Origin of the sequence: Nocardia sp. NPDC060259 (assembly GCF_042728775.1) — a bacterium.
GTDB lineage: Bacteria > Actinomycetota > Actinomycetes > Mycobacteriales > Mycobacteriaceae > Nocardia.
Genome location: NZ_JBHXAY010000009.1, coordinates 1 through 57671 on the forward strand (window position 1 = coordinate 1; position 57671 = coordinate 57671).

The window sequence follows — 57671 nt, forward strand, 5'->3', positions numbered from 1 at the left end:
ATTTTGTTGGTCTGGTTATTTTTTTTTTATCAGATTTTTTTTTTTTATATCTCCGGGGGAGTTTGTTGGGCCGGCGCTGGGTCGGGGGGGGGGGGGGGGGGCGCCCCCGGCGACTTCACAGTGGCACTTCTTCCCACCAAGCGATCACTTCGTCCTGGGCGGAAGGCCGTGGCGCTCCACCGGTGCCGCTGCTCCCCCTGCGGCTCACGGCGATCACGTATTTCGCGCGGGCCGAGTCGCCGGGAAAGCTGATGACCTGGTGCGCGGTGTGCATGCGGCTACTGGCCGGGTCGGGAACAACCCAGCGGCGCAACGAGAACGGCACCCCGTCCTTGTCCCCCGGGTACTTCACCGCCGCGGGCATCGCCTCCACCACCGAACGCGCCTGCGCCGCAGTCGGATACTCCAGCACGAGGTAGCTCACGGACCCGGCATTGTTGTCGGTCCGCTCACACTGCCAGCCCGCACTGATCGGATTCCATTGCAGTGCGGGCTCTTTCCACTCCAGCTCACTCACCGCACGCACCGCGGCGCACCGCGCACCCCGATACCCCTGCCCCTCCGCCACCTCTCCCTGCGGAACCAGCGTGGGAAACACCCGCCGACTCGCCGCGAACGAATCCCCCGCCGCCGTCACCGAACTCGACGGCGCCTTGGGCGCCACTCCGGCGGCTTCGTCGTCCTCGTCCCCATCTGGCAACACCACAACCACCAAGGCCACCAGCAGAGCCACCAGCGCTCCGATGAGCGCCACCAGCAACAACCACCCCACCCGATGCAGCCTGGACATCCGTCGCGGCGCAGGCCGTCGCGGACCGACCCACGGCCCACGCCCCATCCCCTGCGGCCCCATCGGCGGACCGGCAGGAGCAGCACCCTGGTTCGGCGGGACACCCGGTCCAGCGACCGCTCCCGCGATGGCCGACCGCACCGGCTCCGGCGCGTGCCCACCGTGCGCCGGCGCACCGGCAGGCACCGCACCCTGCGCGGCCCCAAAGGCCGCCCCCGGCTGCGCGCCGTCGCCGACGTCGCTCACCGAGGCGGCAGCCGTCGCATCGACACCGCCCATCTCGAACAGCTTGTCCACCGAATCGGGCGCATCGACCGCCCCACCTCTGGCCGCCACCCCGCCGGTACTGCTGCCTGAATCTTCCTCTGGACCACCTACGGCCTCCGCGAGTCCCCCAGAGCCGTCAGCACGCTCGGAATCGGCAGCAGCGCTGGAGGATTGGTCCGAGCCATCCGTTCCGGTGGGTGCCGCGATCGGCGTCACGTCCGTCGGGGCACTCGCGTTCGCCGCATCCAACCGTCCGGATTCCGCGATCGGCACGACATCGGTTGCCGCCGAATCGGATACCTCGGGTCCATCGCCCGGCCGATTCGCTGGATCGATGTCGCCCGCGGGATTCCTTGCGACGCTGCCGGACTCAGGCCGTGCTCGCGGCGCCCTCGCGTCCGCGCCTGGCACGACATCACCGCCGACACCGGACCGCACATCCACGGCGGAGCGCTGAGCGTCGCCCGGCGCTACCACCGCCGACTGCGCTGGAGGCTGCTGACCCATCGCCTGCTGCGCACCAGGAGGTTGCCGAGACGCAGCCTCCGCGTGGGGCGGCCGCGAGGCAGGCGCCGGCGCACCCGGTGGTTGCAGGGGCGCAGCCTGCCCGTGAGGCTGCCCCGTGGCCGGCACCGGCGCACCCGGTTGCGGAGACAGCTGTGGCTGAGGCTGCTGACCCATCGGCGATTGCCGGCCGAGCGGAGGCTGGGCGGGTGGCGGTGACGGGGCCGGCGGCACCGGCTGAGCAGGTTGCGCTGATTGGACTGGCGGCTGGGGGACGAAGGGTGGTGCGGCAGGGGCCTGCTGGGCGGCAACGGGCCCTGCGGGGGCCGGTGGAGGTTGGGATAGGTGCCAATTGCCCTGTGGCACAGGCTGGATCGGTGGACCCGGGTTTCCCGCGTAGCCGGGGGCAGGCATGGCCGGGGGTTGTGCGGGGTGGGGAAAGGCGCCCGGGGAACCCGGCACCGGTTGTTGGGCGGGCGGGTAGTAGGCCGCCGGGGGATGAGGCAGGGCGGGTGGGGTGTTGGAGGTGAGGGCCTTACGGGCCGCCTTGGCGAAGGCGGCGCACGAATCGAACCGCGACGCGGGGTGTTTCGCCATGGCGGCGGCCAGGACAGCGTCCAGCGCAGGCGGGAGCCCCTGGCGGCGCAGGGCAAGGGGCGGAGGGTTGAGGTAGAGGGTGCCGCGGATGATCTCGTTGGGGTCGGGTGAGTCGAAGGGGGCGATGCCGGTGAACAGCCAGTACAGGGCGCAGGCCAGGGAGTACTGGTCGGAGCGGTGGTCGAGTTCGGCGCCGGTCATCTGTTCGGGGGACGCGTAGGCCAGCGTCGCGGTGAACATGCCCTGCTGGGTGAGGTGGGTGGAATCGGCGCGCAGGCGGGCGATGCCGAAGTCGGTGAGGAAGACCCGCTCGCCCTGGCCGCCGCTGGATCGGGCAAGCAGGATGTTGGCCGGTTTCACATCCCGGTGCAGCACTCCCCTGCCGTGCGCGTAGTCCAGTGCGTCGGCGACCCCTTCGATGATCTGCACGGCCCGCTCGGGCGGCAGCGTCATCGGGTCGACGGTCGCGGCGTCGACCCCGTCGACGTACTGCATGCTGATCCACAGCTGCTCGCCCTCGGCCCCACGATCGAAGACGGTGACGATGCCGGGATGGTCGAGTCCGGCCGCGAGATCGGCCTCCCGTTCGAACCGCGCGCGAATGCGTTCGTCGGCGAACAGATCCCGGTTGAGCAGCTTGAGCGCGGTCAGCCGATCCAGCCGCGGATGCCGCGCCAGATACACGGTTCCCATGCCGCCCTGGCCGAGCATCCGCTCGACAGTGAACCCGGCGAACACCTCACCGATATCGAGCACTGCGACCCCCTTCCGGCGCCTGTGGCGGATCAGCATGGCACCCGCACAGCGGCGTGACCACCTTCATTCGAATTCTCGCCGAAAATCGGTGAAACTTGCTAACTGTCGTCCGGTATCGTCCGGGCGCGCTCGACGAGAAGTTTGCACCGCCGAAGCAGGGCGCCGACGCGCAGTGGGTGGTGGGGAGGATTCGGTGGTGAAGTCGACCGGAAAGGCGGCTGCCTTGCGCGGGCTGCTGCATAGTGCGGTGCTGGCATCGGCCGCACTGTCCGCCGTCTCGTGTGCCATGCCTGGCACCCAGGCGGCCGTGAGCGCACCCACGGTGACCGTGAACAGCGATGCCGCCTGGCACCCTGGCCTGTCCATCATGCTGCCCGATTCGCTGGCCGCGGAGTTCACCCAGTTGCAGTCGCAGCTGCCGGGACAGGTCGGCATGGCGCTGATGCCGGTCGGCGGCGGCCGGATGACGATCTACGGCGACTGGACCACCGGCATCGCCTGGTCGACGATCAAGGTGCCGCTGGCCGTCGCCGCGTTGCGCCACGATCAGGACCAGTCGATCTTCGAGATGGTGCAGGCCGCGATCACGGTGTCGGACAACGACGCCGCCTACGGGCTGTGGGAATCGCTGGGCGACGGGGAGGAAGCGGCCGAGGCCGTGCAGCAGGTGCTCGACGAGGCCGGTGACATCTCCACCCCCGGCAAGGAGAGCCTGCGCACCCAGCTCGACTACACCTCCTTCGGCGGCACCGAATGGTCGCTGGCCAACCAGGTCCGGTTCGCCTCGCGCCTGCCGTGCCTGCCGCAGACCGAGGTCGTCACCCAGCTGATGGGCGAGATCACGCCCGATCAGGGCTGGGGTCTCGGCCTGCTCGACGACACCGAGTTCAAGGGTGGCTGGGGTCCCGACGACGACACCGGGGTGTACACGGTGCGCCAGTTCGGGCTGGTGCCGATCGGCAGCGGTCAGCTGGCGGTCGCCCTTGCCGCACAGGCGGATTCGGGCACCTTCGACGACACCACGGCCCTGCTGGACCGGATGGCGCTGCTGCTGTCCCGGCACCTGCCGGAGCTGCGCGGCGGCGTGTGCCCGCGCTGAGCGACCCCGCTCAGCCGGGGACGACCAGGCCGGATTCATAGGCCAGCACCACCGCCTGGGCCCGGTCGCGCAGGCCGAGCTTCGAGAAGACCTTGGAGACATGGGTTTTCACGGTCTGCTCGGCGACGAACAGCGCCTCGGCGATCTCGGTGTTCGACAGCCCCTTGGCGACGAGCTCGAGCACTTCCCGCTCGCGCGGGGTGAGCGAGGTCAACGCGGGCGCGGCGGGCGTGCGCACCGTGTTGCGCCTGCGCGTGACGTCGGCGATCAACCGGCGGGTGATGGTCGGCGCCAGCAGGGCCTGGCCGTCGGCGACGACGCGTACCGCCCGCACCAGTTCCTCGGCGGGCGCGTCCTTGAGCAGGAACCCGCTCGCGCCCAGGCTCAGCGCCTCGTAGACGTAGTCGTCGATGTCGAAGGTGGTGAGCATCAGCACCCGCACCGGCGGATCGAAACCGGCGGCCAGGATCGCGCGGGCGGCCTCCAGCCCGTTCATCTCCGGCATCCGCACGTCCATCAGGACCACATCGGGCCGCAACCGCTTGGCCTCGGCCACCGCGACCTTGCCATCGGGCGCGTCCCCGATGACGCTGATGTCGGGCTGGGCTGCCAGCAACGCGCCGAAACCCTGCCGCACCATCGCCTGGTCGTCGGCGATCAAAACGGTAATTGCCACTCGACCACCCTAATGCGCGCCGACGCGAAGCGGTCCACCGTCTTTCGCGCAGGGCCGGAGTGCCTAGGGGGTGGGCAGTTTCGCCGAGACCTCGAAGCCGCCGTCCTCGGTGGGGCCGGCGACGAGCGAACCGCCGACCGCCTCGACCCTGCTGCGCATGCCGTCGATGCCGTGCCCGCCACCCGCACCGGGGCGCGACGGGGTCACCGACGGCGCGTTGCGCACGGTCACCGTCACCGCGTCGGGAGCGACGGCCACGGCGACGAGCACCGGCGCACCGGGCGCGTGCCTGGCCGAGTTGGCCATCGACTCCTGCACCACCCGGTAGACCGTCAGCCCGGTCGTCTCGGGGACAGTCTCGAGCTCACCGGTCACGGTCCATTCGACCGGCAGACCCGCACGCTGGGCGGACGCGCACAGTTCCGGCACATCCACCGCCCGCGGCTGCGGCGCGTGCTCGGGCAGCTGCCCGTCGCTGCGCAGCACCCCGAGCAACCCGCGGATCTCGTTGAGCGCGGTGCGCGCGGTGGCGCCGATCGACTCGAACTCCGTGCGCGCCGCCGGGTCGAGATCGGTGATCCGGTAGGGCGCGGTCTGGGCCTGCACCACGACCATCGACATGTGGTGGGCCACGACATCGTGCAGGTCACGGGCGATCCGGGCCTTCTCCTCGAGGATGGCCCTGCGCGCGCGTTCGAGCTCGGTGACCTCCTCCTGCCGTTCCAGCTTGCGGCGCGAGGCGACCACGATGCGCAGCAGATAGCCGAACAGCGCCAGCGCGCCGAAACCGACCACCCAGCCCCACAGCGGGCCCTCCGCCGAACCCGGCATGGTGGTCGCGAACAGCATCGACTGCGCCGCCCAGGCCACCACCACGATCGGCACCGCGGCCCGCAGCGCCACCGCGAACAGCAGCACGAACAGGACGATGACGTGCACCACCTGGAACGGCAGATCGTTATCCGGCGCGGGCTGGAGGCCGACCGAGAACAGCAGCGCGGCGCCTGCCGAGACAGCCCAGCCGAGCGACGGGTTGATCCGCACCAGCAGGATCGGGAACACCGCGAACGCCGACAGCAGCGGCGCCAGGGCCGGCGACACCTCGTGGGTGACGAACAGGGTCGGCCAGGCGATGCTGTAGAGGATCAGCGCGACCGCCACCGTCGCGAGGTCGAACCAGGTGCGCGCGCTGATGCGGCGTGCGGCGGGGCGCAGTTGTCCGGACATGGCCCGAGCCTACGAACCGTCCGGTCAGCGGACCTCATACCGCCGAGCGATTTCGCACCCCCTACCCTGGTGTGACCCCGGCGCCGGGTCACCCGCCCGCGCGCCCCGAGAACCGGTCCACAGCGGGATGCCCGCAGCAGGACCCGCTCCTTACCGTCGGAGGCCATGAACACCCCGCTTCGCCCGGTACCCGCCGCTCGCCGTGCCCGTACCGCCGTCTCCGCCTCCGCCTCGTCGAACACCGGCAGCCCGGCCGAAGCCGCGCACCGCCGCCGCAGCGGTGTCGCCCTGTGTACCGCGGGCCTGGCCATGGCCGCCGCCGTCGTGATGTCGGCGCCCGGCGCCATGGGCACCACGCCCGGTGGTGGCACCGAGAACGAGGCCGCCGCGGCCGTGGTCCGCGCGCTGATCGACGACGACCCCGACGCTCCCGCGCTGATCCCCCGCGACTTCGGCTACAAGTTCGGCTACGACCCTGCCCAGCAGGACGGGCTGCTGGTGAACCCGAACGGCAGCTGCTCCTCCCCGGTGACATTGCCCGCCGAGTTCGGCCCGGCCTGCATGGCGCACGACCTCGGCTACGACATGCTGCGCTACGCCGAGCGGGTCGACGAACCGCTGGGCGCCTGGGCCCGGCGCTCGGTGGACGCGGCGCTGAACCGGCGCATCCACGCGGCCTGTGAGCTGCGCGACGACGAGTTCTCCCGGGCCCGCTGCGGTGTCATGGCCGATATCGCGTTCACCGCGGTCGACGTGAACTCGCGCAGGCAGGAGTACGGCGCCCCGGTCGTCGAGAACGTCTTCGCCAAGACCGACCCGGCCGACCGGCCGAATTTGTGGCCGCTGGCGCGGACCGTACTGGGTTTGTTCGCGGTGACGGCGGCCTCGGCGGTCATCATCGACGCGCTGCGCAAACGGCGCCGCCGCCTGGCCTGACTGCTTGCCGAAAACTAGAACATGTCCTAGTTTTCACGCATGGCCCTCACTATCGACGAAACGATCGAGATCGACGCCCCCGCCGAGAAGGTGTGGGAGGTTCTCACCGATTTCGGTCGCTACGGCGAATGGAACACCTTCTGCTACGAGGCGGTGAGCACGCTGGAGCCGGGCTCGCCCATCGACATGAAGGTGCAGCTGGGCGGGAATCGCCGTCCGCAGCGGGAGTGGATCCGCACGCACACCCCCGGCGTGGAGTTCAGCTACACGATGAAGCCGGTGCCGCTGGGCACGCTGCACAGCCTGCGCTCGCACACCGTGGTGCCGCTGGGCGCGGACCGCTGCCGCTACGAGTCGCGGTTCACCCTCGCGGGCTGGCTCAGTCCCGTCGTGACCCTCGCGCTCGGCAAGCACCTGCGCGCGGGCTTCACCGCGATGACCGCCGGCGTCGGCAAGCGGGCGACCGAGATCTGAAAAACGGGGTGCGCCAGGCCGATTCGGCCCAGCGCACCCCGCTGCGTGGTGTCCCTAGACGCCAGCGGGCACCGGCAGCGCGCCGCGCGCCACCTCGTAGGCCGCGCCAACCCGGTACAGGCGGTCGTCGGCCAGGGCGGGCGCCATGATCTGCAGGCCCACCGGCAGGTTGTCGTCTGCCGACAGCCCCGACGGCACCGACATGCCGCAGTGCCCGGCCAGGTTGGTCGGCAGCGTGCACAGGTCCGACAGGTACATGGCCAGCGGATCGTCGACCTTCTCGCCCAGCTTCCACGGGGTGAACGGGCTGGTCGGCGAGACGAGCACGTCGACCTTCTCGTAGGCGGCGTCGAAGTCGCGCGCGATCATCGTGCGGACCTTGAGCGCCTGACCGTAGTAGGCGTCGTAGTAGCCGGCCGACAGCGCGTAGGTGCCGATGATGATGCGGCGCTTCACCTCAGGGCCGAAACCGGCCTCGCGGGTCAGCGACATCACCTGGTCGGCGCTGTGGCTGCCGTCGTCACCGACACGCAGGCCGTAGCGCATCGCGTCGAAGCGCGCCAGGTTCGACGACACCTCCGACGGCATCACCAGGTAGTACGAGGACAGCGCGTACTCGAAGTTCGGGCACGACACCTCGATCACCTCGGCGCCCAATTCCTTGAGCACCGCGACCGCGGCGTCGAAGGAACCGAGCACGCCGGGCTGGTAGCTGTCGGAATGCAATTCGCGCACCACACCGACGCGCACACCGGTCAGGTCGCCGTTGGCGCCCTGGCGCGCCGCCTCGACCACGGGCGCCACCGGCACGTCGCGGGAGGTGGAGTCACGCGGGTCGTAGCCGGCGATCACCTCGTGCAGCAGCGCGGTGTCGAGCACCGTGCGACCACACGGGCCACCCTGATCCAGCGACGACGCGCACGCGACGAGGCCGTACCGGGACACGGTGCCGTAGGTGGGCTTCACGCCGACCGTCGCGGTGACCGCGGCGGGCTGACGGATGGAGCCACCGGTGTCGGTGCCGATGGCCAGCGGCGCCTGGAACGAGGCAAGCGCCGCCGCCGAACCGCCGCCGGAACCGCCCGGGATGCGGGTGGTGTCCCACGGGTTGCGGGTCGGGCCGTAGGCGGAGTTCTCGGTGGAGGAGCCCATCGCGAACTCGTCCATGTTGGTCTTGCCGAGGATCGGGATGCCCGCGGCGCGCAGCCGCGAGGTGACCGTCGCATCGTACGGCGACATCCAGCCCTCGAGCACCTTCGAGGCGCAGGTGGTCGGCATGTCGGTGGTGGTGAAAACATCCTTGAGCGCCAACGGAACTCCCGCCAGCGGCGAGACCGGGGTCTCGCCCGCGGCCAGCGCGGAGTCGACGGCGCCTGCCGCGGCCAGCGCCTCGTTCCCGGCGACGTGCAGGAAGGCGTTGAGCGCACCGTCGACCGCGGCGATGCGATCCAGGTGCGCCTGGGTGACCTCGGTGGAGGACACCTCGCCGCCGTGGATCTTGGCCGCCAGCTCGGAAGCCGACAGCTGGGTCAACTCGCTCATTCGCCCTCTCCCAGGATCTGCGGGACCAGGAAACGCTGTTCTTCCACAGCGGGCGCCTGGTCCAGCGCCTGCTCGGGAGTCAGACCGGGCACGACCACATCGGGCCTGGTCACATTGGTCGTCGGGTTCGGCGACGCGGTGGCGGGGACGTCGGCGGCGACCTCGGAGATGGTCCGCACATGGCTGAGGATCGAATCCAGCTGACCGGCGAACTGGTCGAGTTCGGCGTCGGTCAACGCCAGCCGGGACAGCCGGGCGAGGTGAGCGACCTCGTCACGGGAGATTGCGGGCACCGCGGGACCCCTTTCGGCTTCGGTTGGGAAGTAGTGGCTACAGCCTAGTCAGCGGGCCGGAGGGGGTCCGACGGGGTAGGACGCACTCGCCTCGCGCGAAAGTTCGCGCATGTCGGGCCGTTGGGGTCATACTTCGAGTCGTGCAGCCCGCGTTCAGGGGTGTAAGTATGGCGTCACCGGGTATTCGTCTCGAACAACCCCGGCCCTAGGAAAGGAACGCACGTGTCATTCCTGCTCCGCGTGCAACTTCCGGATCGACCGGGAAGCCTCGGCTCTCTCGCACTCGCCCTCGGCGGGGTCGGCGCGGACATCCTGTCGCTCGATGTCGTCGAACGCGGCGCCGGTTTCGCGATCGACGATCTGGTGGTCGAGGTTCCTACCGGCGCGCTGCCCGACACCCTGATCACCGCCGCGGAATCGGTGCACGATGTGAGCGTCGACTCCATCCGCCCGTACTCCGGCGTGCTGGACACCCATCGCGAGCTCGAGCTGATCGACCAGGTCGCCAGCGCCCGCGACGACCGGCTGCAGGTCCTCGTCGACGGTGTGCCGCGCGTGCTGCGCGTCGGCTGGTCGACGATCATCGGGATGGGCCCGGCCGGCGCCTATCGCGTCGTCGGCAGCCCGAGTGCCCCTGAGACACAAGCGGGTTCGGCGCCGTGGATGCCGCTGGAGAAGCCGTCGTGGCTCGACGGCGAGGCCGAGTGGGTGCCGCAGATCTGGCGCGACATGGACACCAAACTGGCGGCAGCGCCGCTCGGCAACTCCGGTAGGTCGCTGTTGCTCGGCAGGCCGGGCGGACCGGACTTCCGCCCGTCGGAGGTCGCCCGCCTCGGCTACCTCGCCGGCATCGTCGCCACCGTCCTGCAGTGAGGGACCTCGCCTAGGCGAGCGCCAGGCGCATGACGTAGAGCTGCAAACCCTCGTGCGGTGACCAATTGCGTTCCGGCACAGCGACGAAGCCCAGACGTTCGTAGATGCGGTGCGCGTCGACCATGGTCGCCATCGTGGTGAGCGCGACCGCGTCGTACCCGCCCGCCTCCGCCTCGGCGATGACCGCGCGTACCAGCGCGGTGCCGGCGCCGAGACCGCGGGCCCGCTTCGCGACGGCGAGCATGCGGAACTCGAGTTCGCCGGGACGGGCGATCTCGGCATAGCGGGTGCCCGGCTTCGCGACGGTCAGCGAGCCCGCGACCTCGTCGTCGTTGACGGCGACGAGGACTTGCGCTTCGGTGGCGCGATGGGCGACGTCACCTAGTTCGGTGACGTAGTCGTCCTCGGGTGAGACGTAACCGTCGCCGACGTACACGTCGATGGTCATGGCGGAGATCGCGTCGTATTCGCTGGGGTGTGCGGTACGGATCTCGAGGCCGGTGCCAGGGGTGAGGGCTGATATGCCGTGCATCTGAAGAATGATCCCACCCGCACCGCTGTGAGCTCGCCCTCACCCGCGAATCTGGTCGCCGGTGAGCTCGCGGCTCACGACCCGAGGTAGGGCCGCAGGCCGGGGTGATCGGCGACCCAGTTGTCGGGGTTGCGCGGCGGGTAGGCGACGGCGAGCTGGTCACCGATCGCGGGCCAGTGGGCCGCGTCCCAGGCGAAACGGCGGTAGACCACGACCCCGGTGACCGACGGGCCGGTCAGCGTGCCGGTGATGGTGACGTAGTGCTCGCCGGTCATGGCGGGCAGCGCGCTGACCCCGGTGATGTAGAGCGACCCGTGTTCGAGACGCGCTCCCCCGCCCTTCCCGGTGCGGGCGGCCAACACCGCGCCGATCGTCACGACCAGCATCGTCACCATGGCCGCCGCCATCACCACTTCGAGCATGCCTCCATGCTAGGCGTACCTCCGCCTTCGCTCCGGCCGTGCGCTGGTCTGTCGACGGCTTCGCCGGCAGCGCCCGTTATGCCCGACCCGCGCGGCCGCGCGCCCGCCTCACAGTGGCGTGAGCTCGCTGACGCCCTGTTCGCGGCGCAGCTGCCAGACCGCGCTGCGGGTGCGCTGCGACCTGCCGTTGCCGCGATCGATCAGCGCGCGATTGGCCGTGGTGTAGATCAGTTGCGCGCCACGGGCATTCGTCTCCGGGTTCTGGAACAGCTGGACGAGGCGGTCGGTCTCCTCCACCGGCAGGCCGGCGCCCAGATCGTCGACGGCCAGCACCTGACCGGTGTCGAGCGCTTCGAGCATGGCGGGTAGCACCCGCAGCAGCGAGCGGGTGGCGGTGGACGCGTCGGCGAGCTCGAAGGGCACGTCGATCCCCTCGTGCACCAGGCTCAGCCCGGGGCCGCGGCGATCCACCATCCGCCGGTACAGCGCGTCCCGCGCGGCGCGCAGCGTACTGAGTTCGCGTTCCAGCAGGATCGGGTCGGCGCCACCGTGGTCGAGTTGTGCTGCCAGCGCGCCGATTTCGGCATCCAGGTCACGCAGGTAGTCGGCGTACATCGGATCGTGCTCGGCGACGAGCAGATCCTCGATGCCCAGATCCGCTGTCCGCAACAGCATCAGCAGCCGCGCGGCATTGTCGGGCGAGCGCGAGATGTGGCTGCCGAGGTCGTTGGCGAGTTCGTCGCCGCCCGCGTCGCCCTGCTGCACCTGCAGGTTCGCCGCGAACCAGCGATAGGCGGGCACCAGCGCCTCGGCGTACATCTGCCCGGCCAGACTCAGCAGCAGGGCGTTCGGCCGCACCAACGGCACCAGCGCCGCCACGCCGTAGCGCGCGGGCTCGAACATCGGCCCGATCTTGATCTGATCACCGGTGCGCTCGAACACGATCCGCTTGCGCGAGCGCGGATGCGTGTAGAGCCACTCCGCGATCACATCGGCGTTGTCGAGCCGGAACCCGTAGGTGTAGGGCACCCCCTCGGCCACGAACCCCGCCACGAATTCGGTGGGCCGGTCGGCGAACCCGAGATGCGGCCTGCGCACCGGCCCCGCGTAGGGATCCCAGCCGCTCACCGAATGCAGCACCGCGTCGCGCATCTGCGCGAGCGCGTCGATCAGGCTGGTCTTCCCCGCGGCGGCCACGCCGTGCACCGCGGTCACCGGCACCGCCACCGGCCCACCGACGCCCTTGCTGAGCCGCAATTGCTGCGCCTCGGCCAGCGATCGGTGATTGGTCACCTGAAAACTACGCAGCACGTGGCTCGTCCGCCTCTCCGAATCTTTTGGCCAGACTAAGGGACGCGTCCCGCCCGGCCGAGTCGGCGAGCCGAACTCGGCCGGAGCGGGTCCGATTCGCTAGCGGCTCAGATCCCTGAACCGCGAGACCGCCAACGGGAAGAACACCACGATCAAGGCCACCGGCCAGGCCACCGCGAGCAGTTCCGCGTTGGCCGCGGCCCAGGAGTCGCCGGTCGCGACCGGGTTACCGAACAGGCCACGCACCGCCGTGGCCGTGGCCGACATGGGGTTCCATTCGACGACCGCGCCCAGCCAGGACGGCATCGATTCCGGCGAGGCGATGGCATTGGAGAGGAAGGCGACCGGAAAGACCAGGATCTGTACCGCCTGCACCAGTTCCGGCTTGCCCGCGACCATCGCCAGGTAGATGCCGATCCAGAGCATCGCGAACCGAAGCAGCAACAGCAGCCCCACCGCGGCCAGGAACGAAGCGAATCCGCCGTGCCAGCGCCAGCCGATCAGGTACCCGACCGCGATCATCACGGTCAGCCCGACCGCCGATTGCAGCATGTCGGCGATGCTGCGCCCGACCAGCACCGCGGCCGAGTTCATCGGCATCGAGCGGAACCGGTCGATGACGCCCTTGTTCAGGTCCTGGGTGACCGAGAGCATCGTCGCCTCCAGACCGAACGCCATGGTCATGGTGAGCATGCCGGGGACCAGGTAGTCGGTGAAATCTCCCTCGATACCCTGTCCGCCACCGATCAGGTAGCCGAACATCAGCAGCAGCATCACCGGGAAGACCAGCCCGATGACCACCTGAACGGGCTGGCGCACCCAGTGCGCCAGCTCGCGCCTGGTCATCGTCCAGGAGTCGGCCGCCACCCAGCTCAGCGCCGAATCCCGCTGTTGCGTCGTGCTCATGCCGCGTTCTCCTTCGTCAGGTGCAGAAAGACTTCGTCGAGCGTCGGGCGCCGGACCGCGATGTCCTCGGGCTCGATCCCGTTGGCCGCCAGCGCCCGGACCGTTTCGGTCAGGGCCGCCATCCGGTCGCTGACCGAGGCGCTGACCATCCGCCGGTCCTCGTCCACCACCGCATCGCCGGGCAGCAGCGAGGCCGCGAGCGCCAGCTGGGACGTCTCGTGCAGGACCACGTCGATCCGGTCACCGCCCGTCTTCGTCTTCAGCTCGTCGGCGGTGCCCTCCGCGATGACCTTGCCGTGGTCGATCACCGAGATCCGGTCGGCCAGCTGATCGGCCTCCTCCAGGTACTGCGTGGTCAGCAGGACGGTGGTGCCGCCGTCGACCAGCGACCGCACCGAATTCCACACCTCCGTGCGGCCGCGGGGATCGAGCCCGGTCGTCGGCTCGTCCAGAAAGAGCACCTGCGGCTCGGAGATGAGCGACGCCGCGAGGTCGAGCCGCCTGCGCATGCCGCCGCTGTACTGCTTGACGGCCTTCGGTCCGGTGTCCGCGAGCCCGAACCGGGCCAGGAGCTCGTCGGCCCTGACGCCCGCGCGGCGCGCGCCCAGGTGATAGAGGCGCCCGAACATCTCCAGGTTCTGCCGTCCGCTGAGCTCCTCGTCGACGGCCGCGCTCTGGCCGAGCAGCCCGATCCGGGAGCGCACCCGGTCGGCGTCCGCGCGCACGTCGAGGCCCGCCACCTCGACCCGCCCCGCTTCGGGACGCAGCAGTGTCGACATGATGCGCACCGCCGTGGTCTTGCCCGCGCCGTTCGGGCCGAGTACCGCGTGAACGGTACCGGCCCCGACAGCGAGGTCTAGGCCGTCTAGCGCCCGTTTGGCCCCGTAGTTCTTCCGCAGGCCTTCGACGACGATCGCCGGATCGTGGTCAGTCACTTCAGCCCCTCCCTCACTCATTGATCAAATTTGACTAGACGGCCAAGGTACGGCGCCCGCGGCGATTAGTCAAACTTGAATACTGCTAGTTTGGTCAAAGTTGATCAGAAGGGAGCGTCCATGTCAGCGATCCGCCTGCTCGTCCTCGGCGCGGTCCGGCAACACGGACGAGCACACGGCTATCAGGTCCGCAACGACCTGGAGTTCTGGGGCGCCCACGAGTGGTCCAACGCCAAGCCCGGCTCGATCTACCACGCACTCAAGCAGATGGCCAAGCAAGGACTCCTCGTCGAACACGAGGTCGCCCCGAGCACCGTCGGCGGTCCGCCCCGCGTCGAATACGAGATCAACGACAAGGGCACCGAGGAGTTCTTCACCCTGCTGCGCCAGGCCCTGACCTCCTACGACCAGAAGATGGACATGCTCTCGGCGGGCATCGGCTTCATCGTCGACCTGCCCCGCGACGAGGCCGTCACCCTCCTCCGCCGGCGGATCGCCGGGCTCGAACAGTGGCGCGCCTCGGTCACCGAGTACTACACACCGGAACAGGGCCCCGGACAGCTCGGCCACATCGGCGAGATCATGAACATGTGGGTGCACTCGGCCGACAGCGAAGCGGCCTGGACCCACGGCCTGATCGACCGCATCGAAGGCGGCGCCTACACCTTCGCGGGTGAGGGTGACCCGTTCGTCGGCGTGCTCGCCGACGATGAGCCCAACCCGTTCGCGACGGGACCCCATCCCGCGGACTCCCGCTGACGATCGCTGCGAATCGCTACCCGCACCCTGCGGATTCGCACCCTCGGTCGCCGGCGGTAGCCGGGCGTGTCCGCCTGCGACGCACTAGCATGCGGGGCACACCGCGACCGGCCGGTCCACGGGCCGGCGTCGACGACGAGGATGGGTGCGCAGGATGGCTGTTCGGATGATGGTTCGCGGGGTTGTCGTCGCGGCGGTGACGGTCGGCGCCGCCGTGCCGGTGGTGCTGCTCGGCGCGCCGAACGCGGTGGCCGACCCGTGCCCGAACGGGACCGCTCGGGTGTTTCTCGGGGACGAGACGAACTCGTGTCAGGGGGCCGGGTCGAAGACCTATGTGCTGGCCGGTGTGTCGAAGGTGTGCTCGATGACCAGTACCGATGTGACGATCGATATCGACAGCGAGAGCAAGAAGCTGCGGCGGCATGTGGAGATTCGGAACGGGCAGTGTGCGTCGTTCCAGCTGCGGGGGCAGACCGGGGCGACGGTGACCGTCACGCCGAACTGAGAATTGCGCCGAGTCGGGTGCGGGATCCGCTGTGCTACAGCGGATCCCGCCGACGACTACTCGCCCTCGGCCGACTCCGGCGCGGGTGACACTGCGGCGGGTCCCCCCTCGAGCAGCAACCGGAACCCGTCCTCGTCGAGGATCGGCACGCCGAGCTCCTCGGCCTTGGCCGCCTTCGAGCCGGGCGCTTCGCCGATCACCACGAACGCCGTCTTCTTCGAGACCGAGCCCGCCGCCTTGCCGCCGCGGATCAGGATCGCTTCCTTGGCGCCGTCGCGGGTGAAGGTTTGCAGGGATCCGGTGACGACGATGGACAGGCCGTCGAGGTTGCGTTCGATGGAGTCGTCGCGTTCGTCTTCCATCCGGACGCCTGCCGCGCGCCATTTGTCGACGATGGCGCGGTGCCAGTCGACGGTGAACCACTCCACGACCGCGGCGGCGATGGTGGGCCCGACGCCGTCGGTGGCGGCGAGTTCTTCGCCGGTGGCCGCTTCGATCCGGTCGAGGCTGGCGAATTCGGCGGCGAGGGCGCGGGCGGCGGTCGGGCCGACGTGCCGGATCGACAGGGCGACGAGCACCCGCCACAGCGGAGTGTCCTTGGCGGCGTCGAGGTTTTCCAGCAGGCGGGCGCCGTTGGCGGAGAGCGTGCCGTCCTGTTTGGTGAACAGCGGGACGCCGAGCAGGGCTTGCTCGTCGAGTGCGAAGAGATCGCCCTCGTCGGTGATGGCGCCCGAGGTGAGCAGGGCGTTGGCGGCTTCGTAGCCGAGGGCTTCGATGTCGAAGGCGCCGCGGCCCGCCAGGTGGAAGACGCGTTCACGCAGCTGGGCTGGGCAGTGCTGCTGGTTGGGGCAGCGGATGTCGGCGTCGCCCTCCTTGGCCGGGGCCAGTTCGGTGCCGCATTCGGGGCAGTGCGTCGGCATCACGAACTCGCGTTCGTCGCCGGTGCGGGCGTCGACGACGGGACCGAGTACCTCGGGGATGACGTCGCCCGCCTTGCGGATGGTGACGGTGTCACCGATCAGCACGCCCTTGCGCTTGACCTCGGAGCCGTTGTGCAGGGTGGCCATGGCGACGGTCGAGCCGGCGATGGAGACCGGAGACATCACCGCGAACGGGGTGACCCGGCCGGTGCGCCCGACATTCACCTCGATAGTGAGCAGCGTGGTGGTGGCCTCTTCGGGCGGGTATTTGTAGGCGATGGCCCAGCGCGGCGCACGGGAGGTGGAGCCGAGGCGGCGCTGCAACGCCATCTCGTCGATCTTGATCACCTGACCGTCGATCTCGTGCTCGATATCGTGGCGGTGCTCGCCCCAGTAGGCGACCCGCTCGATGACCGCCTCGATGCCCCTGACCAGGCGGGTGTGCTCGGAGACCGGCAGGCCCCAGGCGGCCAGGGCCTGGTAGGCCTCGTGCTGGGACTGCGGGCGGTAACCCTCGATGCGGCCGAAGCCGTGGCAGATCATCCGCAGCCTGCGCGCAGCGGTGATCGCCGGGTTCTTCTGGCGCAGCGAACCGGCCGCGGTATTGCGCGGATTCGCGTACGGCGGTTTGCCTTCGGCGACGATCTGGGCGTTGAGGGTCTCGAAGTCCTCGAGCCGGAAGTACACCTCGCCGCGCACTTCCAGGAGTTCCGGGATCGGGAAATCCTCGGTCGCGGTGAGCTCGGTGGGGATGTCTTCGATGGTGCGGGCGTTGAGGGTGACGTCCTCGCCGGTGCGGCCGTCGCCGCGGGTGGCGCCGCGCACCAGCTTGCCGTTCTCGTACACCAGGTTCAGCGCGACGCCGTCGATCTTGACCTCGCAGAGGTAGTGCAGGTCGGGCCCGGCCTCGGCTTCGACCCGGCTCGCCCAGGTGCGCAGTTCGTCGTAGTCGAACACGTTGTCCAGCGACAACATCCGTTCGAGATGGTCGACGGCGGTGAACTCGGTGGCGAACCCGCCACCGACGAGCTGGGTCGGCGAATCCGGCGTCCGCAGATCGGGGTGCGCCTCCTCGAGAGCCTGCAACCGCCGCAGCAAGGTGTCGAACTCACCGTCGGTGATGGTCGGCGCGTCGCGCACGTAGTAGCGGAACTGGTGCTCGCGCACCTCGTCCGCCAGCTGCTGCCACTGCACCCGCTGCTCGGGGGTCGCGCCCGGCTCGGCACTCACGGAAACCACGCTGTCGCTGTCACTCACCTGTCGAACAGTAGCCGAGCCCACCGACACATCCGGCGACCGTTCCCGCACGTCGCGGGCTCATTCCGGCGCGATAACCTCGAGCCTCGGGAAGTAGGTGCGGTACCGCGCGGCGTCGCGCGTCAACAATCGGTACCCGCTGACCGCAGCGTGCGCACCGATGTAAAAGTCCGGTAGCGGTGAGCGTTTGTCGCCACCGCGGCGCCGGTAGGCAAGAAATGCCTTAGCTGCCAGGAACCCCGCGTCCCACGGCAGCGGCTCGCGATCGAACGAGTCCGGCGGCAGGGCCGACTCCAATGATTCCTTGGTCGCGTAGCCGATCGAAACCTCCGCGTAGATCAGCGGATTGATCACCACGCGCCCCGCGTTGCGGGCTGTCGACAATGCAGAGGCAGACCACTGCTCCCATGTCGGATCGCCGTCGAGAACATCGATGAGCACGCAGGTGTCGACCAGGGTTGCGCGCCGCAGCGCGGTGACAGATTCAGTCACGCAACAGCGCCATGATCTCGTCGGTCGTCAAGCCACCGACATCAGGATTGTCGAATCGGTGGCGCCGCATCTGCCGTACGAGCCGCTCACCGGGACTGTCCGCCCCGCCACGCGCCACGATGCGCAACGTGCCACCGTCGTCGACAACGTCGAGTTCGTCGCCTTCACGGAGGTTGAACTTTGCCCGTAGCTCGGCCGGGATAGTGACCTGGCCGTTCGCGTTCATCCGCACATCGACCTCCATCTAATAGATTCCTTCCTATTAGATGGTAACTCGTCGCCCGCAGAGCGGGACCCCTCACTCGACGGTGATCGACTCCGGTTCCTCGGCGAAGGCACGGGCGACATCGCTGGTGAGCGAGAGCGCCTTGCGCGACCACGACAGCGGCGCGCCCGCCAGCCCGCAGGACGGGGTCACCAGGATCCGGTCCGCGAGGACGCTGCGCGGGAAGCCGAGGCGGTCGATCAGGCGGACACCGGGTTCGGCGACCTCGCGCCAGGTGATCGGCGTGGCCGGGGCCGCGGACGGGGTCAGGCCGAGCGCGACCTTCTTGCCGGAGTCGAGGATCTCGCCGAGCGCGTCGAGGTCGGCGGTGGTGATGGTCGAGGCGTCGAAGGAGATCCCGGTGGCGGCCGTGCGGCCCAGCGTGGTGAGGGCGGGGCGGGACGCGCAGGTGTGCAGCAGGACCGGTGCGGACTGGGCGTCGATCACCGTGTCGAGGATGTGCAACGCCTCGGGTTCGGGCAGCGCGCGAATGGTGTTCAGGATGCTCGGCCCTTTCAGGGAGCCGTCGAGCACCGTGGTGAGCCGGGGTTCGTCCAGCTGGATGACGACCTCCGCGCCGAGGCGGCGGCGAACCTCCGCGGCGTGCCGGGCCAGCCCTTCGGCGAGCGACTCCGAAAGATCGCGCACCGCACCGGAATCGGTGAGGATGCGGTGGCCGCCGGGGAGTTCGACCTCGGCGGCGAGGGTCAGCGGGCCCGCGGACTGGAGTTTCACCACGCGGCCCGCGCCTGCCAGACCCGCTGTCTCCCAGGCTTCTTCGATGGCGTCGAGATCGGCGTGCAGGAGATCCCTGGCCCGGCGCGACACCGCACCGGGGCGGGCGGCCAAGCGGTAACCACGCGTCGTGGAATCGAAACGCAGGTCGACGAGCAGGGCCGAGACCCGGCCGATCAGGTCGGCGCCGACACCCCGATCGGGCAGCTCGACCAGGTGCGGCAGGTCGGGCAGCTCGCCGATGATCGTCGCGGCGGCCTCGCGGGGATCGGTACCGGGCCAGGAGCCGATCCCGGTGGCGATGCCGGCGACGAGCGGGTCGACGGGTTCGGGTGCTGCGGCTTGGTGCGAGGCCTCGCTTCGCCAGAGTGTCACGCGCTCAACACCTTTCGTGTCGTCGAAACGGAGCCGCCACCCGGACGGTGCGGACGCTCCGATGGTCCTGCTGTCGACCGATCGGCGCGAGAGTGAACGAGGTACGCGGGTGAACCCTAGACCGCGTCCGCCGAGACGCCGGCACGATCGGTGCCGTTGATGGTGCCACTGCCGACCACGGTGTCCCCGCCCTCGGCATCAGGCAGATAGAGCACGATCGCCTGACCCTTGGCGACACCGGTGAGCGGTTCACGCAACCGGGCGACGAACCCGTCACCCGCGGGCTCGACGACGGCGGGCGCGGTGCCGCCGTGCGCACGCACCTGCACGACGCACTCCACCGGCTCGCTCGGGCGCACGCCGGAGGTCCAGATCGCGCGATCGGCCGTGACGACATCGACCTGGAGGTCCTCCACCGAACCGACGCTGACCGTCCCCGAATCGGGATCGATACCGGTCACATAGCGCGGCTTGCCGTCGGCGGCGGTGTGGGTCAGGCCAAGACCCTTGCGCTGGCCCACGGTGAATCCGTGCACACCCTCGTGCTCGCCGAGGACGGTGCCGTCGGAATCGACCAGCGCACCGGGACGGATGCCGATCTTGGCGCCGAGGAACGCGCGGGTGTCCCCGGAGGGGATGAAGCAGATGTCGTGGCTGTCGGGCTTGTTCGCCACGGCCAGACCACGCTCGGCGGCTTCCTCGCGGATCCGCGGCTTCGGGGTGTCACCGACCGGGAACATCGCGCGCGCGAGCTGCTCGGCGGTGAGCACCGCGAGCACATAGGACTGGTCCTTGTCGGCGTCGACCGCGCGGCGCAGCACGCCGTCGGAGAGCCGGGCGTAGTGGCCGGTCACGACGGCGTCGAAGCCGAGTGCCTGTGCGCGGTCGGCGAGGGCGGAGAACTTGATCTTCTCGTTGCAGCGCAGGCACGGGTTGGGCGTCTCGCCTGCGGCGTAGGCGGCGACGAAATCGTCGATCACGTCTTCCTTGAAGCGGTCGGCGAAGTCCCAGACGTAGAACGGGATACCGAGCACGTCGGCGGCGCGGCGCGCGTCACCGGCGTCCTCCTTGGAGCAGCACCCGCGTGAACCGGTGCGCAGCGTGCCCGGCGTCGCCGACAGCGCCAGGTGCACCCCGACCACCTCGTGGCCGGCGTCGACGGCCCGCGCCGCGGCCACCGCCGAATCGACGCCACCACTCATCGCGGCGAGTACTCGCATCAGGCACCTCCTCTAGCGCCGGCCATGCCCGCGGCTCTGGCCCGTTCGATGACCTGCGGAAGAACGGTCAACAATGTCTCGATATCGGCCCCGGTCGAGGTGTGCCCCAGCGAGAACCGCAGCGAACTGCGGGCCTGCCACGGCTGGACACCCATCGCGATCAGCACATGACTCGGGGAGGCCACGCCCGCATTGCAGGCCGACCCGGTGGAGCATTCGACACCGGCGGCGTCGAGCAGCATGAGCAGCGAGTCGCCCTCGCAGCCGGGGAAGGTGAAGTGGGCGTTGCCGGGCAGGCGCCGCTCGTCGACGGGCCCGTTGAGCACCGCGTCGGGCACCGCGGCCCGCACACCGTCGATCAGCTGCTCGCGCAGGACGCGCAGCTGCTCGGCGCGCGCGGGCAGGTCACCGACCGCTTCGCGCAGCGCGGCGGCCATGCCGACGGCCGCGGCCACATCGGAGGTGCCCGAGCGCAGGTCGCGTTCGTGTCCGCCGCCGTGCACCAGCGGCACACACGGCACCTGCCTGCCGAGCAGCAGCACGCCGATGCCGTGCGGACCGCCGGCCTTGTGCCCGGCGACGCTGAGCGCGGCCAGCCCGCTCGCGCCGAAATCGATGGGGAGCTGGGTCACCGCCTGGATCGCGTCGCTGTGCATCGGAACGTCGAACTCCTGTGCGACGGCGGCCAATTCGGTGACCGGCTGGACGGTGCCGACCTCGTTGTTGGCCCACATGACACTGACCAGCGCGACCTCGTCGGCCTGCTCGGCGAGCACCTCGCGCAGCGCGTGCGGCGAGACGACACCCTCGGCGTCGACGGGCAACCAGGTGACTCGCGCGCCCTCGTGCTTCTCCAGCCACTCGACCGCGTCGAGCACCGCGTGATGCTCGACCGCGCTGGTGACGATCCTGGTGCGCCGCGGATCGCCCGCCCTGCGGCCCCAGAAGATGCCCTTGACGGCCAGATTGTCGCTCTCGGTGCCACCGGAGGTGAAGATCACCTCGGACGGCCGCGCCCCCAGATCGGCCGCGATCGACTCGCGCGCCTCCTCCAGCGACCGCCGTGCGGCACGCCCGGATCCGTGCAGCGACGAGGCATTACCCACCGTGCTCAGCGCAGCCGTCATCGCCTCGACGGCGGCGGGCAACATCGGAGTGGTCGCCGCGTGGTCGAGGTAGACCGTCTTGGGCGCACCGTTGACCGGACCCGTATAAGCCGACTTCATGACGGACAAAGCCTATACCACCGCTGACCTGGGCATCTTCGGGGTCCACCCCTGCTCTCTACGCTGCTTCTACGATTTACCCAGGATCCTCAACACGGGTATCACCCATCTGTATTCCTGGACCGGCGGCGAGACGGCCGGTGAGACAGCCTTCTGACGGCGACCACGACGTCGATCGGCCAGCGAACCGCACCACCGGTGTGGTGCCGGATGAACGAGCGAACAACAAGCCGCATCGGTCGGGACACGCGCCCGCGTGACGCAGCGGAATCTGCGGTCGCATTCACTATTGTCCAAGGTCATGTTGCGAATCATCCGCAGAGTCAGTTACGTCGCCTCAGCGCTGGCCTTACTGTCGCAGCCGACCGCGCATGCCGATACCGTCAATCTGCCACCGCACGAGAAGACTTTCGAGTCGGATATGGGCAGTTTCACCGTCGGCACACACAATGAAGCCGTCTATCGAATCGCGCCGTTGAACGGCGCCCCCACCAGCCGTGAAGCGCTGGTCTCCACTGTCGCGTACGGACGGCTCGACGGGCAGGCCGAGGGCGTGCTCAGGACCGGATACACCGTCGGCTGCGCGGCCAGGCTCGATGTCGCGCTCCCCGGCATCGATCCCACCACGGAATTCGGGCTCGAGGGGCCGCAGCAGAACGCCGCGACGGAGCAGGTGCAGCGGCAGGCGACCGAGCAGTCGCAGTCGGACACCGTCGAGCAGTCGAGTACCGGCGAGTCGGTGCAGTCCCATACGGACCAGTCCGGGCAGGCACAGGAGACCGAACAGCGACAGTTTCAGGAGTTCAACGGCATCCTCCCCGCCATCGCGGTGGACCCGGGTCTGTTCCTGGAATTGGAACTGCAACCCGGCGACATCACCAACGTCGATATCGGGGAAGGCAAGCCGCTCATCCCGGGCAAGACCGTGCGGATCGTGACCCGCGACTTTCACATCAAAGTCGACAACTGCATCGGCCCGGCCACCATCCGCCAATACACCTACGTGCAAACCAGAACACCCGAAGTCGACGACAGCGGAGCGGTGTTCGGCGAGCCCACCACACTGTAGAGAGTCCCGCACGCAGTTCACCGTCACGGACCGAGTCGGCTCGCCCTCCGCGGCGTAATTGCCCGATGTCGCAACACGTCGAATACTCTGCCCGCGATTTGGAATTCGAATAGCCGCTGATGTGGGAGGGTGCGACTCATGCTGATCGAATACGGGGTGTGGGTTACGCGGTTGGCGCTCGCCGTGGTGTTCGGGTTGTCGGCCTGGGGGAAATTGGCCGATCGCGCCGGTACGCGGCAGGCGGTGGGCGAGTTCGAGGTGCCGGTGCGGTGGGTGCCCGCCGTGGCGTGGGGGCTGCCGATCGCCGAGGCGGTGCTGGCGGTCGGCGTCGTGCTGCCGTGGACTGCCGCCGCGGCAGCCGTCGGCGCGCTGCTCCTGCTGACGGTGTTCACGGTGGTCATGGCCGGCTTGTTGCGGCGCGGCAAGCGCCCCTCGTGCTCATGCTTCGGCGCGGCGAGTACGAGGCCGATCGGCGCGCGCAGCATCGTGCGCAACGGTGCGCTGATGGTGCTCGCGGCCGTGGTCCTGTGGGGCGCGTCGGCCCATCCCTCGGTGCCCGCGGGACTGGCCGCCGATGCCGCGACCGGGCTCGCGCTCGGCGCGCTGCTGTGCGGGGTCCTGGCGTGGCTGGCCGGCCAGGTCGGCGCGCTGCGGCGGCGCCTGGACGAGCAGGCGCTCTCGACGCTGGGCGCCGAGGGCTTGCCGGTCGGCTCGGTCGCGCCGGAGTTCGAGTTGCTCGACGTCACGGGCGCTCGCACGAATCTCGCGGATTTGCTGTCGATGGGCCGGGCGGTGCTGCTGGTGTTCGTGCATCCGGGCTGTGAGATGTGCGCCGCGCTGGCCCGCGAGCTGCCGCGGTGGCGAGCGCGCACGGCCATGACCATGGTCGTCGTCGGGAACGGCGACGCCGATGAGCAGGCCGTGTGGGGTATCGAACAGGGTCTGGGCGAGATCCCGTCGCTGGTCCAGCAGAGCAACGAGGCGGCGCTGCGCTACCGCGTCCGCGGCACACCGTCGGCTGTGCTGATCGACGCCGAGGGCCGAGTCGCCGCGCCCGTTGCGCGCGGCGCTATCGCGATCCGTGAATTGACTTTTGCCGGGAAGTCCATCCGAACCCAGCTTTCCTCTCGAAGCAATGGCGACCACGCCGCTATCTCCCGTCCGAACTGACCCCTCAGCCTGGTTACCGCCGCCGGAAACGGGCGTCCAGTCGAATTTTGATTGGCGCACAAAGAATTTCGTTTACAACAGCGCTCGCACGCCGATACGATATTGAGTGCTCTGATGCAGAACCGCACGCAAACCCCATCCACTACTTTTGGCAGGGAGATGTCATGGCGGACTTCGCATTCACCGATTACTCCGGCAAGGAATTCGTTATCCGGCTCACCAACGAGCAGCGCATCGCGGAAGCGCGTCGGATTCTGTCCGGCGATGAGCAGATGTCGGTCCATGTCATGGGCCGCATCAGGAAACAGGCCGTCGAGTACAACCCGGGTTGGAGCTTCCACCTCGACCCGGACACGATCACCTTCTTCACCGTGGCGATCGAGGTCTGCGACGCGGGTATCAACTACCTCGAAGACCACCTGGACGAGGCCTGCGGCGCTTTCCTGCCGGGCTGCTTCTGGTGTCCGTGGTCGTCCCGGCTCACCCGAGAGATCCGCTAGCGGCTACGCCGTCGGCGGCGGACCCCGGCCGAGCGCTTTCGGCCGGGGTCTGCCGGGTTCAGAGCTCGCGCGCCCGCAACTCGTTCCCGCGGCCGACGCCCGGTCAGCGGGTCGGCGACGGCGTGGATGACCGCACGCTGCCGAGGAAGTCCGCGATGGTCGCCCAGGTGGTGTCGCGGGCGGCGGGGCCCGCGATGATGCCGAGATGACTTCCCGGGACCTCGGTGAAGCGGACCTCGGACGTGCCGGTGAGGACCTGGACGCCCGCGGCGACGGACGCCGAGGAGGCAAGGGCGTCCTTGGTGCCGCCGATCAGCTGGGTCGGCGCCGTGAGTTCGGTGAGGTCGATCGCGCGGTCGGGGCGCAAATGCACTGTGCCCTTCAGCATTTCGTTGCGGATGATCAGCTGGCGATAGGCCTGACGGTAGAACCTGCCCGGGTAACCGGGCATGGTGTCCATGAATCGATCCACCGACTGCATGCGGGCCAGCGCTTCGGTGTCGGCGATATTGCGGGCGATGTACCAGGGCTTGGTGAGCTCACGGTCGATCGACTGGATGCGGAATCCGGCCCGCACCCCGTACTTCGGGACGCCACCGGCGACCCGTACCGGGAAGGTGACTTCGCGACCGCCGGTGAGCTGCCCGAACCTGCGGGCCAGCGAGATCTGGCCATTGCGGCGCTGATCGAACGGGGTCCCGACCGCGGTGACCGAGCCGATCGGCAGGTCCGGGTGGGCCGCGGCGGTGAGCACGCTCATGGTGCCGCCGAACGACCATCCGATCAGGTCGACAGCGCCCTCCGCGTCGGCGCCGACCGTGGCGATCGCCGTCGGCACGATGTCGTCGACCCATTCCTCGAAGCCGAGATCGCGGTCCGCGTAGGTGATCTCGCCGTAGTCGAGCACATAGACCTCGCGACCCAGGTCGAGCAGGAAGCGCACCAGGCTCTGGCTCGGCCGCATGTCGTAGCAGGAAATGGTCACCGCCAGCGGCGGGACGAGCAGCACCGGATCGCCCGTGGCGGGGGTGGCGCGGCGGTAGCGCAGGAGCCGGCGGTGCGGTTCGTCGTAGACGATGTCCGACGGCGTCGGCGTGTACGGCTCGACGCCGTCGCTGAAGAGTGCGACCGCGTTGCGCAGCGCAACCGACAAGGGGCCCATGTAAATCTCCGGATGAATCGCGACGACGAGGGAAAACTACCTGTAACCCCCTGTATCACCTTATCGGTTCCCGAAGAGCTTCCGCCGAGCAGGGCCGGTTTCCGCCGTGCCACAATGCGGCATGACCATCAAGTTCGATGCTCTCGACGCCGCGTTGCTGGCCGAACTGGCGCGCGACCCGCGGGCGCCGATTCTCGAGCTGGCGCAGCGGCTCGGCATCGCCCGCAACACGGTGCAGGCGCGAATGAAGCGGCTGGAGTCCTCGGGCGCGGTGCGCGGCTTTCCGCCCGATATCGATGTGCAGGCGATCGGCTTCGCCGTGCACGCGTTCCTCGGCATCGAACTCGATCAGAACAAGATGGATCCGATCATCGAGACGCTGCGCGGCTTCCCGCACGTCCTCGAAGTGCACGCCACCACCGGTCGCGCCGATCTGCTGGTCCGCGTCGCCGCGCAATCACAGCAGGATCTGCTGGAGATCATCCAGCGGGTGCATGCCATCGACGGCGTGAATCACACCGAGACGATGCTCGCGCTGGCCACTCCGATCAAGTATCGGAGCCTGCCGCTGGTCGACCATCTGACCAAGCACGCAAACCAGCCCTGATGTGACGCAGGTCTCCTTACCTCGAGCAGATTGACACATCCGCCTCAGTGGTCCAGATCACTTTTGAGCAGACTGATCAACTTTTTGACTGACTGTTGACACCGATTACCCCTCCACGGCACATTTCGCTGCACCGATAGCAAGTTCCTTCGTTGCGCAGCTCACGATCTGGGTTGTGGAAAGTGTGGTGAGGCGTCTATGACCACCGTCGTCTGTCCGACCGCCCGGCCGCAGGCCGAGCCTGCCGCGCCCTACGACCTCGCCGATCGCTATCGCTCCGGGGCAGGCCCGATTCTGCTCACCGGTGTCCAGGCCATCGCCAGGCTGCTGGTGGAACAGCATGTGCGCGATATCCGCGCCGGGCGCCGGGTCGCGACATTCGTCTCCGGGTATCAGGGCAGCCCGCTGGGCGGGGTGGACAAGATGCTGCTCGGCATGCCGGACGTGCTCGCCGAACACGACATCACCTTCGTCCCCGGGTTCAACGAGGAACTGGCCGCCACCTCGGTGTGGGGCAGCCAGGCCGACCTGCCCGCCGGGCGGGCGACCCACGACGGCGTGGTCGGCGTCTGGTACGGCAAAGGCCCGGGTGTCGACCGCGCGAGCGACGCCATTCGCCACGCCAACATGTACGGCGTGAACCCGCGCGGCGGCGTCCTGCTACTTGTCGGCGACGATCCGGCGTCGAAGTCGTCGACGGTGCCCGCCGTCAGCGAGCGTTCGCTGGCCGCCATGGGCGTTCCGGTGCTGTTCCCGCGCAACGCCGAGGAGATCATCACCCTCGGGATGCAGGGCATCGCGATGTCGCGGGCCTCGGGCTGCGTGGTGGCGCTGAAGATCGTCGCCGATGTCGCCGACGGGGCGTGGACGGTCGACGCGGACGTGGCCGATCTCGCCGTCACGGTGCCCGAAGTGCAGTGGGAGGGAAGGCCTTTCACCTACCGGCAGCGGCCGATGGCGGCGCCGACCGACAGCGTGCTCGCCGAGGCCGACCTCTACGGGCCGCGCTGGGCGACCGTGCAGGCCTTCTCGGCGGCCAACGCCCTCGACATCATCGAGGTGGATCCGGCCGAGGCCAAGGTGGGCATCGCGGCCACCGGGACCACCTTCGACGCGGTCCGCCAGGCACTGCTCGACCTCGGCGTCGACGAGGCGGCCATGCACCGGGCCGGAATCCGGCTGCTGCGCATCGGCATGCCCTATCCCGTCGGCACGGCCGCTGTCACCGAGTTCGCCCGCGGTCTCGACGAGCTGATCGTGGTGGAGGACAAGACCGCGTTCATCGAGACCCAGATCCGCGAGATCCTCTACGGCACCGCGGGCGCGCCACGCGTCCTCGGCAAGCACGACGCGCACGGCGGCCGGCTGATGCCGGTCGACGGCGAGCTCACCGCGGGACGGCTGCTGGCGCCGCTGCGCCGGGTACTGCGCGAGCGGGTCGAGCTGAAAAGGGCTGCCCCGCCGCCGCTTCCGCTCGAGGTGCTGTCCGCCAAGCGGACGCCGTACTTCTGCAGCGGCTGCCCGCACAACCGCTCCACCGCGCTGCCCGACGGCTCGATCGGCGGCGGCGGAATCGGGTGCCACACGCTGGTGACGATGTCGGGCCGTGCCGACAGCGCGGTCACCGGGCTGACCCAGATGGGCGGCGAGGGCAGCCAGTGGATCGGGCAGGCGCCGTTCACCGACGTGCCGCACCTGTTCCAGAACATCGGCGACGGCACGTTCTTCCATTCCGGCCAGCTGGCCGTGCAGGCCTGCGTCGCGGCCGGGGTGAACATCACCTACAAGCTGCTGTGGAACGAGGTCGTCGCGATGACCGGCGCCCAGGACGTGGAGGGCGGGCTCACCGTCGCGCAGCTGACCCACAAGCTTGCCGTCGAGGGCGTCCGCAAGATCATCATCTGCGCCGACGAACCCCAGCGCCACAACAAGCGGGCGCTGGCCAAGGGCACGCTGCTGTGGCATCGTGACCGGCTCGACGAGGCGCAGCGGCTGCTGCGCGAGGTCGAGGGCGTCACCGTACTGATCTACGACCAGCACTGCGCCGCCGACGCGCGCAGGCAGCGCAAGCGCGGCGCGCTGCCGGTCCGCACCACCCGGGTGGTGATCAACGAGGCCGTCTGCGAAGGTTGCGGCGACTGCGGCACCAAGTCGAACTGCCTGTCCGTGCAGCCGGTCGACACCGAATTCGGGCGCAAGACCCGCATCGATCAGACCTCGTGCAATACCGACTACAGCTGCCTGGACGGCGACTGCCCGTCGTTCGTCACGGTGGAAGTGGTCCCGGACAAGGACAAGCCCAAGAACGGGCGCCGCAAGGTCGTCGAGCCGCCCGTGGTCGCCGACCCCGGCGTCGGCGCACCGCAGCGGACCCAGAACGTGCTGATCGCGGGCATCGGCGGCACCGGCATCGTGACGGTGAATCAGGTGCTGGCCACGGCCGCACTGCGCGCCGGATACGAGGTCGAGAGCCTGGATCAGATCGGCCTGAGCCAGAAGGCCGGGCCAGTGGTTTCTCACCTGCGGTTCTCCACAACGGAATTGGAGCCGTCGAACCGGCTCACCCCGGGCAGCGCGGACTGCCTGCTCGCCGTCGATCTGCTCACCGCGACCGATCCCCGCTCTCTCCAGTACGGCGACGCGGCGAGCACCGTGGCGGTGGCCTCGACGAGCCAGACCCCGACCGGCGACATGGTCTACGACAAGTCGGTGACCTACCCCGCCACCGATACGCTGCTGGATCGGCTTGCGACGGTGACGAATTCGATCAGCCACTTCGACGCACTCGCGGCAGCGCAGACCTTGTTCGGCAACACCGCGGCGGCCAACTTCCTGATCGTCGGCGCCGCCGTCCAGTCCGGCGGCCTGCGACTGCCCGTAGCGGCGATCGAGGAGGCCATCGGCATCAACGGCGTCGCGGTGGACGCGACGATCGCGGCCTTCCGCTGGGGACGTGTCGCCGTCGCGGATCCGGCGGCGTTCGCCGCGGCTGTCGATGAGGGGCGGCCGCGGCGGACCACGCCGACGGTGCCCGCGGAAGTGCTGGCGCACACCAGCTTCGAGGGTGAGGTGCGCCGGCTCGTGGAACTGCGGGCGGCCGAGCTGGTCGGCTATCAGAACGCCACGGTGGCTCGGCGGTATGTCGAGACCGTCGAACTCGCCTGGACGGCGGAGCGGGCGCTCGGCGAGCGGACCGACTTCAGCGAGGCGGTGGCGCGGGGGCTGTACAAGTTCACCGCCTACAAGGACGAGTACGAAGTGGCGCGGCTGCTGGTCGATCCGGCGTTCCTGGCCGAGGTCCAGGCCCAGGTGCCGGGCGGCGAGAAGCTCACCTACAAGCTGCATCCCCCGGCCCTGCGCGCGCTCGGCCGTCGCAAGAAGATCGGGCTCGCACCGACATCTCATGTGGCACTGAAGGTTCTCGCCAAGGGCAAGTTCCTGCGCGGCACCCGGCTCGATCCCTTCGGCTACGCCCACGTGCGCAAGGTCGAGCGGGAACTGCTGGCCCACTACACCGCCATGGTGGCTCGCCTGGCGAGCGACCTGGACCCGGAGAACTACGACACGGCCACCGCGGCCGCCGCACTTCCCGATGTCGTGCGCGGCTACGAGGACGTGAAGCTCGGCAATGTCGAGCTGTACCGCGCCGGACTGCGCGAGCTCGGCATCGAGTACTGACCGGCACGCAACACGCCGCGGCGCCACAGCATCCGCGAACCCGCGGCACCACAACACCGCCGCGTACCTGCGGCTCTTCAAAACCGCCGCGGACCCGCGGCACCACACACCGCCGCACCCAGGCACGACCCGTGGTGGGCGGCAACAGGAAAGGAATCCACAGTGACCGTTGTGCACACCGAGGCGGGAGTCTTCGGCCGATCGCACGAGTTGAGCGCCCGCGCCCATGAGCAGGTGGTGTTCTGTGAGGACGACAGGTCCGGGCTGAAGGCGATCATCGCGATCCACTCGACGGCGCTCGGCCCGGCCCTTGGCGGGACTCGCTTCTACCCGTACGCCGACGAATCCGCGGCGTTGCAGGACGTGCTGCGGCTGTCGTGGGGCATGACCTACAAGGCGGCGGCCGCGGGCGTCGACCTCGGTGGCGGCAAGGCGGTGATCATCGGTGACCCGGCGACCATGAAGAGCGAGGAACTGCTCGCCGCCTACGCGCGCTTCGTCGAGACGCTCGGCGGGCGCTACATCACCGCGGGCGATGTGGGCACCAACACCGACGATCTGGATGTGATCGGCAGGCACACCCGCTACGTCACCGGTCGCAGCGTCGCCGCAGGCGGCAGCGGTGACAGCGCCCGGCTGACCGCGCTCGGCGTGTTCCACGCCATGCGGGCCGGAGCCGAATCCGTGTGGGGCGCACCCACACTGGCCGGTCGCACGGTCGGTGTCGAGGGCGTCGGCAAGGTCGGCCGCGAGCTCACCGCCCTGCTGCTCGCCGACGGCGCCGAGGTCTGCGTGACGGATGTGAACGAGGCGGCGCTGCGGCGTATCGCCGCGGAACAGCCCGCGGTGCGGCTGCTGTCCACGGTGTCCACCGCGCCGGTCGACGTGTACGCCCCCTGCGCGATGGGCGCCACGCTCACCGCGTCGAGCGCCGCGACGATCGAGGCCAAGCTCATCTGCGGCGCCGCCAACAACCAGCTCGCCACGCCCGAGATCGAACAGGCGCTGACCGACCGCGGCATCACCTGGGTGCCCGATTTCGTCGCCAACGGCGGCGGACTCATCCAGGTGGCCGGCGAGCTGCGCGCCGCCGCCCCGGCCGAGGTGGAAGCCGAGGTCGCCGACATCTATCCGCGCTGCCGCGAGATCATCGCCGCTGCCAAGGCCGAGGGCATCGGCACCGGTGCTGCCGCCAACCGATTCGCCGAGCGCCGTCTCGACGCCATCCCCTGGTCGCTCTGAGCGCGCCCGAGTTTCGAAGAGGAGACCACAGTGGCGATCGCGAGCGGCTTGTTCCGCACCAAATCAGTCGAACAGTCGATCCGGGATACCGACGACCCGGATTCCAAGCTACGCAAGGATCTGACGGCGAAAGACCTCACGATCTTCGGTGTCGCGGTGGTGATCGGCGCGGGCATCTTCACCCTCACCGCACGCACCGCGGGCACGGTGGCGGGGCCCGCGGTCTCGCTCGCCTTCGTCTTCGCGGCGATCGCGTGCGGGCTGACGGCCCTGTGCTACGCGGAATTCGCCTCCACCGTTCCGGTGGCGGGCAGCGCGTACACCTTCGCCTACGCCACCTTCGGTGAGGTGATCGCCTGGATCATCGGCTGGGATCTGATCCTGGAATTCGCGCTCGCGGTGTCCGTGGTCGCCAAGGGCTGGTCGCAGTATCTGGGCAATGTGCTCGGGTCGTCGGCGCCGGTGGTCCACTTCGGGTCGGTGACCTTCGACTGGGGCGCGGTCGTGATCATCGCGGTGGTCGGTGTGCTGCTGGCGACCGGGACGAAGCTGTCGTCGCGGGTCTCCGCCATCGCCGTCGCGATCAAGCTGGGGGTGATCGCGCTGGTGCTGGTGGTCGGCGCGACCTACTTCAAGCCGTCGAACCTGACGCCCTACATTCCGCCCTCGGCGCCGTCGGAGAAGGCCGAGGGGCTGCGGCAGTCGCTGTTCGCCTTCCTCACCGGATCCGGTGGCACCAGCTACGGCTGGTACGGCCTGCTCGCCGCGGCCAGCCTGGTGTTCTTCGCTTTCATCGGCTTCGACGTGGTCGCCACCACCGCCGAGGAGACGCGCAATCCGCAGCGCGACATCCCGCGCGGCATCCTGGGATCGCTGGCCATCGTGACGGTGCTCTACATCGCGGTGTCGCTGATCCTCACCGGCATGGTGTCCTACACCGAACTCGCCGACGGCAACGCCACCCTCGCCACGGCCTTCGCCATCCACGGCGCGACCTGGGTGAAGAACATCATCGCCATCGGCGCCCTCGCCGGTCTGTCGACGGTGGTCATGGTGATGTTCCTCGGCCAGACGCGGGTGCTGTTCGCCATGGCCCGTGACGGTCTGCTGCCCCGCGGCCTCGCCCAGACCGGCAAGAAGGGCACGCCGGTCCGGTTGACCGTGATCGTCGGCGTGGTCTGCGCCCTGCTGGCCGGTTTCGTCGACTTCGGCACGCTCGAGGAAATGGTCAATATCGGCACCCTGGTCGCGTTCGTGATGGTGTCGGTCGGCGTGCTGGTGCTGCGCCGGACCCGCCCCGATCTGCCGCGCGGCTTCCGCGTCCCGTTCGTCCCGGTGGTCCCCATCCTCGGCGCGCTGGCCTGCCTGTGGCTGATGGTCAACCTCTCGATCGAGACCTGGCTGCGCTTCGTGATCTGGATGGCTCTCGGTGTCATCGTCTACTTCGCCTACAGCCGCAGGCACTCGGTCCTCGGTCGCGACCGACGGCAACCCACCGAGCCGGAGCTGACGCCGGTGCGATAGCCGAATCCGCTGGGCCGCCACCGCTTCACCCCCGAACCGGTGGCGGCCCGGTCGGCGTTCGTACCCCGGGTGGCCAGCGCTTTCGACAGCCTGTGGCACTGAGTGCCAGCCCGGGTGAAATAATCTCCGGGACAGCCAGGGCAATGCGATGTTGGGAGTTCTGCAGTGGAGTTGATCGGAGTGATCGGTGGCGGCACCATGGGTGCCGGCATCGCGGAGGTTTGTGCCAAGGCGGGTAGCTCGGTGCTCGTGCTCGAGACCAAGCAGGAGTTCGCCGACGCCGCGCAGCAGCGCATCGCGACCTCGATCAGCCGGGGCGTCGCCCGCGGCAAGATCACCCAGGAGGAGGCCGACGCGGCGATCGCGCGCGTGCGGGTCACCCTGGACATCGACGAGTTCGCCGACCGCGACCTGGTCATCGAGGCCGCGCCGGAGATCGAATCGCTGAAGTACGAGATCTTCGGCAAGCTCGACAAGATCGTGAAGCCCGAGGGCATCCTCGCCACCAACACCTCCTCGATCCCGGTGATCAAGGTGGCCGGTGCCACCGAGCGTCCCGAGCGGGTCGTCGGCGTGCACTTCTTCAACCCGGTGCCGGTGATGCCGCTGGTCGAGATCATCTCGACCCTGGTGACCGCGCCGGAGGCGGCCGCGGCCGTCACCGACTACGCCAAGAACACCCTGGGCAAGATGACCGTGCAGGCCGGTGACCGCTCCGGCTTCATCGTCAACGCGCTGCTCATCCCGTATCTGTGCTCGGCGATCCGGATGCTCGAGTCGGGCTACGCCACCGCCGAGGACATCGACGCGGCCATGAAGGGCGGCTGCGGCTACCCGATGGGCCCGCTGACCCTCCTCGACACCGTCGGCCTCGACATCGCCCTGGCCGCCTCGGAGTCGCTGTACGCCGAGTTCGCCGAGCCGCACCTCGCCCCGCCCGCCCTGCTGCGCCGGATGGTGGACGCGGGTCGCCTGGGCCGCAAGTCCGGTCGCGGGTTCTACGACTACGCGAGCTGATCGCCATGACCCGCAGGAGCACCGCTCCTGCGGGTCTGCCGAGACTCAGGGTGCGGGTGCCTGCGCCGCTTCGACGCCGCCGACGACAGCCCCGACGCCCGCGCCGACCGCGGCGAACGGCGCCACCACCATGCCTACGGCGAGGCTGGCGGCGATGATGGGCATGAAGATGAGCCCGGCGGGCGCGAAGGGGAGTGCGACCACGAGGCCGACGGCCACGCCGATGATCGCGGCGGCCGCGGCGATCGGACTGGCCACGATCGCACCGACCGCCGCACCCTGCGCGGCCCTGCCGAACACGTTGGCGGCTATCTGATCCGACCGGGCGGGTGCGAACCCCTGCCCGTCCAGCATCCGCGCCAGCGCGGTCTCCGCGCCGCCGAGTGTGTCGTTGAACTGGGCGACCTGCTCCGGCGGGATGAAGTCCGGTCTGGCGACCTGCACATTGCCGATCCGCAGCACATCGGTCGGCGCGGGAACGGGCACCGCGATCGGATCCGCCGTGCCGCCGGGTTCGCCCACCGGGACCGGCAGGCTCGCCAGGGGAATGGGATCGAGCCCGACATGACGCAGGTCCAGGACCAGGCCCTGCGCCGTGGCGACGGCATTCGAACCCGCTGGCTCAGCGCCTGGCGGAGTCTCAGCCAGTGCTGGGGCGCTCGCGGCGAACACCGCGGCGCCGAGAATGCCCGCGACGAACGTCGTGCGCAGTGACCATTGTGTGCTCATATGTCGAACCTTCCTATCAAATGCTGTGGAAGAGAGACTCCTTCGCATCTGATTCGGAACCACCGGGTGGATGGATGTGAAATGGTTCGCCGCATGTTCGCGGGAGCACGGCTCCCGCGGTACACGTCAGGCCGGGGCGAGCTGGCCGGCGCCAGGGGCAGGGAAGAAACCGACCTCGATGTAGTGATCGAAGTAGCGGCTGATGACAGCCGCGTCGACCGCCGGGAATTCGATCGGCAGGCCGCGGTAGGGCTCCGCGGGTGCGGCCGACTCCACCGCGCTCAGGACCGTCGCCGGGGTCGCCTGGGCGATGGCTGCGGCGTAGTTGCCGCTCAACGCGGAAGCGCGGGCCAGGATCGGGTCGGCGTCCACGCGTTCGGCGGCCCTGGTCAGAACCAGGCCGAATTCCATCGGGTCGATGAAGTCGAACTGGTAGTCGCGCCGCAGGATTTCCTCGTAGACCACCTGCAACGGCACCTGCGCGCCCGCCGCCCGGTAGATGTTGCCGATCGCGGCGGCATCGCGGGACTGGCGGACGATGCCCGCCGCGACATGGTCCACCGGCGCCATCTCGACACCGATCGCCCGCACGTCGACGGCGACGCCGAGCACCAGCATGGCGCGCAGCATGGTCCACCACGCGTCCTCGGCCGGTGCGACGCCGGTGCTGGAGGCTCCGGTGATCAGGCCGGGACGGTAGACGGCGATGGGGATTCCGCGCTCGATCGCGGTGTGCACCAGCTGTTCGGCCACCCACTTGGTCATCGCGTAACCGGGCAGACCGCCAGGGACACCACTGTCCTGCGGGATACCGGCCAGCACGGACAGCGTCGACACGTAGTGGATCGGCTTGACCCGGGTGGTGGTGGCCAGGCGCAGCACCTCGGTGGTGCCGCCGACATTGGCGTCCCGCATCCGGCCGTACGGCTCGAGATGGTTGACCAGCGCACCGTTGTGATAGATCGCGTCGATCCGGGCCGCCAGCTCGGCGAAGCGCAACGGGTCGATGCCGAGGTTCGGGCGCGCGAGATCGCCTGGCACGCCGACGATCCGGTCGAGGTACGGGGTCACGTCGATGCTGTACTTCGCGGCGGTCGCGACGACCCGGTCCACCGCGCTCGCGTCGTCGGTGGCCCGGACCAGGCAGTGGATGGTGGCGCCGGTCTGCTCGAGCAGTTCGCGCAGCAGGAAGCTGCCGAGGAAGCCGGTGGCGCCGGTGAGCAGGATCGTGGCGGGATCGCCGACGCGCTGGGGTGCGCAGCCGGAGAGGTCGATCGCGGGATCCAGCATCGCGTCGACGGCCGGGTCGGGACCGGCGGCCGAGGCAGAGGACTCGTCGCGCACGGCCAGCGCCAGGTCGCTGACCAGCGGATAGCTGAACAGCAGGCGCAGCGGCACCTCGATGCCGAGGCGTTCGGCGAGTGCCGCGCGGACCCGGATCGCCGACAGCGAGGTACCGCCGAGGACGAAGAAGTCGTCGTCGCGGCCGACCCGGTCGAGGTCGAGGACCTGCGCGAACACCTCGGCCACGATCTCCTCGTCCGCGGTGACAGGGGCCTGGTATTCGCGGATCTCCACGGCGGGCGCGGGCAGCGCCTTGCGGTCGAGCTTGCCGGTCGCACCGAGCGGGAACTCGTCGAGTACCAGCAGCCGGTGCGGAATCATGTACGGCGGCAACAGGGTTCGGATAGCCGCCTGCACATCGGCGACATCGACCGTCCGGTCGGCCGCCGGGGTGACGTAGCCGACGAGCTGTTCGTGGTGCACCGCCACCGCCGCGCCGGCGACGGCCGGGTGCGTGCGCAGCGCGGCCTCGATCTCGCCGGGTTCGATGCGCAGGCCGTGCAGTTTGAGCTGAACGTCGGTGCGGCCCAGGTAGGTCAGGTCACCCGAGGGCAGCCTGCGGACCAGGTCGCCGGTGCGGTACATGCGCTCGCCGACGGGACCGTACGGGTCGGCGACGAAGCGTTCGGTCGTCTTGTCCGGGCTGCCGAGGTAGCCGCGGGCCAGCTGCGCGCCGGCCAGATACAGCTCGCCGGGCGTGCCGACAGGTACCGGTTGCAGCCGGGCGTCGAGGACATACGCGCGAGAGTTCCAGTGCGGCTTGCCGATCGGGACGATCCCGGCGCCGATCTCGGTCACATCGGCGGCGGTGATGGACACCGTGGCCTCGGTGGGTCCGTACAGGTTGTGCAGCCTGCCCGCGGTGGCGGTGGTGAAGCGGGCGATCGTCGCGGTGGGCAATGCCTCACCGCCGACCCACACCGCACGCACCGACCGCAGGGCGCCCGCCGGTGCGGCCTCGAGCAGCATCTGCAGCACCGACGGGACGATGGTGGTGCCGGTAACCCGGTGCCGGGCAATGAGATCGGCCAGGTACGCCGGATCGGTGAGCCCGTGCGCGGCGGCCACGATCATGTGCGCGCCCGCGCGCAGCGGGGTGGCGAAGCCGATCATCGAGGCGTCGAAGGTCCACGGAATCGACTGCAGGACAGTGTCGTCGTCCCCCACCCCGTATTCCCCGACCATGAACGCCGCCTGGTTGACGATGGCCGAGTGCGGCACACCGACGCCCTTGGGCTTGCCGGTCGAGCCGGAGGTGAAGATGACATACGCCAGATCCAGCGTGCGCAACGGCCGCAGCCGGTCGGCGTCGGTCAGCCAGGCATCCGGGAAGGCCGACAGCGCACCGGAATTCGCGACCAGATCCACCGAGACGACCGGCAGGCCGTCGACCTCGATGGCATCGGCCGCGGTGGTCAGCACGCAAGCCGGCCGCGCGGCGGACAGGATGTCGGCGCGGCGTTCGACGGGTGAGTCCGGGTCGATCGGCACGTAGGCGCCGCCCGCGGCGAACACCGCGTACATGGCGACGACCAGGTCGATCGACGGCCGGATCGCGACGCCGACGGTAGCGCCGGGGCCGACGCCGGTGGCCACCAGCAGCCGGGCCAGCCGGTTGACCCGGCTCGCGAGCTCGCTATAGGTGAGGGTCGACTCGGCGAAGGTGACCGCGGGCGCGTCGGGACGGCGCAGTGCCTGCGCGCGGAATTCGTCGAGCAGGGTCGGGTCGGGGACCAACCGCACGTCGCCGGACGGCTCGCTGCGCTCGGCCTCGGTCAGCAGCGGCAGGTCGCCGACGGGCCGGTGCGGTGCGGCGACGGCCGCGCTCAGCAGCCCGGCCAGGCGCAGGCCCAGGGTGGCCATCGTCGACTCGTCGAACAGGTCGGTGGCGTAGCGCCAGGAGCAGCGCAAGCCTGCCGGACCGTTGTCGTCCTCGTGCGGAACGACGGTCAGCTGCAGGTCGACCGGTGCGACCTCGTCACCGAGATCGACCGCCGACACCACCAGATCGGGCAGTTCCAGCCGGGCGCCGCCGAAGTTCTGGAACGACAGCGCCACCTGGTAGAGCGGGTGGTGCGCCTGGGTGCGCGGCGGATCCAGTTCGGCGACAAGACGTTCGAACGGCACGTCGGCGTTGGCGAGGGCGGCCAGGTCGGTCTCGCGGACCCGATCCAGCAGGGCGGCAAAGGATTCGGCGGCGTCGACGCGGGTGCGCAGCACCACGGTGTTGACGAACATGCCGACCAGGTCGTCGAGTTCGGGCTCACCGCGTCCGGCGACGGGGGCGCCCACGGTGACGTCGTCGGTACCGGCGACGCGCGCCAGCAGCACCGACAGCGCCGCCCGCACCACCATGAACAGCGAGGCATTGTGTTCGCGCGCGAGGACTTCCAGCGCCTGATGCACGGCGGGTTCGAGCGCGAAGTGGTGCGCGGCGCCGCGACTGCCCGCGACCGGCGGACGCGGGCGGTCCGTCGGCAACTCCAGCAGGGTCGGGGTGCCGGCGAGCTCGCCGCGCCAGTAGCCGAGTTGCCTGGCCAGCAGCGAGCCGGAATCCTCTGCGGCGCCGAGCATTTCCTGCTGCCACAGGGTGTAGTCGGCGTATTGCACCGGCAGCGGCGTCCAGTCCGGCGCCGCGCCCTCGGTCCTGGCGACGTAGGCGGTCATCAGGTCGCGGGTGAGCGGGCCGAGGGAGAAACCGTCGGTGGCGATGTGGTGCACCACCACGGCCAGCACATGCTCGGACTCGGAGAGCTGGAACAGCGCGGCGCGCACGGGAACTCGCGCGCAGACGTCGAAGCCGCCGAAGGTCAGCCGGGCCAGCTCCATCCGCAGGTCGGCCTCGGCGATCGCGGCGACGGCCACGTCGAGTCCGGCCTCGGCCACCGGCAGCACGCGCTGGTGGCCCTGGCCGTCGTGCTCGGGGTAGACCGTGCGCAGGACCTCGTGCCGTTCGAGCACGTCGTCGAGGGCGGCGGTGAGCGCGGCGCCGTCGAGCGGGCCGGACAGGCGCAGCGCGACCGGGATGTTGTACGCGCTGGAACCGGGGTCGAGGCGCGCCATGAACCACATGCGCTGCTGCGCGAGCGAGAGCGGCACCCGCTCACCGCGCTCGCGCCGGGTCAGCGGCACCCGCACGGCCGCGTCACCGACCAGCGCGTCGAGCGCGGCGGCCAGGTCGGCGACCGTGCCGTGTTCGAAGACCGTCCTGGCGGGCACGCGCACCCCGGTGACCGCGCCGAGGCGGCCGGCCAGCTGGGTCGCGAGCAGGGAGTTGCCGCCGAGGGCGAAGAAGTCGTCGTCGCGGCCGATCGGGTCGGCGCCGAGCAGCTCGGCGAAGACCGCCGCCACGGCGTGCTCGGTGCCGGTGCGCGGCGCTTCGAAGGCGCGGGCGGTGAGCTCCGGTTCGGGCAGCGCCTTGTAGTCGAGCTTGCCGACCGGAGTCAGTGGCAGGCGCTCGATCGGCACGATGGCGGCCGGGACGGCGTGCTGCGGCAGCCGCTGCTCGGCCAGGCGGGTCAGCGCGGCCCGGTCGACCGTGGCACCCGCCGCGGGCACCACATACGCGACGAGCGCGTCGACGCCGCTGGGCAGGGTGCGCACGAGTGTGGTCGCGAAGCGGACGGAGTCGTCGGAGGTGAGAACGGCGTCGATCTCGCCCAGTTCGATGCGGAAACCGCGCAGCTTGACCTGGGCGTCGGTGCGGCCGAGGAAGGTCAGCTGGGGTTCACCGTCGGCGGTGAGCTCCCATTTCACCAGGTCACCGGTGCGGTAGAGCCTGCCGCCGGTGATCGGGTCGGCGACGAAACGAGCCGCGGTCAGCCCGGCGCGCTCGTGGTAGCCGCGGGCAAGGCCAGGCCCGGCCAGGTACAACTCGCCGGGGACCCGATCCGGCACCGGCTTCAAGCGCGCATCGAGGACCAGCGCCGACATGCCGGGAATCGGCCCGCCGATGGTGATCAGGTCGCCGGGGGTCAGCGGATCGCTGATCGAGGCCGCGACGGTGGTCTCGGTCGGGCCGTAGAGGTTGTAGAAGTTGCGGCCGGGCGACCAGCGCGCGATCAGTTCCGGCGGGCAGGCCTCGCCACCGACGACGATGGCGGCCAGCTCCGGCAGGCCCGACCCGTCGACACCGGCGAGCGCGGCGGGGGTGATGAAGGCATGGGTCACCCGCTCGGCACGCAGCAGTTCGGTCAGCTCGTCGCCGCTGTAGATGTCGGGCGGGGCGATCACCATGGTCGAGCTGGCGCCGATGGCGAGGAGCAGTTCGAGGATGCTGGCGTCGAAGCTGGGCGAGGCGAAGTGCAGGGTGCGGGCCGCGCCGGTGATGCCGAAGCGGCGGATCTGCTCGGCGCACAGCCCGGCCAGACCGGCGTGGGTGACGGCGACGCCTTTGGGGACGCCGGTCGATCCGGAGGTGTAGATGATGTAGGCGATGTCAGCGCCGAACATCCTGCGGGTGCGGTCGGCGGCCGACACCGGCGCGTCCGAGGCCGAGGCCAGTTCCTCGCGGCACTCGGCGGAATCCAGTGCCAGCCACCGCAGTCCCGCGTCGAGCCGCGCCGCGTCGGCGGCCAGGGCCAGGCCGAATCCGGCGCCGGAGTCGGCGAGCATGTGCGCGACGCGTTCGGCCGGGTAGCGCGGGTCGACGGGCACGAACGCGGCACCGGTCTTGGCGACGGCCCACAGCGCCACGATCGCCTCGATCGATCGGGTCAGCGCCAGGACGACCCGGTCATCGGGGCCGACGCCGCGACCGATCAGCACCCTGGCCAGCTGGGAGGACTGCTGGTCGAGTTCGGCGTAGGTGATGGTCTGCCCGGCGAAGCTCACCGCGGGCGCCTCGGGGGCGCGCTCCACGGCGGCCATCAGCAGGCGCGGCAACGTGGACACGGGCGCTCGACGGCCCCGCCGTGCGGCGGAAGAGCGGACGCCAGAAGCTTGCTCAGTCACCGGTATGTGTTTCCCTTCACCATCGATCACCCCAGCGATCGCACTACTCGAACGTCGCCTGGACTCTCGGCTACACCGGGGTATCGGGAAATTCCTGCGTGACGGTACCGCAAATATCTCATCAATTTCGGACCAGCGGCAATTTAGGGGTTTCAGTTCGGACCGACTGGGCATAGGGCAACCGTCCGGTATGTAACCCAGGTCATACGCAGGAAATACGCAGTGCGAACGACCTCGCGGCGGACGTGACCTTTTCACATTTTGCGTCGAATCCCGCGCCGGGCTGGACCTGCGAATCTTCCGCTACCCACCATCGGGAAACGCCTTTACCGGAGACCGCGAACGCGATCCCCGGTAGCGGACGAGCAGATTCGAGCGGAGTTACCAGGCAGTAGCGGACGCTGTTTCCGGTACCCGCCGATCGGCCGACGGATCTTGCACGCGCGTGTTCCCCGCTTCGATCCATTCGGTGTCGAGCACGCCGTGGCGCGAGCGGTCGGCGCCGCGCACCGCGGCCTCACACCGGCGAGCCAGATCGCGCCGATCCACGCCGGGATACTCGAGCGGCTCGAGCACGATCTCGGCGGTCATGCCCTTGCTGCGCAGCACACGCTTGGCCGAGTCGGCGAAGGTGTCGTCACCGACGAAACCCGGGACGGTGCATGGCACTCCGTGCCGGTCCAGATAGCGCAGCCGGACCGGCTGGACCGGGGTCGTCGTATCGATCGCGGCCTGGAACATGGCGGGCCGCATCGAACCGTAGGCCCGGCCGCACCAGGTGGTGCCCTCCGGGAAGACGGCGATCCGGTTACCCTCGGCGAGCCGTTGCGCGACCTGGCCGACCACACCCGGCAGTTCACGCAGCCGCGCCCGCTCGATCGGGATCACCCGGGTGAGCTGCGCGAGCTTGCCCAGCACCGGCCAGTCGACCATGTCGGCCCTGGCGACGAAGCTGACCGGCTGTACCGCGGCCAGCGAGACCACGTCGACCCAGCCGATGTGGCCGGTCACGACCATGACCGCGGTGCCGGGGTCGGCGAAACCGGCGTTCGACGCGCCCTGCCCGGCCGCGCGGTTGTCGACGATGCGCAGCCGCATCCCCAGGCAACCGAGCGCGGCACGGGCGTAGCGGCGCTGCAGGTTCTCGCGCCGCGACTTCGGGGTCGCGGCGGTCAGCACCGGGAAGGTGAGCACGAGTCCGATCACGCCGGCCAGCCGGGCGAGGACTCTGGCGGTACCGACCTCGTCGATCGGTTCGATGCAGCGAGACCCACAGGGGCTCGACGGCATCCACGAGTGCGATGCAGTGGCGGGCGGCGCGTCGAACACCATGGCGGTTACTTCCCGTCGAAATTGGCGGCCGCGCTCTGCAGCCGCTCCAGATACCGGGTGTTGATGGTTTCCATGCCGAGCAGGGCGACGAAGTCGGCGACCGCGAAGTCGGGGTCGTGCGCCGGTTCGCCGCAGATCTCGGCGCCCAGGCGCAGGTACCCGCGTAACAGCGGTGGCAGCTTGGGCCGGCTCGGCGGGGTCAGCTCGTCGAGGGACAGGCCGTCGACGACGACCGGGCGGTACGGGTGCACGCGGCGCTCGGGGTCGCACGCGTGGCGGCCGAGCAGCATGTCGCGCACGCCGCGCACGTTCACACCGGCCGGGTCTTGGGGGCTGTCCTGCATCGGCACCGAGACGCAGCCCATCACCCAGTCGTAGCCGGTGAGCTGGATGTAATGCAGGATGCCCGCCCACATCAGGGTGAGCACCGAGCCGTTGCGGTGATCGGGCACCACGCAGGCCCTGCCCATCTCGACGATCCGGTAGCCGGTCGGGTCGAGCTGGGTGAGATCGAATTCGGTCGCCGTGTAGTACCCGCCCGCGGCGGTCACCTTGTCCGGCGGCAACATCCGGTAGCAGCCGACGAACTGCTCGGTGAACTCGTCACGGACCAGCAGGTGGTCGCAGTGCTCGTCGAATCGGTCGGCGTCGAGGCCGGTCCCGTTGTCTGGCATCTGGAACCCGGGTTCGGAGGCGAAGACCTGGAATCGGAGTCGCTGGGCGGCTTCCCTGTGCTCGGCATCGGACGCGACGACCAGAGAGTACCGAGACTTCCCCACCCCGGAGTCCGGCGCCGGCGCGGTCAACACGGACGAAATTGTCATACCGCTGATGAAGCCAGTCCGAGCTGGCATCGGGGCGACGCATCGGTGTCGTGTCGATGCCCGTTCGGTGAACGAGACTCCCATCACACCGCGCGTTCACCGATGCGCTGCTTATCGTTCGCCCACCTGCGGGTTTCTAGCCGAAGAGTCCGGTTCCGGGGCTGAATCGGGCTGCGAGATCCGACCTGGCGGCCCGCATTCCGATGGCCCGGAACGGCGATCGGCCCGCCGTCGCACGGCGGGCCGATCACGGTGTTCCTCAGGCGGCCGATCGCGCGGGTTCGGTGCGCTCGCCGGTCCGCTCGGCCTCGTCGAAGCCGGGGCGGGCGGTGCCGATGAAGGCGACCAGCCACGACGCGACCGCGGCGAAGCGGTTGCGGAAGCCGACCAGATACATCAGGTGCACGGCCAGCCACATCCCCCAGGCGATGGTGCCGCGGAAGGTGATCCGGTCGTTGAGCTTCACGACGGCGCTGAAGCGGCTGATCACCGCCATGCTGCCCTTGTCCCAGTAGACGAACGGCGTGCCGGCGTCCTTCTTGCGCCGGATGATGTCGGCGGCGTGGCGGCCCTCCTGCATGGCGACCGGCGACTGGCCGGGGTAGCCGTTGAGCGAGGTCATGTCGCCGATGGCGTAGATGTCGGCGTGGCCGCCGACGGTCAGGTCGGGGTTGATCAGCAGCCTGCCCGCGCGGTCGGTCTCGGCGCCGGTGGCCTCGGCCAGCAGGGCCGCGAATCCGCCCGCCTGCACACCGGCCGACCACACCACGGTCTCGGCGGCGATGCCGCGCTCGATGCCCTCGGCATCCTTGACCGTCACCTTGCCCTCATCGATATCGGTGACGAAGGTGCCGAGCAGCACCTCGACGCCGCTGTCGGTGAGCGAGCGCTTCGCGTACTCCGAGAGCCCGCCGCCGAACGGGGGCAGCACCGCGTTCGCGCCCTCGACCAGGGTCACCGAGACCTCCTGGTGGAAGTGCCGCTTGGCGAGCTCCTGGATCTGGCCCGCCACCTCGACGCCGGTCGCGCCCGCGCCGACGACGACGAAGCTGAGCAGCCTGCGCCGGGTCGCCTCGTCGGCGTTCTCGGCCGCGGCGAACACCGAGGCGATCTGGTCGCGCAGGCGCTGGGCGTCGTCGATGGTCTTGAGCGAGAAGGTCTTGTCGGCGAAGTCGTCGCGGCCGAAGTAGCTCTGGCTGGCGCCGGTGGCGGCGATCAGCGAGCCGTAGCTGATCTGACGGGTACCCTCGGCGGTCTCGTAGGTGAGGACGGCGGCGTCGGCATCGATACCGGTCACCTTGCCGAGCCGGACGTCGGCTTCGGGGTGGCGGCGCAGTACGTTCTTGATCGGCGGGGCGATCTCCTCCGGCGCGAGCACGCCGGTCGCCACCTGGTAGAGCAGCGGCTGGAACAGGTGCTCGGGCGTGCTCGAGATCAGAACGTAGTTGATTCGTGACTTGCTCAGTTGCTTGGCAGCGGCGAGTCCGCCGAAGCCCGAACCGACGATGACGACATCCGTGTGTTCCATGATCGCGCGCTCCAAGATCGGTAATGAGTCCTTTCATATGAGTAAACGCGATGCGGAACGCAGATGTTTCCGGTGTTTGGGCGCATACTGAAGATGACTCTTATCTGCATAACTAATAAATAGGAGGTACCTGGTGGAACTTCGCCAGTTGGCGTACTTCGTGGCGGTGTGCGAGGAGCTCAGTTTCAGCCGCGCCGCGAGCCGCTGCTTCATCTCCCAATCCGCGATCAGCCACCAGATCGCGAGACTCGAACGTGACCTGGGCGCGCAGCTGTTCGAGCGCACGACCCGCGCCGTCGTCCCCACCGACGCGACCCTGCGCCTGCTGCCGCTGGCCAAGCAGATGCTGAGCCTGGAATCGGCGATCCGCGCCGCCGTGCGCACGACCGGCCCGCGCGTTCGCCTGGCCGCGAACATGTCCTTCGCAGCCCCCTCGCTCTCGGCGATCGCCGCCGCCCGCGCGGTACACCCCGACGCGGAGATCGAGTACGTCATCAAACCGTTCCGCCAGCGCATCAATGCCGTGGCCGATGGCGACTGCGATCTGGCGTTGATCCGCGGCAGCGTGGACCAGCCCGGCCTGGCGGTCGAACAGCTGTGGGTGGAAGACCTGGTGATCGCCATCTCCAGCAGTCATCCGCTGGCCGGACGCGGCGCTGTCACTCTCGCCGACCTCAGCCCCTATCCCCTGCTCCTGCCGCCTGAGCAGGAGCAAGTCCTGCTGCACACGTTGATCCGCTCGGCCTTTGCAGACCTGCCCACCGGACCCACCTTCGGCCCGCCGATCCCCCCGGACCACACCGCCACCATGGAACTGCTCAACCGCCCCGAGTCCTGGACGATCCTCTACGAGGGCCCCACCAAGGGGCTGCTCACCCTCGACCTCACCGACCACCGGCTGCGCATCCCGGTTTCGGCGGTGCTGCGCGAGGAGGCCAGGCAGAACCCGATTGTCCACACACTGCTCCAGGCGCTCCGCCGGCGCTGAGCACAACGATCCGACGCGGGTCGGCGTGAAACGAAAGCCGGGCCGGGCGCTCGATTACCGCCGCTGGGTGCGCAGTGCGTTGCGGTAGCGGAGCCAGCGTCTGGTCGACGGCGACGCCGCACAGGCGACCACCGCCGCCGCCAGAACACCCACAGCGGCGGCGCCAACGGTGGTTTCGTAGTACGAGCCGAAGGGCGCGGCGATATGCCTGCCATCCAGCACATCCCGGATCGCATCGGTGAATTCCGTTGCGCTGCCGAATCTCTCGTCGCGCCGCTTGGCCATGGCCCGCGCGATCACGCCGTCGACCGCGGGTGGCAGATCGGGCCTGGTCACGATGTGCCGCGGTACCGGCTGCGAGAGGTGGCCCAGCACGGCTTGCCCGGGGTTGGTCGACGCGTACGGCGGGTGTCCCGCGTAGGCGGTGGTCGGCGATGGGCCACACGGTATCGGGGTTCGCGATGCAGGGGGAAACATTCGGTGCGGAAGCGGAGGCTAACCGGCGGGCGGGACGGCCAGTGCGTGCGCGACGGCCAGGTGCAGCGGCAAGGTCTCTTCGTCCTCGTCCTCGACCGACCAGATGATCTCCTCGATCGCGCGCAAGAAGGCCCAACCGTGGGCGCGGTCGGCCGGGATGTCGAGGTCACGTGCCGTCGCGGCGATGACGGCACGCGCGTGCTCGGGGGTCGGCGCGGCCTGCACCTGGATCATGATCAGGAAGCCCGCGTCGAAGGCCGCCTCGCCGAGGTAGGGCTTCGGATCTATCAAGAGCCACGGTTCGCGTTCGGCGGCAACGATATTGCCGAGGTGGGTGTCGCGATTCACGACGAGCAGTTGGCCCGCCGGGACAGCGAGCCGCGCGCACCAAGCCAGTGCCTGCTCGCGCAGATCTTCCGGAAGCACCTCGGCGAGTTCGGGTTCCGGCTGCTGGAGCTGTGACGTCCACTGCTCGATCATGTCGGTCGCTGTCGGCAGCGTCGGATAGCCCTCGGGAACGCCGACCGGCTCCCGCCGCAACCGGCGAAGTAGCCCGCATGCCAAGCGGACCCGGTCCGCGTTCTCCGGCCTGCCCTCCAGACTCGGAAACCCCGGCTGCTCGAGCAACGGCGCCCCCGGCCGCGCCCACTCCATCAGCATCGCGCCACTGTCGGCATCGAACCGGTACAACGCGACGGCCCCGTCCCCGCCGTAGCAGTACAACCCGGTCGCCTCCGCGATGTTCTCCTCGTCGACCACCGGCACCTTGAGCACCGCCACCGACCCGTCCCCGCGCCGCACCGGCGCGACGAACGCATGCGTCCCGCCCTCGAACGCGAGGCCGATCACCGTCAACTCCCAAGCCCCACACAGCTTTTCCACCAGCCCGGGCAGGCCATCGAGCCACCGCTCCCCCTCGGCCCCGAACACCTCCCGCACCGTCTCCTCGACCTCCGGCGGCACCTCGATCGGCATAGTCGTCACGCACCCACCCTGCCACGCATCGTGAAACTTGCTCGACAGCCCGTACCCGGCCTGCAATCCTGCGCAGATGACCGAGACGCCGCTCCCCGAAGTCCCCGCCGGTTACGAGGTCTCCGCCGAGACCGCCCGCATCGACGCGGCGCGGGTACACACCTGGCTGTCCACCGACTCGTACTGGGCCATGGGCAGAACCCGCGAGCTGCAAGACCGTGCGATCGCGGAATCACTCAATTTCGGGGTGTACGACAGCGTCTCAGGCGAACAGGTCGCCTACGCCCGGGTGGTCACCGACCGGACAACCTTCGCGTGGCTGTGTGACGTGTATGTGGATCGCGCGGTGCGCGGCAAGGGTATCGGTGTCGCGTTGATCGCCGCCGTGCGCGACCACCTCGCACCGTACGGCCTGCGCCGCGTCATGCTCGCCACCCACGATGCCCACCCCCTGTACGAGAAGTTCGGCTTCGAGCCCCTCACCGACCCCGAGAAGTGGATGGTCCTCGGGGGCCCGGTGAACACCCCCGACAACCTCTAGCCGATCCGGCGGCGGCACCTCGATCGGCACAGCCGTCACCCGACCACTGCCACGCCGGGCGCCGGCGCTCGCCTACACGAACCCCTTCTCGACGAGTTCGAACCCGTCCGCACGAATTCGGTGCCGTTCACCCGAGCCGCCGGCCACCCGGCACCAACTCGACACGTCCAGTTCGTCGGCATCGGCGTCGAGTTCGATCGCGAAGCCACCGTACATGCCGGGGATCGCCGCCCACATCCTCGCGCCGGGGTATTCGAGCAGCGGACTCAGCGGTGGCGGCCGGAAACCGCATTCCCGGCAGAGGTCGAGCACCCGGCCCAGAATCACGGCGTGCAACTGACATTCGAGCTGAGCCAGAACGGTCGCATCGACCTCGCGGATCAACGAGGGTGCGAGCCGCTCGGCCAACCGGTCGTGGCCGCGCGCAGCCGCGATGTTCGCGGCGGTGTCGCCGTCGGCAGTCCGCAGGGTGCGCCAAGCTCCCAGTTCCAGCAATCGTTCGACCACCGGCGCGGGTGCGCCGTGCCATGCCGCTTGATGCAACGGCGCGAATCCCGAACTGCCGCCGACCCGGGTCGTGTTGACACCGCGGTCGCGGTCGGCGACCTCGAGAACGACATCCCACTGCCCAGCTCGTGCCGCGTCGGCGAGCCGGTCCCGCGCAGCGATCGAACGCTCATCGAAGAACTCTCGCCGATACCAGCCGCACCATTCGATCTGCACGGGCACAGCGTATCGCCGAGTCGGTTGCCGATCAGAATGCCAGTGCGGCCCAGTCGATCTCGATGGGGAACGGGTATGGGAACGAGATGCCGGTCGCGGAGTCGGGTGCCCACTGGCCTGCCAGAAGGTAGTTGGCGTGGCGCAGCGGACGCACGCCCGACGGAATTTCGGCGTGACCGATTTCGAGGATGTGCACACGCAGCGCACCGATACCGGTGAGATCCTCTTTCAGGTCGATTTCCCAGTACGAGGGGGATACGGGCCTCCGCATAGCGAGCCTTCTTCGCCTCGATCTCGGAACGAAAATTCGATCGTGTCATGACCTCGCCGACCAGCACCACATCGGCGGCGCGGACATCGGCACCGGGCGGCAGACAACGGTGCATGAGGAAGTCCGGCGTCAGGAAGTCGGATTTTCCGCTGTGGCCGAAGAAGACATTCGTCTTGATGTTCCCTCGCCAGCATCGACCGGTTTGCGCAGACTGCTGGTCACTGGAACAACGCCGAATCTCCTGCGCAAACAGCAGTGAAGCCAGCTGATACTCACCAGGACACTCACCGGTCAGCGACATGATCCCATGGTAGAGCGACCGCCACACCGGAAACACCAACGGCTCGCGAAGTCTGTTTGTGCTTACGCAACAACAGATTTCGCGAGCCGAGGGTAACTTACCGGGTACGAACTGACCCGAGCACCGAATCCCGCGAGCCGGGAGCGCGACGCAAGCGCCCCATCACCGGCCCGCAAGAATTCGCGGAGAGGCGGATCAGCCCTTGTGGGACTTCACGGCCTCGGTCAGCTGCGGGGCGACGTTGAACAGGTCGCCCACGATGCCGTAGTCGGCGATCTCGAAGATGGGAGCCTCTTCGTCCTTGTTGACCGCGACGATGGTCTTCGAGGTCTGCATGCCGGCCCGGTGCTGGATGGCGCCGGAGATGCCCAGGGCGATGTAGAGCTGCGGGGAGACCGTCTTACCGGTCTGACCGACCTGGAACTGGCCCGGGTAGTAGCCCGAGTCGACGGCGGCACCGAGCGAGTCGGCCAGCGCCTCTGAACGCGGTCACCATCGGTTTGCGCGCACAGCCTTTCGATATCGGATCCAGCGGCCGGTCGACGGAGATGCCGCGCCGGCGACCACCGCCACCAAGAGGACGAGTAGCGCACCCCAGATGACGCTGGAGCTGTAGTAAGAGTTCGTCGCGGAAATGACGACAGCAAAGAGCAAGAAAACCGCGAGCAGCGCCGCCGCGATAATCGACATGACACGGCCAGCGGTGCGCGCACACAACAGCAGGATGCCGCCACTGCCAGTGAGGGCAACGATGCCCGCGATGATCCCGATCACGATGAACGATTCGGTCGGATCATCACCGCTGCTGAACTCATCGAGCGTTATGGTGATGCCGAAAACTAGGAAGCCTAGGCTCGCCAGGCTGACCAGTAACATCACAGTGCCCGCGAATACCGCTGCACCCTTCGACGGCTGCGCGCCGGGCGCACTTCCTGCCGCCATCGGCCGCATCCGCGGATCGCGCGCCGGCGCGATATCCTCCGGCCCACCTCCAACCTGCTGCTCCACGTGCCCGCCGGAGCCGGGCAACTGCGGTGCGGGATCGGTCCATGGTGGCTGCGCGTGTTCGCCGGAGCCTGGCCCCCCTTGATCGCGATCGGTCCACAGCTGCCTCACCGTGGGCGCCGCGACATGCCTGCCCTCGAGCGCGTCCCGAATTGCGTCGGCGAATTCCATTGCACTGCTGAATCTCTCGTCGCGTCGCTTGGCCATCGCCCGCGCGATCACACCGTCGACCGTTGGCGGCAGATCCGGTCTGGCCGCGGTGAGTCGCGGTACCGGCTGCGACAGATGTCCCGCCACCACCTGGCCGGGACTCGTCGCGGTGAAGGGCGGGTGCCCGGCGTAGATCGCGAACAGAGTGCAGGCCAGCGAATACTGGTCGCTGCGATGGTCGACGACCTCGCCGGAGAGCTGTTCGGGCGAGGCGTAGGCGAGGGTGGCGGTGAAGGTGCCGGTCGCGGTGAGTTGGGTGTTGGCGGTGGTCACACGAGCGATGCCGAAATCGGTGAGTACCGCACGGATTTCTCGGCCATGGTCCGCGTCGGCGATCAGGATGTTGCCGGGTTTGACGTCACGGTGCAGCACACCGTGACGTCCCGCGTAGTCGAGTGCCGCTGCCGTCTCACCGATCAATCGCGCGGTAACCGCCGGTTGGTGCGCCCGTGCCTCCCAGGTGGCTGCATCGGTGCCGCGGACGAACTGCATCGCGATCCACAGGTACCCGTCGTCGCTGCCGCGGTCATACACCCCGATGATGCCCGGATGATCGAGTTGCGCAACAACATCGGCCTCCCGCTCGAATCGCCGCTGCAACTCGTGGTCGGCCGTGAACTCCCGGTTCAGCAGTTTCAACGCCACACTGCGCGGCAACCGTGGATGCTTGGCCAGATAAACGGTCCCCATCCCGCCCTGCCCGAGCACGCCCTCCAGGTGGTACCCGGCGAAGCTCGCCCCCGTTTCCAGCACAATCGCTCCTCATCGTCCCCGCTCGCAATCTGCACGTTACCCCGCATGCGGCGGTACGGCCCATCAGCGTGAAAGATGTTCCATGCGAATAGCATTCCCGCCAGCGCGTAGGCGACCGAGGTGTGCAGTGTGAGCATTGCCGGATCGTCGTCCTCGTCGGACCAGACCACTTCCTCGACGGCCCAGACGAGCGACCGCGGGCGCGTTCGCGGTCCACATCGAGGGCGGTGGTGGCGTGCAGCCACGGTTCGCCTTCGGCGGCAACGATATTGCCGAGGTGGGTGTCACGGTTGACGATCACCTGAAACCTTCGACCAATGACGGATACGCCTACCCCTGAGTTCCCGGCCGACTACGAGGTCTCCACCGAGACCGCCCGCATCGACGCCGCACGCGTGCACACCTGGCTCTCCACCGACGCATACTGGGCACTGGGCCGGCCACGCGAGCACCGGGACCGCGCCATCACCGGATCGCTCCATTTCGGAGTATACGAACGTGTTTCAGGCCAGCAGGTCGCCTACGCCAGAGTCGTCACCGACCGGGCCACCTTCGCCTGGCTGTGCGACGTCTACGTCGACCGCAGTGCCCGCGCCAACGGCCTCGACACAGCCCTGATCACCACGATCCGCACCCAACTCACCCCTACGGCCTCCACCGCATCATGCTCGCCACCCGAGACGCCCACGGTCTCTACGAAAAGCTCGGCTTCGAACCTCTCGACGACCCGAAGATCTGGATGTTCCTCGACCCGCGGTAAGCCAACGACGCGTAGCGACGCCAGACCATCGCACCTCCGCGCCTGATCGAGCCGACGATCCGATCAAAAGGCCAGCGCAGACCAGGGAACTTCGATCGGGAAGGGGTACGCGATCGAAATCGATTCGCCGCCATCGTTTATCCACTGCCCCACCAGTCGGTAGTCGACCGGATACAAGGGGCTGACCCCGTCGGGCAAGTGAGAGTGCCCTGTGTCGAGCCCATACGCAGCGACGAGCGCGATAACGCCTACGTCGGGCTCCAACGTGACTTCCCAGTACCAGGGAATCCCGGCTTTCGCGTACCTGGCGCGTTTTGCCCGTTGCAAGGCAGGAGTATTCGACGGCGACAGTACTTCTCCGACCAAGACGGTATCGGCTGCTCGAACGTCGCGGTACGCGCCACCAAGGCAGCGGTGCACCAGAAAGTCGGGTGTCACGTAGTCTGATTTGCCAGTCTCGCCCAGGAAGACATTCGTCTCGAAGTTCGCGACCCAGCAGCGCTGGGGGTCGGCAGACATATCGGTACGCGCGCAGCGTTCGATCTCGTTGGTCAGGCGACGCATGAAAATCTGATGCTCGCCCGGCCCTCGACGCACCCAGACAACGCGCCCCTCCCACAGCTCGATCTCCCCGGCAATTTCCTCGGGCAGCTCGGCTAGCTCTTCCCATGTCATGCGTTCGGGAAGGTCAGGGTACCCGATCTCAGGAAGGGACATAAGAAAATAGTAGCGCCGATGCCGAACGGCCCGGCATCTCTGTGGAGAAGCCGGGCCGTTCAAGTGCGACGAGCGAATCGGTTCAGCCCTTGTGGGACTTCACGGCCTCGGTCAGCTGCGGGGTGACGTTGAACAGGTCGCCCACGATGCCGTAGTCGGCGATCTCGAAGATGGGAGCCTCTTCGTCCTTGTTGACCGCGACGATGGTCTTCGAGGTCTGCATGCCGGCCCGGTGCTGGATGGCGCCGGAGATGCCCAGGGCGATGTAGAGCTGCGGGGAGACCGTCTTACCGGTCTGACCCACCTGGAACTGGCCCGGGTAGTAGCCCGAGTCGACGGCGGCACGCGAGGCGCCGACGGCGGCACCGAGCGAGTCGGCCAGCGCCTCGACGACCGCGAAGTTGTCGGCGGAACCGACACCACGGCCGCCGGAGACGACGATGCTCGCCTCGGTCAGCTCCGGACGGTCGCCGCCCACGATCGGCTCACGCGAGACGATCTTGACGACGCCGTCTTCCTGGGCCGGAACCTCGACGACGACCTGCTCGCCGGCGCCGGCCTGCGGGGCCGCCTCGATGGCGCCAGGACGGATCGAGATCACCGGCACATCGCCGGTGGCCTTGGCGTCGACGGTGAACGCGCCACCGAAGATGGAGTGCACGGCCGAGCCGTCGGCGTTGACGCCGATGACGTCGACGAGCAGGCCGGAGCCGATGCGCGCGGCGAGGCGGCCCGACACCTCCTTGCCCTCGGCGGTGGCGGCGACCAGCACGGCGGCGGGCGAGGCGGACTCGACCAGGCCGGCCAGCACGTCGACCTTCGGGGTGACCAGGAAGCCCTCGATGTCGTCGGACTCGGCGACGTAGATCTTCTCGGCGCCCGCGGCGGCCAGCGCGGCGGCCAGCTTGTCGGCGGTACCGGCCGGGCCGGTGACGACGGCGGCGGGCTCGCCCAGGGTGCGGGCGGCGGTGAGCAGTTCGGTGCTGATCTTCTTCACGGCACCGTCGGCGTGCTCGATGAGCACAAGTACTTCAGCCATTGTTCTTTCTCCTTCGAAGTCTCGGACGGGGCCGGATCAGATGATCTTCTGACCGATGAGGTAGGTGGCGATCTGGTTGCCGCCCTCGCCCTCGTCCGCGATCTTCTCGCCCGCGGTGCGGGCGGGCTTCGGGGTGGAGCCGGTGACCTGGGTGCCTGCGTTGGCGACGCCCACGGTCGACGGGTCGATGCCCAGATCGGCCAGGGTGAAGACCTGAACTTCCTTCTTCTTCGCGGCCATGATGCCCTTGAAGGACGGGAAGCGCGGCTCGTTGATCTTCTCGGTGACCGAGACGATGGCGGGCAGGGACGCCTCGAGCTTGAACACGCCCTCGTCGGTCTCGCGCTCGCCGGTGATCTTGTCGCCGTCGACGGTCAGCTTGCGCAGGTGCGTCAGCTGCGGGATGCCCAGGTACTCGGCGATGATCGCGGGAACGGCGCCAGCGCGACCGTCGGTGGCCTCGTTGCCGGCGATGACCAGCTCGACGCCCTCGACCTGGCCCAGCGCGCCGGCCAGCACCCACGCGGTCTGCACGGCGTCGGAGCCGTGGATCGCCGGGTCGTTGATGTGGATGGCCTTGTCGGCACCCATGGACAGCGCCTTGCGGATGGCCTCGGTGGCGCGATCCGGACCGGCGGCCAGCACGGTGACCTCGCCGCCCTGGGCCTCCTTGATCAGCAGCGCTTCCTCGACGGCGCGCTCGTTGATCTCGTCGAGGACGGCGTCGGCGGCCTCGCGGTCGAGGGTGTAGTCACCATCGGTCAGCTTGCGCTCGGACCAGGTGTCAGGAACCTGCTTGATGAGTACGACGATGTTCGGCATCGGTCTTCGTCGACCTCCTTCTGGGTACACGTGTGTGGTGGCCGCACGAGCGGGGGGCCGTACGTCCGTGAGTAGCTCAGAGCGGAACACTACCCTACGCTAAGTTACTCGTGGGTAACCTACATGCACAAGGGGTTCTCATCCGGTCCCTGACTCCGGCAAGGACCGGCGGTACCAGTAACGTCGGACGAATGAGCGAGGCTGTGATCCCTGCCGCACCCGTGGCCGCCACACATGAACCACTGCCGTTGACCGGTGAGCGGACCGTGCCCGGCATCGCCGAGGAGAACTACTGGTTCCGTCGGCACGAGATCGCCTACGCCCGGCTGCTCGACCGTTGCACCGGTAAGACCGTGCTCGAGGCGGGTTCGGGCGAGGGCTACGGCGCCGACATGATCGCCGGCGTGGCCGCGCGTGTCGTCGGCGTCGACTACGACGAGGGCGCCGTCGCGCACGTGCGCGCGCGCTACCCGCGCGTCGAGATGATCCAGGGCAATCTCGCCGAGCTGCCGCTGGAGGACGAATCCGTCGATATCGTCGTGAATTTCCAGGTCATCGAGCATCTGTGGGACCAGGCGCAGTTCCTGCGCGAGTGCCTGCGCGTGCTGCGTCCGGGCGGGCAGCTGCTGATCAGCACGCCGAACCGGATCACCTTCTCCCCCGGCCGCGACACCCCGCTCAACCCGTTCCACACCCGCGAACTCAACGCCGCCGAGCTCACCGAACTGCTGGTCGAGGCCGGTTTCACGGTCACCGAGATGCTCGGCGTGCACCACGGCGCGAGCCTGAAAGCGTTGGACGCCAAGCACGGTGGGTCGTTCATCGACGCCCAGATCGAGCGCGCGCTGGCCGGTGAGCCGTGGCCCGCCGATCTCACCGCCGACGTCGCCGCCGTCACCATCGACGATTTCGACCTGCGCGCCGGCGATATCGACGCGAGCCTGGACCTGGTGGCGATCGCCGAAAAGGCAAGGCGTTGACCGATTCTCGCTCCGCCAGGTCCGGCTCCGTGCCGGGCCAGTTCACGCTCGTCCTGCATTCCCACCTACCCTGGCTGGCCCATCACGGACGCTGGCCGGTCGGCGAGGAATGGCTCTACCAGTCCTGGGCCGCGTCTTACCTGCCGGTAGTGCGGGTACTGAAGAACCTTGCGGCCGAAGGACGTACGCGTCTGCTGAGCCTGGGCATCACCCCGGTGCTCGCCGCCCAGCTCGACGATCCGCACTGCCTGGCCGGCATGCACCACTGGCTGGGCAACTGGCAGTTGCGCGCCGACGAGGCCTCGATGTCGGGCAATGTGGCGCTGGGCCGTCACGAACATCGGCTCGCCGCAACGGCTTTGGCCGAATTCGAACGGGACTGGCGGCACGGCAGCGCGCCGGTGTGGCGTTCGCTCATCGACGCGGACGCGATCGAGCTGCTCGGCGGTCCGCTGGCCCATCCGTTCCAGCCGCTGCTCGACGAGCGACTGCGCCAGTTCCAGCTCACCGAGGGTCTGGCCGACGCGCGACTGCGGTGGGGCACCACCCCGACCGGCATCTGGGCGCCCGAGTGCGGCTACACCCCCGGTATGGAGCGGAACTACGACGCCGCTGGTGTGACGCATTTCATGGTCGACGGGCCCTCGTTGCGGGGCGATACCACGCTCGGCAGGCCCGTCCGCGACGCCGATGTGCTCGCGTTCGGGCGCGATCTTCAGGTGAGCTACCGGGTCTGGTCGCCGAAACAGGGCTATCCGGGGCAGAGCGCGTACCGCGATTTCCATCACTACGACCACGCGACGGGTCTCAAACCGTCCCGGGTGACCGGCAAAACCGTCGCCGGACCTGACAAGGCCCCTTACGATCCCGAACTCGCCGCGGGCGCCATCACCCGCGACGTCGCCGACTTCGTCGAGACCGTGCGCAGCAGGCTGATCGAGGAGTCCGAGCGGATCGGCCGACCGGCCCTCGTGGTGGCCGCGTTCGACACCGAACTGTTCGGTCACTGGTGGCACGAGGGCCCCGAATGGCTCGAGCAGGTGCTGCGCGCGCTGCCCGAAGCAGGCGTGAACGTCGGCACCCTCGCCGACGCCCGCGACAACGGGTATGTCGGCGAACCTGTGCAGCTCAACGACTCGTCGTGGGGTTCGGGCAAGGACTGGCGGGTGTGGGCGGGCGACCAGGTCGCCGATCTCGTCGCGCTCAATGCCGACGTCGTCCGGCTGGCGCTGGACACCCTCGACAAGGTCCGCCGGGACGGCTCGCTGCGCGATCCGGTCGCCGACCAGTTGCTGCGCGAGGCCATTCTGACCGTCTCCAGCGACTGGGCCTTCATGGTCAGCAAGGACTCCGCCGCCGGGTACGCCCGCGACCGGGCACACGAGCACGCCCACGCCGTGCGCGAACTCGCCGAGGCCATCGGGGCTGGCCAGTTCGCCAAAGCGACCCGTCTCGCGGCAGGATGGAACGCGGCCGACGGATTCTTCCCAGGTCTGGACGCGCGGCGGTTGCCGACCGCTGTCCCGTCGGCCGCCGCTGAAGGATTCGTTTAACGGTTCCCCGCGATCGAAGCCGAGGATTCCGAACTCAGACCGCACACACGACGACCCCAGAGGAGGAGTGCCACACATGTCTTACATCGTCAACGCTCGTGTGGCCCCGCTCTGCCACAGCCAAGATCACCTTGGCAGCGTTCCGATCACGACCGGCGATGTATCCACAGCTATCGCATCGGAAGGTTCGTTCGTCGAGCCCGAGTCGCCGCTTGGCTCTCGCGAAGCAACTCGAACACGTCATCGTCGTGTATGCGGGCTCAACTATCACTACCTGACGGCCCGCCCGCTTGGCTCGCGTCAGCAGTTCGCGTTTGGCGGCTCCTATCGCCGCGTCCGCGGCCTTACCAGCCAACGACGACTGAGCAAGGAACTTCGGCTTGAAGCCTTCGATGGCGATCAGCTGATGCTCTCGCACGACACTGTTCGCCCAGACCCGCGCAGCGTGACTGTTCTGCCGAGCGGCCTTCTTCTGCAGGCGAGCGGCTTCGCGGCGCGCCCTCGAGTAACCGTTGGATGGTGTGTGACCAGCTGGGCGCCGTCGCCGGGCCATCTTCCGCTGGGCCCGAGCAAGCTCGGCGGCGCATCGCTTCCGGTTGCCACCGTACGGCAGATCGAAATCCGGATTCGTCGTAGTCGCGGTCACGGACACTCCCCAATCGACGCCGAGGCCTGTCGACCTTTGCGGGAGTGGCTCGATCGGACTACGGACCACGAACGACGCATACCAGTGGCCCAGCGAATCCTGGTAGACGCGAACCGACGTGGGGGTCGACGGCAGATCACGCGACCAAACCACGGGGATCACGATGCCCTTGGGCAGCCGCAGACGACCATCCGCGAGCGAGAATCCGTTGCGGGTGTACTCCAGCGACGGCAGGGAATCCTTGCGTCGTTTAACCTTCGGCCTACCACGACCTTTGACCGCGAACGACTGGTTCAGAGCGGTCGTGTAGGAACGGAGCATTTGCTGTTGAGCAACT

Annotated in this window: 50 protein-coding genes and 1 pseudogene (1 of these 51 running past the window's edge); 19 read left to right on the top strand and 32 right to left on the bottom strand. The window is 69.0% G+C overall.

Annotated elements, in window-relative coordinates; translation table 11 throughout:
• Positions 1–115: 115 nt before the first annotated feature.
• Positions 116–2914: a protein kinase gene (locus ACFWF2_RS06285; protein WP_379305177.1), complete on the bottom strand. Its 2799-nt coding sequence runs from the start codon at positions 2912–2914 to the stop codon at positions 116–118.
• Between the two features lie 196 nt (positions 2915–3110).
• Here ACFWF2_RS06285 and ACFWF2_RS06290 point away from each other — a divergent pair, with 196 nt between their 5' ends.
• The gene (locus ACFWF2_RS06290) at positions 3111–4013 is read left to right on the top strand and encodes a hypothetical protein (protein WP_379305179.1); all 903 of its coding nucleotides are present in this window, start codon (positions 3111–3113) and stop codon (positions 4011–4013) included.
• Positions 4014–4023: 10 nt separating this feature from the next.
• Here ACFWF2_RS06290 and ACFWF2_RS06295 read toward each other — a convergent pair whose 3' ends face one another.
• Complete coding sequence (locus tag ACFWF2_RS06295; protein WP_379081180.1) at positions 4024–4689, bottom strand: response regulator; 666 nt, start codon at positions 4687–4689, stop codon at positions 4024–4026.
• Between the two features lie 63 nt (positions 4690–4752).
• Positions 4753–5916 carry a sensor histidine kinase gene (locus ACFWF2_RS06300; protein ID WP_379305181.1) on the bottom strand — a complete coding sequence of 388 codons (1164 nt, stop codon included), beginning with the start codon at positions 5914–5916 and terminating at the stop codon, positions 4753–4755.
• Between the two features lie 165 nt (positions 5917–6081).
• On the opposite strand from ACFWF2_RS06300, the gene ACFWF2_RS06305 reads away from it, so the two are divergent.
• Positions 6082–6852, top strand: a complete 771-nt coding sequence (locus tag ACFWF2_RS06305; protein ID WP_379305183.1) for a hypothetical protein — start codon at positions 6082–6084, stop codon at positions 6850–6852.
• Positions 6853–6891: 39 nt separating this feature from the next.
• Positions 6892–7326: an SRPBCC family protein gene (locus ACFWF2_RS06310; protein ID WP_379305185.1), complete on the top strand. Its 435-nt coding sequence runs from the start codon at positions 6892–6894 to the stop codon at positions 7324–7326.
• 54 nt (positions 7327–7380) lie between these two features.
• Here the strand turns inward: ACFWF2_RS06310 and gatA are convergent, their stop codons facing one another.
• Together gatA and gatC are read right to left on the bottom strand one after the other, a co-directional pair.
• Positions 7381–8868, bottom strand: coding sequence for an Asp-tRNA(Asn)/Glu-tRNA(Gln) amidotransferase subunit GatA (gene gatA / locus ACFWF2_RS06315; protein ID WP_379305187.1), 1488 nt, complete (start codon positions 8866–8868; stop codon positions 7381–7383).
• Complete coding sequence (gene gatC / locus ACFWF2_RS06320; RefSeq protein WP_067493225.1) at positions 8865–9161, bottom strand: Asp-tRNA(Asn)/Glu-tRNA(Gln) amidotransferase subunit GatC; 297 nt, start codon at positions 9159–9161, stop codon at positions 8865–8867. The genes gatA and gatC overlap by 4 nt, the downstream gene beginning before the upstream one ends.
• Before the next feature lie 222 nt (positions 9162–9383).
• Here gatC and ACFWF2_RS06325 point away from each other — a divergent pair, with 222 nt between their 5' ends.
• Positions 9384–10034, top strand: coding sequence for an amino acid-binding protein (locus ACFWF2_RS06325; RefSeq protein WP_379305190.1), 651 nt, complete (start codon positions 9384–9386; stop codon positions 10032–10034).
• A 10-nt stretch (positions 10035–10044) separates the two neighbouring features.
• On the opposite strand, the gene ACFWF2_RS06330 is transcribed toward ACFWF2_RS06325, so the two are convergent.
• The 5 genes from ACFWF2_RS06330 to ACFWF2_RS06350 form a co-directional block, all read right to left on the bottom strand.
• Entirely contained in the window at positions 10045–10566 is a 522-nt protein-coding gene (locus tag ACFWF2_RS06330; RefSeq protein ID WP_379305192.1) for a GNAT family N-acetyltransferase, read from the bottom strand.
• Between the two features lie 74 nt (positions 10567–10640).
• The gene (locus ACFWF2_RS06335) at positions 10641–10988 is read right to left on the bottom strand and encodes a hypothetical protein (protein ID WP_379305194.1); all 348 of its coding nucleotides are present in this window, start codon (positions 10986–10988) and stop codon (positions 10641–10643) included.
• A 108-nt stretch (positions 10989–11096) separates the two neighbouring features.
• The gene (locus tag ACFWF2_RS06340) at positions 11097–12281 is read right to left on the bottom strand and encodes an ATP/GTP-binding protein (protein WP_379305196.1); all 1185 of its coding nucleotides are present in this window, start codon (positions 12279–12281) and stop codon (positions 11097–11099) included.
• 117 nt (positions 12282–12398) lie between these two features.
• A complete protein-coding gene (locus tag ACFWF2_RS06345; RefSeq protein ID WP_379305198.1) occupies positions 12399–13205 on the bottom strand; it encodes an ABC transporter permease in 807 nt (268 codons plus the stop codon).
• Positions 13202–14140: an ATP-binding cassette domain-containing protein gene (locus ACFWF2_RS06350; protein WP_379305200.1), complete on the bottom strand. Its 939-nt coding sequence runs from the start codon at positions 14138–14140 to the stop codon at positions 13202–13204. The genes ACFWF2_RS06345 and ACFWF2_RS06350 overlap by 4 nt, the downstream gene beginning before the upstream one ends.
• Positions 14141–14260: 120 nt before the next feature.
• Here ACFWF2_RS06350 and ACFWF2_RS06355 point away from each other — a divergent pair, with 120 nt between their 5' ends.
• Complete coding sequence (locus ACFWF2_RS06355; protein ID WP_379305202.1) at positions 14261–14899, top strand: PadR family transcriptional regulator; 639 nt, start codon at positions 14261–14263, stop codon at positions 14897–14899.
• A gap of 154 nt (positions 14900–15053) precedes the next feature.
• Complete coding sequence (locus ACFWF2_RS06360; protein ID WP_379305204.1) at positions 15054–15404, top strand: hypothetical protein; 351 nt, start codon at positions 15054–15056, stop codon at positions 15402–15404.
• 56 nt (positions 15405–15460) lie between these two features.
• Here the strand turns inward: ACFWF2_RS06360 and ligA are convergent, their stop codons facing one another.
• The 6 genes from ligA to ACFWF2_RS06390 all read right to left on the bottom strand — a co-directional run bounded on the left by ligA (position 15461) and on the right by ACFWF2_RS06390 (position 21894).
• The gene (gene ligA, locus ACFWF2_RS06365; protein WP_379305206.1) at positions 15461–17581 is read right to left on the bottom strand and encodes an NAD-dependent DNA ligase LigA; all 2121 of its coding nucleotides are present in this window, start codon (positions 17579–17581) and stop codon (positions 15461–15463) included.
• Between the two features lie 60 nt (positions 17582–17641).
• Positions 17642–18073 (bottom strand): type II toxin-antitoxin system VapC family toxin, encoded by a 432-nt coding sequence (locus ACFWF2_RS06370; RefSeq protein WP_379305208.1) that lies wholly within the window; start codon positions 18071–18073, stop codon positions 17642–17644.
• The gene (locus tag ACFWF2_RS06375; RefSeq protein WP_379305210.1) at positions 18066–18317 is read right to left on the bottom strand and encodes an AbrB/MazE/SpoVT family DNA-binding domain-containing protein; all 252 of its coding nucleotides are present in this window, start codon (positions 18315–18317) and stop codon (positions 18066–18068) included. Before ACFWF2_RS06375 ends, ACFWF2_RS06370 begins: the two co-directional genes overlap by 8 nt.
• Before the next feature lie 54 nt (positions 18318–18371).
• Positions 18372–19448: a methionine synthase gene (locus tag ACFWF2_RS06380; RefSeq protein ID WP_379305212.1), complete on the bottom strand. Its 1077-nt coding sequence runs from the start codon at positions 19446–19448 to the stop codon at positions 18372–18374.
• A 116-nt stretch (positions 19449–19564) separates the two neighbouring features.
• Positions 19565–20668 (bottom strand): tRNA 2-thiouridine(34) synthase MnmA, encoded by a 1104-nt coding sequence (gene mnmA, locus ACFWF2_RS06385; protein ID WP_379305214.1) that lies wholly within the window; start codon positions 20666–20668, stop codon positions 19565–19567.
• Positions 20668–21894: a cysteine desulfurase family protein gene (locus tag ACFWF2_RS06390; RefSeq protein ID WP_379305216.1), complete on the bottom strand. Its 1227-nt coding sequence runs from the start codon at positions 21892–21894 to the stop codon at positions 20668–20670. Before ACFWF2_RS06390 ends, mnmA begins: the two co-directional genes overlap by 1 nt.
• A gap of 301 nt (positions 21895–22195) precedes the next feature.
• On the opposite strand from ACFWF2_RS06390, the gene ACFWF2_RS06395 reads away from it, so the two are divergent.
• The 3 genes from ACFWF2_RS06395 to ACFWF2_RS06405 all read left to right on the top strand — a co-directional run bounded on the left by ACFWF2_RS06395 (position 22196) and on the right by ACFWF2_RS06405 (position 24633).
• The gene (locus ACFWF2_RS06395) at positions 22196–22963 is read left to right on the top strand and encodes an MspA family porin (protein WP_379305218.1); all 768 of its coding nucleotides are present in this window, start codon (positions 22196–22198) and stop codon (positions 22961–22963) included.
• Between the two features lie 138 nt (positions 22964–23101).
• Complete coding sequence (locus ACFWF2_RS06400; RefSeq protein WP_379305220.1) at positions 23102–24133, top strand: MauE/DoxX family redox-associated membrane protein; 1032 nt, start codon at positions 23102–23104, stop codon at positions 24131–24133.
• Between the two features lie 164 nt (positions 24134–24297).
• Complete coding sequence (locus ACFWF2_RS06405; RefSeq protein WP_379305222.1) at positions 24298–24633, top strand: calmodulin; 336 nt, start codon at positions 24298–24300, stop codon at positions 24631–24633.
• 103 nt (positions 24634–24736) lie between these two features.
• Here the strand turns inward: ACFWF2_RS06405 and ACFWF2_RS06410 are convergent, their stop codons facing one another.
• Positions 24737–25795: an alpha/beta hydrolase gene (locus ACFWF2_RS06410; protein WP_379305224.1), complete on the bottom strand. Its 1059-nt coding sequence runs from the start codon at positions 25793–25795 to the stop codon at positions 24737–24739.
• A gap of 121 nt (positions 25796–25916) precedes the next feature.
• Here ACFWF2_RS06410 and ACFWF2_RS06415 point away from each other — a divergent pair, with 121 nt between their 5' ends.
• The 5 genes from ACFWF2_RS06415 to ACFWF2_RS06435 all read left to right on the top strand — a co-directional run bounded on the left by ACFWF2_RS06415 (position 25917) and on the right by ACFWF2_RS06435 (position 33863).
• The gene (locus ACFWF2_RS06415; RefSeq protein WP_379305226.1) at positions 25917–26402 is read left to right on the top strand and encodes an Lrp/AsnC family transcriptional regulator; all 486 of its coding nucleotides are present in this window, start codon (positions 25917–25919) and stop codon (positions 26400–26402) included.
• 198 nt (positions 26403–26600) lie between these two features.
• A complete protein-coding gene (locus ACFWF2_RS06420; protein WP_379305228.1) occupies positions 26601–30080 on the top strand; it encodes an indolepyruvate ferredoxin oxidoreductase family protein in 3480 nt (1159 codons plus the stop codon).
• Positions 30081–30242: 162 nt separating this feature from the next.
• Entirely contained in the window at positions 30243–31322 is a 1080-nt protein-coding gene (locus tag ACFWF2_RS06425) for a Glu/Leu/Phe/Val dehydrogenase dimerization domain-containing protein (RefSeq protein ID WP_379305230.1), read from the top strand.
• Positions 31323–31352: 30 nt separating this feature from the next.
• A complete protein-coding gene (locus ACFWF2_RS06430) occupies positions 31353–32846 on the top strand; it encodes an APC family permease (protein ID WP_379305232.1) in 1494 nt (497 codons plus the stop codon).
• A 165-nt stretch (positions 32847–33011) separates the two neighbouring features.
• Positions 33012–33863: a 3-hydroxybutyryl-CoA dehydrogenase gene (locus ACFWF2_RS06435; RefSeq protein WP_379305234.1), complete on the top strand. Its 852-nt coding sequence runs from the start codon at positions 33012–33014 to the stop codon at positions 33861–33863.
• 45 nt (positions 33864–33908) lie between these two features.
• Here ACFWF2_RS06435 and ACFWF2_RS06440 read toward each other — a convergent pair whose 3' ends face one another.
• The 5 genes from ACFWF2_RS06440 to ACFWF2_RS06460 form a co-directional block, all read right to left on the bottom strand.
• Complete coding sequence (locus ACFWF2_RS06440; RefSeq protein WP_379305236.1) at positions 33909–34592, bottom strand: hypothetical protein; 684 nt, start codon at positions 34590–34592, stop codon at positions 33909–33911.
• A 126-nt stretch (positions 34593–34718) separates the two neighbouring features.
• Entirely contained in the window at positions 34719–40829 is a 6111-nt protein-coding gene (locus ACFWF2_RS06445) for an amino acid adenylation domain-containing protein (protein WP_379305238.1), read from the bottom strand.
• Positions 40830–41270: 441 nt separating this feature from the next.
• Positions 41271–42221 (bottom strand): lysophospholipid acyltransferase family protein, encoded by a 951-nt coding sequence (locus ACFWF2_RS06450; protein WP_379305240.1) that lies wholly within the window; start codon positions 42219–42221, stop codon positions 41271–41273.
• 5 nt (positions 42222–42226) lie between these two features.
• Complete coding sequence (locus tag ACFWF2_RS06455) at positions 42227–43045, bottom strand: GNAT family N-acetyltransferase (RefSeq protein WP_379305242.1); 819 nt, start codon at positions 43043–43045, stop codon at positions 42227–42229.
• A gap of 259 nt (positions 43046–43304) precedes the next feature.
• A complete protein-coding gene (locus ACFWF2_RS06460) occupies positions 43305–44573 on the bottom strand; it encodes an NAD(P)/FAD-dependent oxidoreductase (protein WP_379305244.1) in 1269 nt (422 codons plus the stop codon).
• Between the two features lie 133 nt (positions 44574–44706).
• On the opposite strand from ACFWF2_RS06460, the gene ACFWF2_RS06465 reads away from it, so the two are divergent.
• Positions 44707–45561 carry a LysR family transcriptional regulator gene (locus ACFWF2_RS06465; protein WP_379305246.1) on the top strand — a complete coding sequence of 285 codons (855 nt, stop codon included), beginning with the start codon at positions 44707–44709 and terminating at the stop codon, positions 45559–45561.
• Positions 45562–45615: 54 nt separating this feature from the next.
• Here the strand turns inward: ACFWF2_RS06465 and ACFWF2_RS06470 are convergent, their stop codons facing one another.
• Together ACFWF2_RS06470 and ACFWF2_RS06475 are read right to left on the bottom strand one after the other, a co-directional pair.
• Positions 45616–45897 (bottom strand): hypothetical protein, encoded by a 282-nt coding sequence (locus ACFWF2_RS06470; RefSeq protein ID WP_379305248.1) that lies wholly within the window; start codon positions 45895–45897, stop codon positions 45616–45618.
• A gap of 159 nt (positions 45898–46056) precedes the next feature.
• The gene (locus ACFWF2_RS06475) at positions 46057–47013 is read right to left on the bottom strand and encodes an aminoglycoside phosphotransferase family protein (RefSeq protein WP_379305336.1); all 957 of its coding nucleotides are present in this window, start codon (positions 47011–47013) and stop codon (positions 46057–46059) included.
• 76 nt (positions 47014–47089) lie between these two features.
• Between ACFWF2_RS06475 and ACFWF2_RS06480 the strand changes: the two genes are divergently transcribed.
• Positions 47090–47554, top strand: a complete 465-nt coding sequence (locus tag ACFWF2_RS06480) for a GNAT family N-acetyltransferase (RefSeq protein ID WP_379305250.1) — start codon at positions 47090–47092, stop codon at positions 47552–47554.
• A 72-nt stretch (positions 47555–47626) separates the two neighbouring features.
• Here the strand turns inward: ACFWF2_RS06480 and ACFWF2_RS06485 are convergent, their stop codons facing one another.
• The 4 genes and pseudogenes from ACFWF2_RS06485 to ACFWF2_RS06500 all read right to left on the bottom strand — a co-directional run bounded on the left by ACFWF2_RS06485 (position 47627) and on the right by ACFWF2_RS06500 (position 50739).
• The gene (locus tag ACFWF2_RS06485) at positions 47627–48277 is read right to left on the bottom strand and encodes a hypothetical protein (RefSeq protein ID WP_379305252.1); all 651 of its coding nucleotides are present in this window, start codon (positions 48275–48277) and stop codon (positions 47627–47629) included.
• A 31-nt stretch (positions 48278–48308) separates the two neighbouring features.
• The gene (locus ACFWF2_RS06490) at positions 48309–48548 is read right to left on the bottom strand and encodes a hypothetical protein (protein WP_379305254.1); all 240 of its coding nucleotides are present in this window, start codon (positions 48546–48548) and stop codon (positions 48309–48311) included.
• A gap of 496 nt (positions 48549–49044) precedes the next feature.
• Positions 49045–49329 (bottom strand): annotated as a pseudogene (locus ACFWF2_RS06495) (electron transfer flavoprotein subunit alpha/FixB family protein); the annotation flags it as partial.
• Between the two features lie 9 nt (positions 49330–49338).
• A complete protein-coding gene (locus tag ACFWF2_RS06500; protein ID WP_379305338.1) occupies positions 49339–50739 on the bottom strand; it encodes a serine/threonine-protein kinase in 1401 nt (466 codons plus the stop codon).
• A gap of 395 nt (positions 50740–51134) precedes the next feature.
• Here ACFWF2_RS06500 and ACFWF2_RS06505 point away from each other — a divergent pair, with 395 nt between their 5' ends.
• Complete coding sequence (locus ACFWF2_RS06505) at positions 51135–51623, top strand: hypothetical protein (protein WP_379305256.1); 489 nt, start codon at positions 51135–51137, stop codon at positions 51621–51623.
• 17 nt (positions 51624–51640) lie between these two features.
• Here the strand turns inward: ACFWF2_RS06505 and ACFWF2_RS06510 are convergent, their stop codons facing one another.
• The 3 genes from ACFWF2_RS06510 to ACFWF2_RS06520 all read right to left on the bottom strand — a co-directional run bounded on the left by ACFWF2_RS06510 (position 51641) and on the right by ACFWF2_RS06520 (position 54155).
• The gene (locus ACFWF2_RS06510) at positions 51641–52294 is read right to left on the bottom strand and encodes a Uma2 family endonuclease (protein ID WP_379305258.1); all 654 of its coding nucleotides are present in this window, start codon (positions 52292–52294) and stop codon (positions 51641–51643) included.
• 82 nt (positions 52295–52376) lie between these two features.
• Positions 52377–53333, bottom strand: a complete 957-nt coding sequence (locus ACFWF2_RS06515; RefSeq protein ID WP_379305260.1) for an electron transfer flavoprotein subunit alpha/FixB family protein — start codon at positions 53331–53333, stop codon at positions 52377–52379.
• 36 nt (positions 53334–53369) lie between these two features.
• On the bottom strand, positions 53370–54155 hold the full coding sequence (locus ACFWF2_RS06520; protein WP_189027240.1) for an electron transfer flavoprotein subunit beta/FixA family protein: 786 nt from the start codon (positions 54153–54155) through the stop codon (positions 53370–53372).
• A 191-nt stretch (positions 54156–54346) separates the two neighbouring features.
• On the opposite strand from ACFWF2_RS06520, the gene ACFWF2_RS06525 reads away from it, so the two are divergent.
• Positions 54347–55135 carry a class I SAM-dependent methyltransferase gene (locus tag ACFWF2_RS06525; protein ID WP_379305262.1) on the top strand — a complete coding sequence of 263 codons (789 nt, stop codon included), beginning with the start codon at positions 54347–54349 and terminating at the stop codon, positions 55133–55135.
• Entirely contained in the window at positions 55132–56688 is a 1557-nt protein-coding gene (locus tag ACFWF2_RS06530; RefSeq protein WP_379305264.1) for a 1,4-alpha-glucan branching protein domain-containing protein, read from the top strand. The genes ACFWF2_RS06525 and ACFWF2_RS06530 overlap by 4 nt, the downstream gene beginning before the upstream one ends.
• A gap of 34 nt (positions 56689–56722) precedes the next feature.
• Here the strand turns inward: ACFWF2_RS06530 and ACFWF2_RS06535 are convergent, their stop codons facing one another.
• Positions 56723–57671, bottom strand: the 3' portion of a protein-coding gene (locus ACFWF2_RS06535; RefSeq protein ID WP_379305266.1) for an RNA-guided endonuclease InsQ/TnpB family protein. The gene runs 218 nt beyond the window's last position; the window shows 949 of its 1167 coding nt (coding positions 219–1167); its start codon lies off the right edge, out of view — the gene reads right to left on this strand; its stop codon occupies positions 56723–56725.

Excerpts from the sequence above, each read along its gene's own strand:
- ACFWF2_RS06300 (WP_379305181.1), bottom strand. The coding sequence starts at position 5,916 with ATGTCCGGACAACTGCGCCCCGCCGCACGCCGCATCAGCGCGCGCACC.
- ACFWF2_RS06305 (WP_379305183.1), top strand. The coding sequence starts at position 6,082 with ATGAACACCCCGCTTCGCCCGGTACCCGCCGCTCGCCGTGCCCGTACC.
- ACFWF2_RS06310 (WP_379305185.1), top strand. The coding sequence starts at position 6,892 with ATGGCCCTCACTATCGACGAAACGATCGAGATCGACGCCCCCGCCGAG.
- gatA (WP_379305187.1), bottom strand. The coding sequence starts at position 8,868 with ATGAGCGAGTTGACCCAGCTGTCGGCTTCCGAGCTGGCGGCCAAGATC.
- ACFWF2_RS06330 (WP_379305192.1), bottom strand. The coding sequence starts at position 10,566 with ATGCACGGCATATCAGCCCTCACCCCTGGCACCGGCCTCGAGATCCGT.
- ACFWF2_RS06335 (WP_379305194.1), bottom strand. The coding sequence starts at position 10,988 with ATGCTCGAAGTGGTGATGGCGGCGGCCATGGTGACGATGCTGGTCGTG.
- ACFWF2_RS06345 (WP_379305198.1), bottom strand. The coding sequence starts at position 13,205 with ATGAGCACGACGCAACAGCGGGATTCGGCGCTGAGCTGGGTGGCGGCC.
- ACFWF2_RS06355 (WP_379305202.1), top strand. The coding sequence starts at position 14,261 with ATGTCAGCGATCCGCCTGCTCGTCCTCGGCGCGGTCCGGCAACACGGA.
- ACFWF2_RS06360 (WP_379305204.1), top strand. The coding sequence starts at position 15,054 with ATGGCTGTTCGGATGATGGTTCGCGGGGTTGTCGTCGCGGCGGTGACG.
- ACFWF2_RS06375 (WP_379305210.1), bottom strand. The coding sequence starts at position 18,317 with ATGGAGGTCGATGTGCGGATGAACGCGAACGGCCAGGTCACTATCCCG.
- mnmA (WP_379305214.1), bottom strand. The coding sequence starts at position 20,668 with ATGCGAGTACTCGCCGCGATGAGTGGTGGCGTCGATTCGGCGGTGGCC.
- ACFWF2_RS06390 (WP_379305216.1), bottom strand. The coding sequence starts at position 21,894 with ATGAAGTCGGCTTATACGGGTCCGGTCAACGGTGCGCCCAAGACGGTC.
- ACFWF2_RS06395 (WP_379305218.1), top strand. The coding sequence starts at position 22,196 with ATGTTGCGAATCATCCGCAGAGTCAGTTACGTCGCCTCAGCGCTGGCC.
- ACFWF2_RS06400 (WP_379305220.1), top strand. The coding sequence starts at position 23,102 with ATGCTGATCGAATACGGGGTGTGGGTTACGCGGTTGGCGCTCGCCGTG.
- ACFWF2_RS06405 (WP_379305222.1), top strand. The coding sequence starts at position 24,298 with ATGGCGGACTTCGCATTCACCGATTACTCCGGCAAGGAATTCGTTATC.
- ACFWF2_RS06410 (WP_379305224.1), bottom strand. The coding sequence starts at position 25,795 with ATGGGCCCCTTGTCGGTTGCGCTGCGCAACGCGGTCGCACTCTTCAGC.
- ACFWF2_RS06415 (WP_379305226.1), top strand. The coding sequence starts at position 25,917 with ATGACCATCAAGTTCGATGCTCTCGACGCCGCGTTGCTGGCCGAACTG.
- ACFWF2_RS06420 (WP_379305228.1), top strand. The coding sequence starts at position 26,601 with ATGACCACCGTCGTCTGTCCGACCGCCCGGCCGCAGGCCGAGCCTGCC.
- ACFWF2_RS06440 (WP_379305236.1), bottom strand. The coding sequence starts at position 34,592 with ATGAGCACACAATGGTCACTGCGCACGACGTTCGTCGCGGGCATTCTC.
- ACFWF2_RS06450 (WP_379305240.1), bottom strand. The coding sequence starts at position 42,221 with ATGGTGTTCGACGCGCCGCCCGCCACTGCATCGCACTCGTGGATGCCG.
- ACFWF2_RS06455 (WP_379305242.1), bottom strand. The coding sequence starts at position 43,045 with ATGACAATTTCGTCCGTGTTGACCGCGCCGGCGCCGGACTCCGGGGTG.
- ACFWF2_RS06460 (WP_379305244.1), bottom strand. The coding sequence starts at position 44,573 with ATGGAACACACGGATGTCGTCATCGTCGGTTCGGGCTTCGGCGGACTC.
- ACFWF2_RS06475 (WP_379305336.1), bottom strand. The coding sequence starts at position 47,013 with ATGCCGATCGAGGTGCCGCCGGAGGTCGAGGAGACGGTGCGGGAGGTG.
- ACFWF2_RS06480 (WP_379305250.1), top strand. The coding sequence starts at position 47,090 with ATGACCGAGACGCCGCTCCCCGAAGTCCCCGCCGGTTACGAGGTCTCC.
- ACFWF2_RS06490 (WP_379305254.1), bottom strand. The coding sequence starts at position 48,548 with ATGCGGAGGCCCGTATCCCCCTCGTACTGGGAAATCGACCTGAAAGAG.
- ACFWF2_RS06505 (WP_379305256.1), top strand. The coding sequence starts at position 51,135 with ATGACGGATACGCCTACCCCTGAGTTCCCGGCCGACTACGAGGTCTCC.
- ACFWF2_RS06510 (WP_379305258.1), bottom strand. The coding sequence starts at position 52,294 with ATGTCCCTTCCTGAGATCGGGTACCCTGACCTTCCCGAACGCATGACA.
- ACFWF2_RS06515 (WP_379305260.1), bottom strand. The coding sequence starts at position 53,333 with ATGGCTGAAGTACTTGTGCTCATCGAGCACGCCGACGGTGCCGTGAAG.
- ACFWF2_RS06520 (WP_189027240.1), bottom strand. The coding sequence starts at position 54,155 with ATGCCGAACATCGTCGTACTCATCAAGCAGGTTCCTGACACCTGGTCC.
- ACFWF2_RS06525 (WP_379305262.1), top strand. The coding sequence starts at position 54,347 with ATGAGCGAGGCTGTGATCCCTGCCGCACCCGTGGCCGCCACACATGAA.